Origin of the sequence: Stappia sp. WLB 29, from assembly GCF_023507705.1 — a bacterium.
Classification (GTDB): domain Bacteria; phylum Pseudomonadota; class Alphaproteobacteria; order Rhizobiales; family Stappiaceae; genus Stappia.
Genome location: NZ_JALBGD010000015.1, coordinates 1 through 55,043, shown reverse-complemented (window position 1 = coordinate 55,043; position 55,043 = coordinate 1). Strand labels below are relative to the sequence as shown.

Below are 55,043 nucleotides of genomic sequence, written 5' to 3'. Positions count from 1 at the left end.
ATGGCGGACGACCTCCAGGCTGCGCTGCGCGGCTATCTCGCCCATTCGCACCAGATCCCCGTCGATGCCGGAGGCCTCGGCCAATTGTGGCGCGACACCGGGCTGCGGATCGGCGCCATCCTGGCCTTGCCGCTTCTCCTGCTGCTGGCGGCGGCGGTCATCGGCAACATCATTCAGCACCAACTCATCTGGTCTGCCGAACGGATGAAGCCGAAACTGTCCAAGATCTCGCCGCTGGCAGGGTTCAAGCGGCTGTTCTCGTCCGAAAGCCTCGTCAACTTCGCAAAGGGCCTGGTGAAGATCGCGGTGGTCAGCGGCCTGATGGTCGCCGTGCTGTGGCCGCAGCGCGACACGATCGACACGATGATCTTCCGCGACACAGTCGTGATGCTGGAGGAGGTGCAGATCCTCGTGCTGCAGTTGATCGCGGCGATCCTGGCGTTCATGACCGTGGTTGCGGGCCTCGATTACGTCTGGCAGCGCAAGAAGTGGTTCGACAAGCAGAAGATGAGCCAGCGCGAGATCAAGGAGGAATACAAACAGACCGAGGGCGATCCGCTGGTCAAGGGCAAGATCCGCCAGCTGCGCATGGAGCGGTCGCGGCGGCGCATGATGGCGGCGGTGCCGGAGGCCACGGTGGTGGTCACCAACCCGACCCACTACGCGGTGGCGCTGAAATACGAGCAGGGCATGCAGGCGCCCCTCTGCGTCGCCAAGGGCACGGACGCGGTGGCGTTGCGGATCCGCGAGATCGCGCGCGACAATGAAGTGCCGGTGGTCGAGAACCCGCCGCTGGCCCGTGCCCTCTTTGCGGCGATCGACATCGATCAGGAAGTGCCGGAAGAGCAGTATCGCGCGGTGGCAGAAGTGATCGGTTTCGTTTATCGAATGCGGGAACGCCGAGCCTGGCGCAGCTAGGAGCGGCGTTCGTCGCCGGGCGCATGGGCGCACGGTGGGTGCCGAAGGGAAGGCTGGCGCGATTGGCGCCGCGGGGTATGTGAATGAGCAGAAGTGATCGGGGTCCGTCGTCTCCCGCGGTCGAGCGGCAGGAGCGCTCAGGCAGCATCCTGTTGCTGATCCTGCTTGCGGTCGGCCTTGTCGGTGCCGCGGCAGCCCTGTCGCTGATGGAGCGCGGCCAGGCGGAGCCTTTCGTGCTGGCGCTGCTGGGCGTGCTTGCCGTCATCGGCGTGTTTTCGCTGTTCGCCGGGGCCATCGGCCTGCTGCGCTTTTCCTCGCGCGCGCCGGCAAGTCCCGTACCGGCCGCTTTTCTCAACACGCTTGAAGACGGCGTCCTCGTTGTCGAGCGCGATGGGCGCATCGTCTATGCGAACGATGCCTATGCGCGGCTGATCGGCGCCGAGGGGCCGACCGAGATGCGCGGCGTCGAGCGTGTCTTCTCCAGCGATCCGGCCGCGACCGACGCGATCTTCCACCTGACGCGGGCGGCCGAGGCCGAGCGCGCGGCGGAGGAGGAAATCCGCCTGCCGCATCCGCTCGGGCGCAACGATGGCGAGCCGTGCTGGTACCGGGTGCGCGTGCGGCCGCTGCCGCTGGCCACGGGTCGGGGCGGCGAGCGCGGTTGCACCGTGTGGCAGCTGTCGGACATCAGCGGCGATCGCACCGAGCAGGAGACGTCGTTCCAGGAGCTCCAGCGGGTCATCAATTTCCTTGACCATGCCCCCGCAGGCTTCTTCTCCTGCGATGCCGCGGGCCGCGTCGTCTATCTCAACGCGACGCTGGCCGACTGGCTCGGCTACGACCTCGTCAGCTTCGAGGCTGGTTCGCTCGGCGTCAGCGAATTCATGCGCGGCGACGGGGCGGAGCTTCTGCTCTCGGTCCAGGGCAAGGCGGGCGAGGTCAAGACCGAGACCTTCGATCTCGACCTGACCACCCGCGGCGGACGGTCGGTGCCGGTGCGCATCCTGCACCGGGTGCCGTTCGGCGCCGGCGGACTGCCGGGCGAGAGCCGCACGCTGGTGCTCAACCGCTCGCGCGGCGAGGATGCGGCCGAGGCGCTGCGCTCCTCCGAGGTGCGCTTCGCGCGCTTCTTCAACAACACGCCGATTGCCATCGCCTCGATCGACCACGACGGCGGTATCAGCAAGACCAACGCGCCGTTCGTGCGTCTGTTCGGCACCTCCGACACCACGCAGGGCGCGCCGAAGCTCGTCGATCACGTCACCGCTCCCTCGCGCCCGGCGCTGATGGAGGCGCTTGCCGCCGCCGCCGAGGGGCGCAGCGAAATCCCGCCGGTCGATGTGCGCCTCGACGAGCGCGAGGACGGACGCTCCGCCACCGTCTACGTCTCGGCGGTTCGCGACGGAGAGGACGATTCGGATGCGGCCATCGTCTATGTGCTGGAGACGACCGCGCAGCGCGTGCTGGAGGCGCAGTTCGCGCAAGGCCAGAAGATGCAGGCGATCGGTCAGCTGGCCGGTGGCGTGGCGCACGACTTCAACAACGTGCTGACCGCGATCATCGGCTTCTCCGACCTGCTGCTGGCCAGCCACCGGCCGAGCGATCCGTCCTTCCAGGACATCATGAACATCAAGCAGAACGCCAACCGTGCGGCCGGCCTGGTCCGCCAGCTGCTCGCCTTCTCGCGGCGCCAGACGCTGCGGCCGAAGGAGCTGGCGCTCAACGACGTGCTGGCGGACCTGTCGATCCTGCTGGACCGCCTGCTGGGCGAGAAGGTGGAGCTCAGCGTCGTGCACGGCCGCGACCTTTGGCCGGTGATGGCGGACCTCAATCAGCTCGAGCAGGTCATCGTCAATCTTGCCGTCAACGCACGCGACGCCATGCCCGAGGGTGGTCACCTGACCATCCGCACGCTCAACGTGCCGGAGGATCAGTCGCAGTCCTACGAGGGCACGCGCGGCATGCCGGTCGCCGAATACGTGCTGACCGAGGTCACCGATACGGGCACCGGCATGACGCCGGAGGTGATGGAGAAGATCTTCGAGCCGTTCTTCTCCACCAAGGAGGTCGGCAAGGGCACGGGTCTGGGGCTGTCGACGGTCTACGGCATCGTGAAGCAGACCGGCGGCTTCATCTTCTGCACCAGCGAGATCGGCAAGGGCACGACTTTCCGCATCTTCCTGCCGCGCCATGTGCGCAACGAGGCGGAGCAGGTGGAGGTGAAGCCGGTCGAGGCGCCGCAGCTGACCGATCTGACTGGCTCGGCAACCATCTTGCTGGTCGAGGACGAGGAGGCGGTGCGTGCCTTCGCGGCACGGGCGCTGACCTCGCGCGGCTATACCGTGCACGAGGCGTCCAGCGGCGCCGAGGCGCTGGAGATCATGGAAGAGACCGATGGCGAGGTGGATCTCGTGGTCTCCGACGTGGTCATGCCGGAGATGGACGGGCCGACGCTCTTGCGCGAATTGCGCAAGACCCAGCCGGATCTGAAGATCATCTTTGTCTCCGGCTATGCGGAAGACGCCTTCGAGAAAAACCTGCCGGAGAACGAGAAGTTCTCGTTCCTGCCCAAGCCCTTCACGCTGAAGCAGCTGGCAACGATGGTGAAGGACGTGCTGGCGAGTTGAGCCGCTGTGGCGGGGCGGGGCTTTCGGCTCCGCTCCGCGCCACTCTCGCCGCCCCGCGCCTCACCATCCCCCTCACCATCCCATGGCGGTGAAATAGGCGAGATAGAAGAGCAGCCACGCGCCGGCGAGCAGCCAACGGCGCATGCGCAGCGCAAGCCCGGCGAGCAGCCTTGCGAAGACGAGCCAGCTCGCAAGGGCAACGAGCGCAAACCGCAGCAGTCGGGCCGGCACGCTTGCCAGGAGGAACGCCCAGAGGAGCACTCCGGCGGTCGCCGCGTCCACGGCGAAGATCTTGTAGGGCGCGCCGCTCAAGGAGCCGGCGACCATGCCCGCGAGCAGGCCGTTCTCGATCAGCTCCGCCACCCGCGCGACCAGTTCGGGGGAGATGCCCGGCACGTTCAGGAGCAGCGCCTGCGCGGCCTGCGGATCGGCGTTTGCGAAAGCGTGGAGCAGCGCGCCGCCGACCAGCGCTCCGGCCACCGAGGCAAGGGCGGCAAGGAGCGCGCGCTTCAGCGAGACCTGCGCGATGAAGCTCAGCAGCACGTCCGGCACGATGAAGAAGACGGTCGCCTCGGCAAGGCCCCAAAGGCCGGCACCCAGCGCGACCAGCCTATTCCACCAGCTATTCCCAAGACGCAAAGGTCTTCTCCGCGGAGAGAGCAGCGAAGCGCGCCGTGAGCGTCTCCATGAAGGCGGTGCGGTCGCCCGGCCAGCGGATCGGTTCGCCGACGAAGATGTCGCAGAAGAACGGCACCAGCAGGAACGACCCCTTCGGCAGCGCCTTGCCGAGCCCATGGGTGAAGACCGGCACGACGGGTGCGTCCGGGTTCTTCTCGGCGAGATGGGCGATGCCCTTCTTCAACGCGGTCATCTTTTCCGGTTCGCCGCGGCTGCCTTCGGGAAACAGGATCAGGATCTCGCCCTTGGCCAGAGCGGCGTGGCACTCGGCCAGCGGATCGGCGCCGGGGGTGCCGTCCTTCCGCTCGCCCGGTTTGCGGACGATCGGAATGATGCGCAGGATGTTGAGCGAGAACCACGCCATCGCCCTGTTGGCGAGGAAGTAGTCGGCGGCGGCGACCGGACGCAGCAGGTGCAGCTTCGACAGCGGCATCAGGCACATCAGCACCAGCGTATCGAGATGGCTGTTGTGGTTGGCGACGACCACCGCCGGCCCGTGTTCCGGCAGCCATTCGCGCCGACGCACGTTCAGTCCCAGCACGAACAGCACGACGACGCGCGCTGCCAGGAAGAACAGGATCTGCAGCACGCGCGTCATGGTGTCCTCACGCGTGGAAGTAGCGCACGAAGTGGAAGAACAGCGGCGCGGTAAAGGTCAGGCTGTCGATCCGGTCCATGATGCCGCCGTGGCCGGGGATCAGCGAGCCGGTGTCCTTGACGCCGAGATCGCGCTTCACGGCCGAGACGGTCACGTCGCCGATAAAGCCGGCGGCCGCGATCATCAGCCCTGCCGCTGCCGCCTGCTGCCAGTCGAAGGGCGTGACCAGCGGCGCGGCGAGAACGGCCACCACCGTCGTCGTCAGCAATCCGCCGAGGAAGCCTTCCCAGGTCTTCTTCGGGCTGACGACGGGCACGATGGGGCGGCGGCCGAACAGACGGCCCCAGGTGTACTGGGCGACGTCGTTGAACTGGGTCAGGAACACCAGATAGAGCAGCAGGCCGGCGCCCGCCTGCGGATCCGTGTTGCCGGCCACCGGCAGCACCAGCAGGAAGGCCGCATGGCTCAGCGAGAAGACGCAGAGCATGAGACCCCAGTTGAGCGTGCCGATCGCCTTCAGGAAGCCTTCCGTCTGCTGCGACAGCAGCATGGAGAAGGGCAGGAACAGGAACATGTAGACCGGGATGAAGACGGCGAACATGCCGTACCAGCCGTCGGCGACCCAGTAATACTGGACCGGAATCGACAGGTAGGCCCAGAACAGCACCCGTCGGTCGGCCCGGCGGGTCGGGATCATCGACAGGTATTCCTTGAAGGCGAGGAAGCTCACCAGCGCGAACAACACGATGGAGAGCGTCCGGCTCAGCAGGAAGGCGGCGGTGAAGAGGGCGATCATGCCCCACCAGCTCACCGTGCGGCTGACCAGTTCGGAGTGGTCGCGCTGGGGCTGGAGACGCTTCAGTGCGAAGACGAGGATGCTGGCAAGGACCAGGATGCCCCAGATGCCGGCGATGGCGAGGTGGAGCGGCGTCAGGTCGTCGAACAGGCTCACGGACGGCCCTCCCGGACCTCGGCCAGCGCCTTTCGGGCGCGGTTGAAGATGGTGAGGGCGGCGGGAAGCAGCGCCACTGCCAGCACCCAGTTGGCGAAGACGGGGCCGGCGAGGCCGATGCCGAGCAACAGGCCGAGCGTACCGAACAGGACGGCGCGGTCGCTCTTGCCGAGGGGGCCGTCATAGCGCCGCGAGGCGCCGATCTGGACGCCGACGACGCCTGTCATCTCACCGATCACGGCGAGCAGGCACAGGCCGACGACGGCCACGGGCGAGACGCCGGGCACAAGCGCGAAGGGCAGGTAGAGCGCAAGGTCGGAAACGACGTCGCCGAGCTCGTTGAGCACGGCGCCGAGTGCCGACTGCTGATGGTGCTCGCGGGCCAGCATGCCGTCAATGGCGTTGAGCGCCATGCGCAAGAACAGCACCAGGGGCAGGAGCGCGAGCGGCAGGCCGGCGGCCGGCCACAGGGCAATCGCGAGCCCGGCGAGCACGGACAGGGCGAGGGCCGCCAGCGTTACCTGGTTGGCGGTGATGCCGGCGCGCGCCAGGGCGCGCACGATCGGGCGCAGCAGGTCCTGGAAGCGGGATTTCAGATCGTAGACGGTGGCCATGGCGCTGCTGGTTGCGAGCGGGAGGGAAAGTTCGATTCAACCCGGCCGCGAGACAAGCGCGTTTTCGCCTCGCATGCAACGGCAGGGAAGCGACAAGGTCGCTCCCCTCAGGTTTGCCCGCTCTGCCGTCAGATGCAGCGGGCGCCGGATTCCGCCTTCGACTTCAGGCCGACAAGGCTGTCGCGCGGGTTGTATTGCGGCTGGGTCAGAGTGAAGACCTGCTCCAGCGCGGTGCCGGCATTGTTGATGACGGCGACGTCCTGCACCACCAGCGTATCGCAGCCGGTGCCCTGGAAGCGGACGCGGATGCGGAACTTGCGCGGGCCGTTGTCGGAGGGGCCGAACTCGCTGTCGAGGGCCGGGTTCTCTCCCGTCACCGTCCGCTCCAGAATCACCATGTTGGGCTGGTTCTGGGTGATCGGCGTGCCGCGCTCTGTCGCGTTGGCGACGATGGTCTGGCGAACCGTCTCGGTATTTGCCCGGACGGTGATCGACTGCGCGCCGGTCGGCACGGTCAGCACTGCCTGCTGCGGTTCGACCGGGGCGGGTCCGCGCCGGCCGGACTGGCAGGCGGTAAGCGCCGTGGCGGCAACGAGGACGAGGGTCAGGCGGAGCAGCATTGCGGCATTCCCCAAGAAGTAAGGGCCCGGATACGGGCAGGATATCCGGGCGGCACCTGGAAGGCGGTGTCGGCGGACCTTTTGCGCAAGCGCAAGCTTGCGACAGCGAAGTTAACAAAGACTGCGGACGCAGGCATCCCGGCGAATGTGCCAAGGCACGTGCCGGTTGGAGATCCGGGTGCGAACGATCAGAACGTGTCGCCGGTCTTGAAGCCGCCACCGCCGAAGGAATCCCCGCTTCCGAAGCCGCCGCCGCCGAAGCCGCCGCGTCCACCTCCCGGGCCGTCCCCACCCATGGAGCCGGGCAGGCCGATGCCGCCGGGAAAGCCGACGCTGCCGCCGTGGCGCTTGCGCCGCTTGCGCGACTTCTCGGCCTTGGCCCAGTAGTCGGCCCCAGACAGGGCGCCCTTGGCCAACTCGCCGAGCAGAACGCCGGTCAGGCTGTCGTTGTCGAAGGTGGAGTCCCAGGTGTCATAGCGCTTCTGACGGAACTGGCGCGTCACCTTGGCCAGTTCGTCGCGCCGGCGGGCAAGATCGCGCAACGTGCGCTGGTCCTTTTCCGTCGCGCTGTTCAGGATCTCGATGCGGGCGTCGAGATCCTGCAGACGGCGGACGATCCGCTCGTCGTCGGGCGAGGGGGTGGCGAGCGCCTCCTGCCATAAGGTGGTCAGCTCCTCGGAGCGCAGCGAGCGCAGCAAGGCCTCCTCGGCAGTGCGGAACTCGGAATCCTCGCCGGAGAGATAGGGCTGCTCGCGCTTGCCCAGTTCCTCCAGCTCGACTTCCAGTTTCTCCAGCGTTGCCGTCGTGTCCTCGATCTCGCGTTCGGCGGTTTCGATGACTGCGGCAAGGTCCTCGCCGGCGACGTCCGCTGCGGCCTGGCGCGACAGGGCGCCGAGCTTGGCCAGTTCCGCCTCCGCCTCCGCCTCTCGGTCGCTGGCATAGGCTTCGAGCCGATGCGGGATCTCCACCAGCATGGCGTAGTTGGGGCGTGCATCGTCGTAGCGGATGAGCCGCGCCACCCAGCGGTCGAGCATGCGGATAAGGCCGGTCGAACGATAGGCCGAGGTGCCGAACCCGCGCTTCCACAGATAGGCGAAGAGCGCGTCGTCCTCGTAGGCCTTGCTCTTGGCTGCCCGGTCGTCCTGCGCCTGCCGTGCCTTGGACCGCGCGGCCTCGGCCGTGCGCTGCGCGGCTTCCGCCGCCTCGCGCTGGGCGGTGTAGGCCGGATCGCCGGCAAGCTTCTCGTCGACGGCCTCGAGAATGGCGTCGAGCCGGTCGCTCGCCGCATCGCGCTCGCGCGTCAGGCGGCGGCGCTGCTCGGTGAGGGCGGCGACGTCGCTCGTCAGGGCATCATGCTGGGCGCGCAAGGCCGATAGCGCCAGTTCCCGTTGTTCCAGCTGGCGACGGGCCTCGGCCTCGTCCTTGTCGATGCGCTGGCCGAAGGCCTTGTCGCCGCCTTCGCGCAGGCGAAAGCGGGCAAGCTCCCGGAAGGCTTCCAACTCGGCGCCGCGCAGATCGTTGATCTCGCGCATGGCGTCGTCGACGCGCCGCCGCAGGAGGTCTTCCTCCTGCCGGACCTCACCGAGCGCCCTTTCGATCGAGCCGAGGGTCTGACGTCCGCTCACCATGCCCGCGTGCCCCTTGCCGTCCTGTGCGTGCCTGCCGGCCTCCCGCCGGTCCCTCCCTCAAGTGTCGTTCGGCGCGATGCCGCCTGGGCAAGAGCTACCATTGCGTGATCGCTCCCGTCTCCACCCGGGCCTGCCACTCGGGCTGCAGCTTGCCGCGCGCCTTGCTGCCGAGCACCGGATTGCTGACGATGCCGTCCTCCTCCTTATCGCGGCGCACCGCGTCGAAGGTCGATTGCGGCACCCGCTGGCCCCAGATGGCGACCGTCTTTCGGGCGCCGTCCTCTTCGGAGGTGACTTCCTGCGGCACAATCTTTCCGTCCGGCGCCACCGCCTCGACAAGAAGGTAGTAGTTGCGCGCCGAGGTGTTGGCCTGGGGGATGCGGGTGACGCCGGTCGGCGTGCCCGGACGGGACACGATGCGGATGTCGTAGACCTGCAGCAGGCGGGCCTCCAGCGCCTTGAGGTCGGCCAGTGCCTTGCGGGCGGCGGCCGCATCGTTCGCGGCAAGGGCAGCCTGGCCGCCGGTGGCCAGCGTCGCCGCCCGCTCGCGGGCGGCGGTTTCATCGCTCACCTCGCCGATCCGGCGCACGGTCGCGGCAATCTCCGTCGGCAGGGTCTGCGTCAGCTCGATCCGCAGCGCCTCGGCGGCCCGCTCGCGCGGGGCGGTCACCAGGAAGTGCCAGGCCAGCGCTGCGGCAACGGCCAGCAGCAGCAGGATCGCGATCGCCTTCGCCCAGCGCAGGCGCGTAACGTAGATCAGCGCCAGCGTGCGCTGGAAGCCGGCCGCTGGCGGGCTGTAGACGAAGCGGTTCTGCTTCAGGTTTTCGACGCCTTCGCGCAGAATGCGGTCGGAAACCTCGATGCCTTGGCTCGTATAGATCTCGCGCAGACGCTGGATCATCGCAGCGTCGCGCTCGTCCGAGCCGAGTTCCTTCAGTGCGATGCGTTCGTCGTGGCGCAGCGTGTCGACCACGTCCATCGCCATCATCAGCTCATCGAGCGGCGCCCTGGTCGAGGCGGTGTCGGAGGCCATGCACTCGTTCCCCTGCAGCCGTTTGCGGCAGGACCGGCCCCGGATGTCCGCGGCCGGCCGTGATGGATGCGGTTCCCTTGCGGGCGGCTCAGGCGCCGATCATGTTGCCCTGTGCGGCGAGCTTTGCAAGACGGCGCTTGCCGTCCTCCACCGCGTCGCGGATCTCCTCGGAGTTCCTCGTCGACATGACGCGCATCTCGTTGATGATCTCGCGCGAGTTGACCTGGAAGTTGATGACCGAGTCGACCAGCTTCTTGACGGCCGCCGCCTGGATGGTCGGTCCGTAGCCGGCCTTCAGCGCCGCTTCCTGCACCGCATCGCCGATCTCCGCCAGGGTCTCCAGCGACTTCGACACGCCGTCCTTCATGGCGTTGAGCGCCTCGGTCGATTCGTGCAGACCGTGCAGGCCGGTGAAGGAGGCATTCAGCGCGGTCAGCACGGAATCGTTGGTGGAGAAGAAGGTCACCGACTGCGCATAGACCCGCTCCTTGGCGTTGGTCGTCTGCATCAGACGTGCCATGATCACTTCCGACGTGTTGTAGCCGATGGTCAGGTTGTCGGAGAGGTCCTTGGCGATCTGGTAGCGCTTCTCCTCGTCCTGCATCGCGCGCATCTTCTCGTCGCGGGCGAACTCCAGGCGAGCTTTGGCCGCAGCGTCGCCGCCGTCATGTGCCTCGACCTCCTTGTTGGAGGCCTCCAGCGCGGCCTTGGCCTCTTCCAGACGGGCCGTCGCGGTGTTCAGCACCTCCAGCGCCAGGACCTCGGCCTGCTTCAGCGCGCCGCGGAAATCGCGATAGGCCTCCAGGATGCGCTGCTCGCGCTCGATCTGGTCCTTGGTGTCGCGGGCGACGTCGAGATAGGTCTCCCGGATCTTGCCGAAGCGGTCGGAGATCGTGCCGCGGGTCATGTCGCGCCACTTGTTGGACATGTTCTCCATGAAGGAGATCTTGCCGTCGGCCAGTTGGTCGACCATGCCCTTGGCGTCGTCGCGGATCGAGTTGAAGGCCTCGGTGATCGCCTCGTAACGCTCGCCGATCGACATGGCCTGGATCTCGTTGCGCACCACCTCGTTGAAGGTCTGCGACTGGCCGAGCGTGCGGGTGATCACCGCGATCTTGTCCGGAGACAGGTCGGAGATCTTCTCCAGCAGCGCGTTGATCGGCGCCTCGGCGGTGCCGTCGGGCATCAGGCCCATGTCGCGCAGGGCGGCCACGGCCTTGTCGAGATACTGCATCGGAGAAAGTCCGGTCTGAGCTGCTGCTTCCGCCATCTTAGCCTCTGTCTTCCTGTCTCGCCCGCGTTGCCGCCCGAGGGGCGGGCTGGGCAGGGCCGTATTGGACTCCGGCGACCGGCGCGGGTGGGACCATCGTTCGGCGCCCCCCCATGGCTGCCGGTCGCAGCGAGTTAAGCATATAAAATGCGGCAGTTACACGTCAGAGGAGAAACGGCCGGCTGCGGTCCTGCCCTGCCGCGCGGCCAGCGCAACCGCGATTGCCGCCGCCAGCCGCGCATTGCTGCGGACCAGCGCGATGTTGGTGACGAGGCTGCGCCCCTTGGTGAGCTCGTAGATCATCGACAGGATGAAGGGCGTCACCGTCTTGCCGCCGACGCCACGCCGTGCCGCTTCCGCCAGCGCCTGCTCGATGGCCGAGGCGATCTGAGAGGGGAGAATTTCGTCCGCCTCCGGCACCGGGTTGGCGACCAGAACGCCGCCATGTTCGCCGAACCGGGCGCGCAGCTCCAGCAGCCCGGCGATCTCGTCCGCCGTGTCCATGCGGTAGGGCGCGGCAAGGCCGCTGTCGCGCGACCAGAAGGCCGGGAAGGCGTCCTGCCCGTGGGCGATCACCGGCACGCCGCGCGTTTCCAGCACTTCCAGCGTTTTGGGCAGGTCGAGCAGCGCCTTGGCGCCGGCCGCCACCACGCAGACCGGCGTTCGCGCCAGTTCGTCGAGATCGGCGGAAATGTCGAAGCTCGTCTCCGCGCCGCGATGCACGCCGCCGATGCCGCCGGTGGCGAAGACCGCGATGCCGGCGGCATGGGCGGCCATCATCGTCGCCGCGACGGTGGTGGAGCCGGGACGGCCGCTCGCCAGCGCAATGGCGAGATCGGCGCGCGAGCATTTCATCACGCCCTCGGCCTTGGCCAGCCGCTCCAGCGTGCCGTCGGACAGTCCGACATGCAGCTTGCCGTCGAGGGCCGCGATCGTCGCCGGGACGGCGCCGCCGGCGCGGATGTCCGCCTCGACCAGCCGGGCGGTCTCGACATTCTTCGGCCAGGGCATGCCGTGGGTGATGATGGTCGATTCCAGCGCCACCACGGGGCGCCCCACGGCCAGTGCCGCGGCGACCTCCTCGCCCAGCTGCAGAACCGGAGCCAGCCCGTTCATATCCTTGTCCAGCATGTCGAATTCGCTCCGTCCTGCCGTCCCCTGCCGGGTGCGGACCGCCTTATAGGGCCGGCGCCCCGTCGCTGTCGAGGCGCCCGGCCACCCCGTTTGCGCATGGCCGGGTGGCGGCTGCCGCGCATCCTTTTTTATCTCGTCGGCGCGATTGCTGCCCACGTCAATGTGTCCGCCACCGCGCCGGGACTTTCCAGCGTCAGCGCTGCGGCGCGCATGCCGGCCGCGACCGCCCGTGCAAGCGGAAACCCGTGCTCCAGGCCCGCCAGCGTTCCGGCGATCAGCGCATCGCCCGCCCCGGTCACGTCCACGATCCGCGGCGGGGGGGCTGCTGCGCCATCGCATGTCGTCAGCGAGATCTCGTCGATGCCCGAGCGGGTCGCCAGAAGCACGGGGGCTGCGCCCCGGGTCACCACCACGGCCCGCACGCCGGCCTCCACCAGCGCATTTGCCGCCTCCGCGCCGCCGTCGTCCGGCTCTTGCTGCCTCTCGTCCTGCCGGAGCAGGGCGGCGGCCTCCGCACGGTTGCAGAACAGCAGATCGAGACGCGGCAGAATCGGGCCGAGCCTTGCGGCCTTGGCCCGCGAGACCGCGTCGGCCGCCAGCCTCCGCTCTCCCGCTGTCTCCGCCAATTCCGCCAGAAGCGGCTGCGGCAGGTTGGCATCGAGAAACCAGCAGCCGGCTTCCTCCTGCGCCTTGGTCAGCGGCAGCAGGGCGCCCGGTTCCAGCGTCTCGGTGATGCGGGCATCGACGACGGCCGCCGCCAGCGTTCCGTCGGGATCGTGCAGGGCGAGATAGCGCCCGCTCGGCAGGTCGCTGCGGCGGATGGCTGCGGTGTCCACGCCTTCCGCCATCAGCTGCACCAGCAGCCCGTCGGCCTCCGCCTCGCGTCCCAGCCGGCCGGCCAGCGCGATGCGGCAGTCGAGCCGCGCCAGCGCGCGCGCCACATTGGTCGCGACGCCGCCCGGCCGTACGGCAAGTGCTGCCGGCGTGGAGGTTTCGCGCAGGATCCGGCGGTCCGCATGGGCGATCGTGTCGAGGTGGATAGCGCCGAAGGCGGCAATCGGCATGCGGGCGGGTCTCCGGCCTTTGTTCTTGCAGCCGCTTATACCGGCTCGCGCAATGCGAGGGGAGGGGCTTCACCGGCTTGCAACCAATGGTGCATAGGTTCTTGCTCAAGCACCGAAACGAAAAGCGCGGGGAACCGATGGCGTGGCTGCTCAATCTTGTCTACCAAGCGTGGTCCACACCTGGTTTCGTATTTGATGACAAGGAGTATCCTGATAAGACTGCCAGAGCCTTCGGGTTAAGTCAGTATTATTGGGTCGACCCCACCAAGATTCCGGTTTCTGGTCATCAGACGACGACCAAGCGTGTGCCGGATGTTTTTCCCATGTGTGGTTGCAACGCGGTCAGCCAGCGCTTCAAGGATCTGGTCGAGGAATTCGAACCCGGCGTGCATCAGTTCATGCCACTGAAATTGCGATTTAAGAGCGGCGAGCCGTTGCCGCAGATGTATTACGTTTTCAACTGCGCAGTCGCATTCGATGCGGTTCTGATTGAGCCTTCGGGCATTCATTGGCAGGTATATGAAGAAATAGACCGCCCTTATGTCAGGTTGCCCACGTCTAAATCAGTCACGCTAAGTGCGCCACGGATAGGTAGTCACCATCTTTGGATAGGTCTCTATCTTCGCCCGAACGGTTACGGAGTGTTTTGTAGTGACGCGTTTCAGAAACAGCTGAAGAAGCGAAAGATTCGTTTCCTTGAGCAGGTTCATTGTCCGGAATTGGATATCCCTTGGCGCGCGGAAGATAACATCCAACCTGCGCTCGACTGGGAAGCCAAGCATGGTGAACCATTAGGTGCTCGCCTCAAACTACGCGCGGAGATCTTGAAACTTCGTGGGAAGCCGTCGCTCTGAAGGGCGCGCGTCGTCTACTGGGCGACATTGATTTTTGGAGTCAGCAAGGGTAGCCGGGGCTCCTCTCCGGTGCCTTTCGAGCGCCATGCCTCAACCGATGGCGGACCGATCCCTTGCAGCACCCGCGACTTGTCTTCATGCGTCATGGCGAAACCGAGTGGAACCTGGCCGGCCGCGCCCAGGGGCATCTCGACTCTCCGCTGACGCAGACGGGCCGGCAGCAGGCGCAAAGGCTCGGCGAGATCCTGGCGCGGGAGCTCGGCTCGCCAGATGGCTTCGACCAGATGGCGAGCCCCATCGGCCGGGTGCAGGAGACGGTCGCCAATATCCGGCAGCATTTCGACCTTCGGCCGGTCGCAACGGACCTGCTCAAGGAGATCGACCTGGGGCAGCTCAGCGGCCTCACCAAGCCCGAGATGATCGAGCGGTTTCCCGCGCATATGGCCGGCAAGCCGGACTACGACTGGTATTTCGGCGCGCCGGGCGGGGAGACCCTCGCCGACCTACGCGAGCGGGCGAGCCGTTGGCTCGGCACGCTCGCGCGCCCGACCATTGCCGTGGCACACGGCCAGATCGGCAAGGTCATCCGCGGCATCTGCCTCGGGCTCGATGATGCGCAGATCCTGCGTCTGAAGGAGCCGCAGGGTGTCGTCCACGTCGTCGAAAACGGCGCGGAAGAGATCTGGACGTAAACCGCCGCGTTGCACCACGGCCGTCTCTGCGCGCGTCTTGCGGTTCCTCCCCTGCTGCTGCTCCTTCTCGTCGCCCCGTGCGGCGCTGCCGGCGCTTGTGACCGATTCTCGCGCGCCCGACGCGGCGGGGGAAGAAGTTCTATTCATGAACAATGGTGGAACATAGTCCGGATAGTCAAGCCTGATCAAAGGCTTGGCGCTTCTTGCGCAATGAGAACAAAAATGGTACAAAAGCGCAGTTTGAATCGCCGGGCGCGGCGTGAAATAAGGATGGCAGCCTCATGGCACAGAATTCACTCCGCTTGGTCGAAGGCATTCAGATGGACAAGAACAAGGCGCTCGACGCCGCCCTTTCACAGATCGAACGCGCCTTCGGCAAGGGCTCCATCATGAAGATGGGCCAGGGCCAGGTGGTCGAGGTCCAGACCGTGTCGACCGGCTCGCTCGGTCTCGACATCGCGCTGGGCATCGGCGGCCTGCCGCGCGGTCGTATCGTCGAGATCTACGGACCGGAATCGTCGGGCAAGACGACGCTGGCCCTGCACACCGTTGCCGAAGCCCAGAAGAAGGGCGGCATCTGCGCCTTCATCGATGCGGAGCACGCGCTCGATCCGATCTATGCCCGCAAGCTCGGCGTCAACATCGACGACCTGCTGATCTCCCAGCCGGATGCCGGCGAGCAGGCGCTGGAGATCGCCGACACGCTGGTGCGCTCCGGCGCCATCGACGTTCTGGTGGTCGACTCGGTCGCCGCGCTCACGCCCAAGGCCGAGCTCGACGGCGAGATGGGCGACAGCCTGCCGGGCATGCAGGCGCGGCTGATGAGCCAGGCGTTGCGCAAGCTGACGGCCTCGATCTCGCGCTCCAAGTGCATGGTCATCTTCATCAACCAGATTCGCATGAAGATCGGCGTGATGTTCGGCTCGCCCGAGACGACGACCGGCGGCAACGCCCTGAAGTTCTATGCCTCGGTACGCCTCGACATCCGCCGCATCGGCGCGATCAAGGACCGCGACGAAGTGGTCGGCAACCAGACCCGCGTCAAGGTGGTGAAGAACAAGCTCGCGCCTCCGTTCCGTCAGGTCGAGTTCGACATCATCTACGGCGAGGGCGTTTCGAAGATGGGCGAGCTCATCGATCTCGGCGTCAAGGGCGGCATCGTCGAGAAGTCGGGCGCCTGGTTCTCCTACAACAGCCAGCGGCTCGGCCAGGGCCGCGAGAACGCCAAGCAGTTCCTGCGCGACAATCCGGAGGCGGCCGAGGAGATCGAACTGGCGATCCGGCAGAATGCCGGCCTGATCGCGGAGCGGATCACCGATCCCTTCTCGGAAAGCGACGACGACGGATCTTCCGACGAGTGATAACTGCCGCAGCCGCCCCTCGGGGCGGCTGTTTGCTTTTGGGACGCCGGCGCCGTTCGTTCGGGCTGGGGCCGTTATGCCCAAGGGCCGTTCCTAGGCGGGCCGGCGCGTCGGGAGCGTTCCGGCGGTGCCGCTTGCCGACGCCGGGCGGTCGGCAGGTGCGGTTGGCGGATACGATCGGCGCGGCCGCATGAACGCAAAGGCAGGTCCGCGGGAGAGCGGCTTGCGGTCCGCCCGCGGTTGCTGTTGCAAGACGCGGCCGAAGGCGTGGCGCGCGCTGGACTTGCTGCCGGCACAAAGCTAAAAGCGGGCTCAAGAACGAAGACAGGCGCGCTCCCCCTTCCGGACCATTCGAAGACCGCGGGACAGGCGGGCAGGCGCGGCGCAACGGATGGGATCCTGATGAGCGGCGTAAACGAAATCCGGTCTGCCTTTCTCGAGTATTTCGGGCGCAACGGTCACGAGATCGTCGCATCGGGCCCGCTCGTGCCGCGCAACGACCCGACCCTGATGTTCACCAATGCCGGCATGGTGCCGTTCAAGAACGTCTTCACCGGCCTGGAGAAGCGCGACTACCAGCGTGCGACGACCGCACAGAAATGCGTGCGCGCCGGCGGCAAGCACAACGATCTCGACAATGTCGGCTACACCGCCCGCCACCACACTTTCTTCGAGATGCTGGGGAACTTCTCCTTCGGCGACTACTTCAAGGACCGGGCCATCGAACTCGCCTGGAACCTGATCACCAAGGAATTCGCGCTGCCGAAGGACCGGCTGCTGGTGACGGTCTATGCCGAGGACGACGAGGCCTTCTCCTTGTGGAAGAAGATCGCCGGCCTCTCCGAGGACAAGATCATCCGCATCCCGACCTCGGACAATTTCTGGGCGATGGGCGACACGGGTCCCTGCGGTCCGTGCTCGGAGATCTTCTACGATCATGGCGACCACATCTGGGGCGGTCCTCCGGGCTCGCCGGAAGAGGACGGCGACCGGTTCATCGAGATCTGGAACCTCGTCTTCATGCAGTACGAGCAACTGCCGGGCGAGCGCATCGACCTGCCGCGGCCGTCCATCGACACCGGCATGGGGCTGGAGCGTATCGCCGCGGTGCTGCAGGGCGTGCATGACAATTACGACATCGACCTGTTCCGCGCGCTGATCTCCGCTTCGGAGAACGCGGTCGGCGTCGAGGCGGAAGGCGCACAGCGCGCCAGCCACCGGGTGATCGCCGACCATCTGCGTTCGGCCAGCTTCCTGATTGCCGACGGCGTGCTGCCCTCCAACGAGGGCCGCGGCTACGTGCTGCGCCGGATCATGCGCCGCGCCATGCGTCACGCCCATCTGCTGGGCGCCGAGGAGCCGCTGATGTGGCGCCTGGTGCCGACCCTGGTGCGTGAGATGGGCCGGGCCTATCCGGAGCTGACCCGCGCCGAGGCCCTGATCACCGAGACGCTGAAGCTCGAGGAGCGGCGCTTCCGCAAGACGCTGGCGCGAGGTCTCACTCTTTTGGACGAGGCCAGTGCCGGCCTCGGCGAGGGCGCCGAGTTCGACGGCGAGACCGCGTTCAAGCTCTACGACACCTACGGCTTCCCGCTCGATCTGACGCAGGACGCGCTGCGTGCGCGCGGCGTCAGCGTCGACCTAGATGCGTTCAACACTGCGATGGAGCGCCAGCGCGCCGAGGCGCGCGCCGCCTGGTCCGGCTCCGGCGAGGCGGCCACCGACACGGTGTGGTTCACGCTGAAGGAGCGCTGCGGGGCGACCGATTTCCTCGGCTACGACACCGAGACCGCCGAAGGCGTGGTGGCTGCGATGGTGCGCGACGGCGCCGAGGCGATGGAGCTGAAGGAAGGCGAGACCGGCTTCGTCGTGCTCAACCAGACGCCGTTCTACGGCGAGTCCGGCGGCCAGGTCGGCGATACGGGCCGCATGCGCGGCGAGGGCGGCGTAGAGCTGGAAGTCACCGACACCCAGAAGAAGGCCGACGGCCTCTTCGTTCACGAGGTGCGGGTGCTCTCCGGCAAGGTGACCATCGGCCTGCCGCTGGAGCTTTTGGTCGATGCCACGCGCCGCGGCTCGATCCGCGCCAACCACTCGGCCACCCACCTGGTGCACGAAGCCTTGCGCGAGGTGCTCGGCACCCATGTGGCGCAGAAGGGCTCGCTGGTCAGTCCGGAGCGGCTGCGCTTCGACTTCTCCCATCCCAAGCCCATGTCGGCGGAGGAACTGGCCGAGGTCGAGGAGATCGCCAATCAGATCGTGCTCCAGAACGCTCCCGTCGAGACCCGGCTGATGGGCGTCGACGAGGCGATCGAGGAGGGTGCGATGGCGCTCTTCGGCGAGAAATACGGCGACGAGGTTCGCGTGGTCTCGATGGGCCGGGCGCTGCGCGGCGACAAGGCGGGCAAGACCTATTCGCTGGAACTGTGCGGCGGCACTCATGTGTCGCGCACCGGCGACATCGGCCTCGTTACGCTGGTGGCCGAGGGTGCGGTTGCCGCCGGCGTGCGCCGGATCGAAGCGCTGACCGGGGCGGCCGCCCGCCGGTATCTGGCCGGGCAGGACGCGCGGGTGCGCGAGATCGCCTCGGTGCTGAAGTCGGGCCAGGCGGACGTGACCGAGCGTGTTGCGGCGCTGGTGGAGGAAAAGCGCCGGCTGGAGCGAGAGCTTGCCGATACGCGCAAGAAGCTCGCCATGGGCGGCGGCGCGGGCGATGCGGGTGAGGGCCTGCGCGAGATCGGCGGCGTCAAGCTGATGGCGCGTATCGTCGAGGGCCTGAACCCGAAGGATCTCAAGGGCCTGGCCGACGAGGCCAAGGGCCAGATCGGTTCCGGCATCGTCGTGCTGGTGAATGCGTCGGAAGACAACAAGGCGGCGATCGTCGTCGGTGTCACCGGCGACCTGACCGACCGGTTCAATGCGGTCGACCTGGTGAAGGTCGGCTCCGAGGTTCTGGGCGGGCGCGGTGGCGGTGGCCGTCCGGACATGGCGCAGGCCGGCGGCTCCGATGCCTCGCAGGCGGAAGCGGCCGTGACGGCGATCGCGCAAGCGCTGGAGACTGCAGCGCCGGCCAAGGCCTGACGCGATGGCAACGGGTCGCGATCCTCTTTCCGGAGAGGTTGGCGACCCGCCGCGGCCGGCGCCCGGCTGGCCGCATTCGGGCGAGGATTCGCCTGCGCCGGCGGGGCGCGTGGCACGGCTCCGCTGGCGCCTCTATCGCTGGCTGGAGCTCGGCTCGGCCGGCGACCCGCAGGGGCGCTGGTTCGACCGGTTGCTGATTGCTCTGGTGCTGGCGGCGGTCGCGCTGGTGGCATTGGAGACGGTTCCCTCGCTGGCGTCAGAGTGGGACGACACCTTCGCGCTGGCCGAGCTGGTGATCGGCACGACGTTCCTTGCCGAATATCTTGCAAGGCTGTGGGTGGCGAACCTGCATCCGCCCTATCGCAAGGACACACCGCTCATGGCGCGTCTGCGCTATGCGCTGCAGCCGGCTGCCATCGTCGACCTGCTGGCGGTTCTGCCCTTCGTGCTGGGCATCCTTCTGGTTCCCACCGATTTCAAGGTCATGGTGATCCTGCGGCTCGCCAGGTTCTTTAAGCTGGCACGCTACTCGCCGGCGCTGCGCTCGCTCACCAATGCGCTGCTGTCGGAGCGCCACGCCATCGGCGCCAGCCTGATCATCATCTTCGGCGTGGTGATGCTGGCGGCCACCGCCATGTACATGGTCGAGCGCCAGGTGCAGCCGCAGGCCTTCGGCACGATCCCGGATGCGGTCTGGTGGGCGATGACCACGGTGACGACGGTCGGCTATGGCGACGTGGTGCCGGTCACGCCGGCCGGCAAGGTGCTGGGCGGGCTGGTGATGCTGCTCGGCTACGGGCTGCTGGCGCTGCCGGTCGGCATCGTGGCGACCGCGTTTGCCCGGGAGATCCATTCGCGCGACTTCGCGGTGACCTGGGGCATGGTCGCCCGGGTGCCGTTGTTCCAGGATCTGCGGGCGGCCGACATCGCGGAGATCGCCCGGCTGCTGCGCGGCCGGTCGGTCAAGGCCGGCCAAGTGATCAGCCAGCGCGGAGAACCGGCGAGCAGCATGTTCTTCATCGCCTCCGGCCTCGTCGAGATGACGATTGGCCAGGCCCGCGTCCATCTTGAAGAGGGCGGCTTCTTCGGCGAGATGGCGGTGCTCGGCGAGCGACGGCGTTCGGCAACGGTGATGGCGACGTCCGATGCCCAACTGATGGTGCTGGACTCGCAGGATCTGCATGCGCTGCTGATCCGCAAGCCGGACCTCGCCCGCCGCATCCTGGACGAGATGCGCCGCCGCCGGGATCTTCCCCGCGGAGACATCGTGGAGGAGGAGATCGCCGAGGCGGCAGAGGTGGAGCCGGTCGGCGAGCCTGCGGACGAGACGGAGGACGCGCTTGCGAGCGACGGCGAGGGCCTGTCGGACATGAGGCCGGACACCGAGGTTCTGCCGGATCTTTTTTCCGGCCTGCCGGACGCGCAAGACCGGGACCCGGACGGCGACGGCGGGGCGAAGGACGGATCGCCCGGCGCCAGGCCTGACAAGGCGTAGGGAGAGGACCGCGCGGATGCCTCGGGCGTCAGTTGAGCGGCAAGGGCCGGGTTCGTCTCGCGGTGCCGCTCTTCGGGCCGCGTTTGCGGCCCATGGCGGCGGCGAGCAGGGTCTTCGCCCGGCGTGCGGCTTGCGCCAGGGCGGGTCGATCCCGTAGCCACAGACGCAGGCTTATGCGTGCGCGGCAGGCCGCGAGATAGGCCGAACCGCGCAAGGTTGGTGCAACGTCGAGCGCCCTGATGACGCGGTGGCGGCCGCCGAAGCGGTCCTTGTACCCGTAGCTTCCGGCGCCGAAGTCATAGAGCGCAAAGCCGTGGCGCTGCCCCCACTCGATCTCCAGGATCGTGGCGAGGAGCCCGGGGGAATGCTTGCGATAGGGGCCTTCGTCCAGCGAGCACAGCAGCCCCGTGACGACGCCCTGGTGGCACAGGCAGTAGCTGGTCGCCAGCCATGTCTCGCCGACCCTCATGCCCAGCAGGAGGACCCTGCCGTCCTTACATCCGCCCATCGCCAGGCGGCGGTAATGGGCGAAGACTGCCGGGTCCTGGAAAAGGTCCGGGATACCCTGCGCCGACATCCGCTGCTGGCGCTGGCGCGCCATGACGCCAAGAAGCTGGTCGATCTCGCAAGGCGTCCTGGCTTCGACGATCTCGAAATCGGGCAGCTTTTCCAGTTTTGCCCGTTGCTTTGCCATCTTCGGATAGACCGAGTGGTTCCTCTGCGCCCGCTCCAGGCTGTCCGGATCGAGGTCGATGCGCGAGGCACCCTCGCCGGTGTCGATCAGCCGGTCTTCGATCCAGAGCGGATTGGGGATACCGCGGTATTCGCGGATGACCTTGCACAGAAGCAGGGCGTCGTGCGGCGGCAGGGCGGCGATGAAGGCCTGGCGGATGGCGACAAAGCATTGCGGATCGGCACAGGCCTTGGGATCGACCAGCGGGAAGTGGTAGTCGACGACGCCGTAGTCGAGAAATCCGAGGCGCCGTACGCCGAAGCGCGTGTCGGCGAGCAGCGGCACGATCATCAACGGCGCGCCGGTCTGTGCGTCGTCGATCGCGATATAGAGCGGCATGCCGTGCCGCTCCGGCGCCAGCCCGTCCTGCATGGAGCGCACGAAGTCGAGGCTGAGAAAGGCAGTGGAACCGCCGCTCTCCTCCAGCTTTGTCCATCGTTCGACGAGGCCGGGATCGTGGATGCTGTCGAAGCGGCGGGCCAGCGGCCGGGCGACATACGCCATCGGGTCAGGCTCCCTTGGCGGACTGCAGCAGGCGTCTGGCGAGGCCGGACTTGCGGCAGGCATAGGCGAAGGCCGCCTTGCCCCAGAAGCCGGGCCCGTCGATGGCGCGCGAGCGCGGCGTCACGCCGAGGCCATGGCGCAGCACGCCATTGGCATAGTTGACCGCGAAGTGCCGGCGGGTCTTGGGCGTGTGGTATTCGACCGTTGCCGAAACGTTGAGGCTGTCGGCATTGACGACCCTGTGCGGCCAGTTGAGCGGCCAGAACAGGGCGGTGCCCGGCGTCAGGTCGATCACCGTGGCAGCCTCGTCGTAGCTGGGATCGTAGCTGATCTCCTCGGCGGTGACTGCGGTCACCACACGCTCCAGCTCTTCCGGCTTGAGGTAGGGCTCGTGGCCGGGATAGAGCCAGATGCGCTTTTCGCCGCGGATGTGGATGAGGCCCTGGCCCGGCACGTCCGCGTGGTAGTAGACGCGGGCACGGGGGGAGGAGATGAGGATGCCGATCTGGCGGCTGTAGCTGGCCGGGCCGGGAACGGCCGCATCGATCTGGTCCATGATGTCGTCGATCAGCCGCTGGTAGCGGGCATCGCGCCCGCCGACATGGCCGATATTGACCCAGAGCGCGCCGCTGCGCACGGCGCCGAACAGGCCTTGCGGGTCGTTGGCGGAGATGTCGCTGGCGCGCCAGCGGCTCTTGTCCTCGACGCTGGTGTCCATCGTGGCGATCTCGCGCACGGCGTCCGGGTTGTTGGCGACGAGTTCGGCCAGCGCCTCGTCCGAGAACAGCGGGTTGTCGGGCAGGTCGTGCGTAATGCGAACGATCTCCCTGTCCCAGATCTCTGCAATGTTCTCCGGCAATCCGAGTTTGGTCATTGCTCCCTCTCCAGCTCCGACTTTGCGACAGTATCGAGCTCAGAAGTTGAAGATGGGTGCAATCCCGGCAGTTCTTCCTCCGGAAACCTGTCAATTTTCCATAGTGGTAAACGCAAGCTTTCCCGGAGGAGCGATCGGCTTCCTCACGGGAGCAGGCCTCGCGGAATGTTGCGATAGAGCGGGTTGCCGTCCCAGAAGGCATCGGTGGGCCCCACCGCATAATCGACGATGTTCCAGCGGCCGTTCGCGTTGACCAGCAGGGCATAGGTGCGCAGGCCGTCCATGTATTCGGAGTCTTCGCCGTAGATCGTTCGCGCGGGGTCGATCCGCGCGCCGCCGGGATGTTGCGGGTCGAGGATCGCGAAGGCCCAGTCGCCGGCAACCTGCAAGCGCACCACCACGAACTCGACCGGGCCGCCGACGCGCACCTCCACCAGCGGGCGGACCGCATCCATCAGCGCGACGCGCTCGGGCGTGCCGCGGGCCGGCTCGCGAGCGCCTTGCGCTGCGGTGGGAATGGGAAGGGCGAGGGCGAAGAGGGTGAGGGCGGCGACAAGCAGACGGACCACGGAAGGAGAGCGCAGGGTCATCGGGATGGGACTCCTGAACGGAAGACTGCCGACATGTTAGCGGCTTGCGCGCGCCGCGTCGCGCTCCGCAAGATGGTCGGGTGGCCCGAAGCGCAAAAAGGCGCCCGCAAGGGGCGCCTTTCGCAAGGTCGTCGGCAGGCTGCCGTCAGGCAGCTCGTCAGGCGGCCATGGCCTTCTTCAGGTTCTCGTCGATCTTGTCGAGGAAGCCGTTGGTGGTCAGCCACTTCTGGTCCGGGCCGACCAGCAGCGCCAGGTCCTTGGTCATGTGGCCGGACTCGACGGTGTCGATGCAGACCTTTTCCAGGGTCGCGGCGAAGTTCGCCAGTTCCTGGTTGTCGTCGAGCTTGGCCCGGTGGGCAAGGCCGCGGGTCCAGGCGAAGATCGAGGCGATCGGGTTGGTCGAGGTCTCCTCGCCGCGCTGGTGCTGGCGGTAGTGACGGGTGACGGTGCCGTGGGCGGCTTCCGCCTCCACCGTCTGCCCGTCCGGGGTCATCAGCACCGAGGTCATCAGGCCGAGCGAGCCGAAGCCCTGCGCGACGATGTCGGACTGTACGTCGCCGTCGTAGTTCTTGCAGGCCCAGACATAGCCGCCCGACCACTTCAGCGCAGCGGCGACCATGTCGTCGATCAGGCGGTGCTCGTACCAGATCTTCTTGGCTTCGAAGGCCGACTTGAACTCGGCGTCGAACACTTCCTGGAAGATGTCCTTGAAGCGCCCGTCATAGGCCTTGAGGATGGTGTTCTTGGTCGACAGGTAGCAGGGCACGCCGCGCTGCAGGGCGTAGTTCATCGAGGCGCGGGCGAAGTCGCGGATCGAATCGTCGAGGTTGTACATCGCCATGGCCACGCCCGAAGACGGGGCGTCGAACACTTCGTGCTCGATGGTGGTGCCGTCTTCGCCGACGAACTTGACCGTCAGCTTGCCCTTGCCCGGGAACCGGAAGTCGGTGGCGCGGTACTGGTCGCCGAAGGCATGACGACCGACGATGATCGGCTGGGTCCAGCCCGGCACCAGGCGCGGGACGTTCTGCATGATGATCGGCTCGCGGAAGATCACGCCGCCGAGGATGTTGCGGATCGTGCCGTTCGGCGAGCGCCACATCTTCTTGAGGTTGAACTCCTCGACGCGGGCCTCGTCCGGCGTGATCGTGGCGCATTTCACGCCGACGCCGTACTTCTTGATGGCGTTGGCGGCGTCGACGGTGATCTGGTCGTCCGTCTCGTCGCGCTTCTCGATCGAAAGGTCATAGTACTTCAGGTCGATGTCGAGATAGGGGTGGATCAGCTTGTCCTTGATGAACTGCCAGATGATCCTGGTCATCTCGTCGCCGTCGAGTTCGACAACCGGATTGACAACCTTAATCTTCGCCATGTGCAGATGACCTCGCGTCTTGGGTGGCTTGCGCGCCTGATGCGCCCGATACGTCCGGCCCTGCCGGGCGCCTGCCGTTGCAGGTTGGCGCCGCCGGACGCAGGGGCCGCGCGGCCCCTATAGCAAAGGGCCGGCCAAACGGAAAGCCGGCCATTCGTCAATCATGCTCGGTGCGCTTGGAAACCATATCGGCGGATGCAACCCTCGACCGCTTGCGAGAAGTGCCTATTCATCGCATATCTCCTTGTCAAAGATTCGGAGGGTGGCGGTGCAGGTGGATCGGATGCAGGGACCGATGGAAGGCTGGTATGCTGCCGGCCGAAAAGGTCTGTGCCGTGTCGTCGCGGCGCTTGCGTTTCTGATCGGCCTTGCCTTGCTGCCGGCCGGCGGCGTCGCGCGGGCCGAGGACGGGCCGGTGCTGGTGGTGAGCGGGGCGATCGAAGGCGGTGCGCCGGTCAGCTTCACCCGCGCCGAACTCACGGCGCTCGGCATGACGTCGCTCACCACCGAAACGCCGTGGATGGCGGACGAGGTGCTGTTCGAGGGCCCCTTGCTGCGCGACCTGCTGAAGCGGGTGGGCGCTACCGGCGACCGGATCGAGGCGGTGGCGCTCAACAACTACCGGGTGGAGATCCCGCTGTCGGATGCGACCGGCTACGACGTGATTCTGGCCATGCGTGTTGGCGGCAAGGACATGAGCATCCGCGACCGCGGGCCGTTGTGGCTGATCTACCCCTGGTCGGGCCACGAGGAGCTGCGCCAGGAACTCTACTACTCCCGCGCGATCTGGCAGATCCGCGAGATCATAGTAGTGGATTCACGATCCCGATAGTTCTGGTTGAAATCGGCCTTTCCTCGCTTCCTTCCCGGCTGTAAGCTTCATGTCCGGGCCTGCGGTCTTTAGCAGGCGGACGGTTACGGGAGCGGAACGGGCGGCCATGGACCTCAGCGCAAGATGGGTACGGACGCTTTACGTGTCCCTGTTGATCGGCGTCGCCATCATCACTGCGTCGCTCTTCTTCGTGGTCTCGACGCTGAACCGCCAGAACAGCGAAGACCGCTCCGAATACCGTCAGAGCCTGATCTGGTACACGGCCCAATTGGTGGTCGAGTATCAGGATTTGATGCATGCGCTCAACAAGATGATCGTTCATGACGGGGCGTCGCCGGATACCCAGGAGGTGACGGCGCGTTTCGACATCCTGTGGAGCCGCGCCATGCGGCTGGACGAGGGCGAGGCGGGCCAGGAGCTGGTGCGGGTCGACGGCTCGGTGCCGCTGATGGGCGAGCTGGAAGCGGTGCTGCGCGCCGCCGATCCCCTGATGCCCGCCATCGCCGCCGGCGATGTCACGGCCGCGCGCGAGCTGCGCAGCGATTTCGTCGGCCTGCAGGCGACCATCGATTCGTTCCGCTCGGCGGTCTACCGGCTGCAGCTGGATGCGGCCTCGCGCCAGCGCGCGGCGCTGCAGCGCACGGTGAACCTGGTGCTGGCGCTGATCGTCGGCCTGCTTGTCGCCGGCGTCTCCATGGGGCTGCTGCTCCTGCGCGACCGCAGCCGGCTGATGCGGCTGCAGGCGCAGCTGGAGCGGCGGGTGGCCGAGCGCACCAGCGAGTTGGCACAGGCCAACGCCGACCTTCTTGCGGCCAACGAACGGCTGACCCAGTTCAACAATCTCGCGTCTCACGACCTGAAGGAGCCGGTGCGCAAGATCACCGTGTTCAGCGACCTGCTGCTCGAGGGGGTGGCCAACAAGGACCGCGAGACCATCGACTACGCCGCCAATGTGATGAAGGCCTCGGCCGGGCGGGCGAAGACGCTGATTTCCAACCTGTTGAACTATTCGGCCGCTTCCGACCGGGAGCTGTCGCGCGAGGCTGTGCCGCTGGCTCAGCTGGTCGAGCGCGTCCGCGACAGCCTGTCGGAGTTGATCCGCGAGAACGGGGCCGACGTCGTGCTGCACGACAGCGATGCGGTGCTCTCGGGCGATGCGGTGTTCCTGGAGCAGCTGTTCCAGAACCTGATCGGCAACGCCATCAAGTTCCGTCATCCCGACCGGCCGCCGGTGGTGGAGGTGCTGGCCGAGCGGCTCGGCAACGGCTCGACTACGGCCATCGTCATCCGCGACAATGGCATCGGCTTCGACATGCAGCACAAGGCGCAGGTGTTCGAGCCCTTCCGCCGGCTGCATTCGCGCGATCGCTATGCCGGCACCGGCATGGGGCTTGCCATCTGCCAGGCGATCGCCCGCCGCCACGGCTGGGACATCGACGCGGTAAGCGAGCCGGGCCGCGGTTCGGAATTCCGCATCGACTTCATGCCCGGCGTGGCGCGCCTGCCCGACATGGTCGAGGCCGCCGAATAACCGTTCGGCTGTTCGGCGGCCCCTTTTCGGATTATCCGTCTCGTTCTTTCAGGCAACCTGCCCGTTCAGGCGGGCAGACGCTTGGCAATGGTGCGGGCGGCGAGCGCGATGGCGATGAAGCTCCAGCCGTTGATCAGCACGGAGACGCCGGCGAGCAGGCCGAGCACCCAGACGGCGGAGGAGGGGAACTCGAACCAGATGGACAGGCCGGCGATCACCGAGACGATGCCGGCGAACATCACCCAGCCCCAGCCGTCCTGCGGGCGGATCTTCAGCGCCAGCAGGATCTGGGCAATGCCCTGGGCCAGGAGGATCGCCGCGACCACGAGCGTCAGCGCTGCCGCACCCACCACCGGATTGAAATAGACGGCGATGCCGCCGGCCAGCGCGATGGCGCCGGTTGCGATGTTCCAGATGAAGCCGCCCCAGCCGGGAACGGAGAAGGCGTGCCAGATTTGCACCGCGCCGCCGATGGCGAAGACGATGGCGATGACCAGCGTCACGGCGATGGAGCTGGCGAGCGGCAGCGCGATCATCAGCATGCCGCCGATGACGAGCACGATGCCGAGGGCGAGGAACCAGCCCCACTTCTGGCGGACGGCTTCGGTGACGGGGAGGGAGGGAACGTCGGTCATCGTGGGATCCTGTCGTCGGAGGGTGCGGATAGGGGCAGGGCTGGCCCTGGCGTCGGCGGAGCGCGGCAGACATGCAGGCGTCGGCCTGGGGTGTTGCCGACGGGCATTTCAACCTCCCGTATGTGAAGTTATCGCAACCGGCGAGAGGCTTCGACGAAATATTTGCGTCTCCCGGCTGCGTTGGCTCGGCTGGCGCTGGAAAAGCCGTGCGGATTGGGATATCCCGCGCGCCATGACACGCAACGCCACCATCGACCCGGCGGCCAGGGTCCGCGACCTGCCCCCGCCCTGCATCATCCTGTGCGAGCCGCAGCTCGGCGAGAACATCGGCACGGCGGCCCGTGCCATGGCCAATTTCGGCTTGCGCGACCTGCGCCTGGTCAATCCGCGCGACGGCTGGCCGAGCGAAAAGGCGCGGGCGGCCGCCAGCCGCGCCGACCATGTGATCGAGGCCGTGCAGGTGTTCGACAGCGTCGAGGCGGCGATTGCCGATCTCGGCTTCGTCTTCGCCACCACGGCGCGTTCGCGCGAGATCGCCAAGCCGGTGCGCGGCCCGGACGAGGCGGCCGTGACGACGACCCGGCTCGGCGCCAGCGGCACCCGCACCGGCTATCTGTTCGGCCGCGAGCGCTGGGGCCTCAACAACGACGAGGTGGCGCTCGCCGACGAGATCGTCACGCTGCCGGTCGATCCGGACTTCGCCTCGCTCAACATCGCCCAGGCGGTGCTGGTCTGCGCCTACGAGTGGCGGCTGAAGGCGAATGACGGCGCGCTGCCCTTCCGTCTCGACGAGGAGCAGAACCCGCCGGCCAGCAAGGAAGACCTCCTGCGCCTGTTCGAGCATCTGGAAGGGGCGCTCGACACGGTGAACTTCTTCCGCCCGGTGGAGAAGCGCCCGTCGATGGTCCGCAACCTGCGCAACATCCTTCAAAAAGCCTCACTCACCGATCAGGAAGTGAAGACCCTGCGCGGGGTGGTGGCGGCGCTCGAAGGCCGCTCCACGCGCCCGCGGGGCTGACTGGGCTGACGAGTGGGCCAAGTAGCCCGCCCGTATCCTCATCCGGGGGGAAGGCATGGCGGAACCGGCTCCGGTCCTCGTTTTCGACAGCGGCATCGGCGGCATCACCGTCGCCCGCGAGATCCGGCGGCTGATGCCGGGCCTGCCGCTGGTCTATGCGGCGGACGATGCCGGCTTTCCCTATGGCGCCTGGGAGGCGGAAGCGCTCACCCGCCACTGCACCGACGTGGTGGCGACCTTGGCCGGCGAGTTGCGCCCCTCTGCCGTCGTCATCGCCTGCAACACCGCCTCGACGCTGGTCCTGCCGCCCTTGCGCGCGGCGCTCGACATTCCCGTCGTCGGCACCGTGCCGGCGATCAAGCCGGCGGCGGAGCGCACGCGCTCCGGTCTCGTCAGCGTGCTGGCAACGCCCGGCACGGTGACGCGCGACTACACGTTCGAACTGATCCGCCGATTCGCGCCGGAGGTCGCCATCACGCTGGTCGGCGCGCGCCGGCTTGCGGGCCTGGCCGAAGACGCGCTGCTGCGCGGACAGCTCGACCGGACCGCGCTGGCGACCGAGATCGCGCCCTGTTTCGTGGAAAAAGACGGCCGGCGGACGGATGTCGTGGTGCTCGCCTGCACGCATTTCCCGCTGCTGGCGCCGCTCATGGCGCAGGTCGCGCCCTGGCCGGTGGACTGGCTCGACCCGGCGCCCGCCATTGCCCGCCGCCTGCGCGACGTGCTGGTCGCGAGCGGGGCGGCGAGCGGCGAGGGGCATGCCGCCGCGTCCGTGCGGGCGCTTGCCACCTCGGGAGCGGACCTGTCGCCGATACTGGAGCTGCTTTCGGCGGAAACGCTGGCGATTTCCGGCGCAGAGGCGGCATCAAGCGTTTGACTCGATGCCGGCTTTGGAGTAGGCATCCTCTCGCTTTGCGGGCCCTGTCGGCCCGCTTTGCATTTCACGCAACCGTGGAGCCCCGCGCCGGCGCTGTTGGCCGGGGGTCCTGTCGCCTGGTCTTCCGATTGCGGGAGATGAGGAGAGGAGGTCGCGTTTCCTTGCAAGACTGCAAACACAACGAGGGAACCGCGCATGTCGAAGCGCCATGGTGTAAAGTACAAGATTGACCGCCGGATGGGCGAAAACATCTGGGGTCGTCCGAAGTCTCCGGCCAACCGCCGCGAGTACGGCCCGGGCCAGCACGGCCAGCGCCGCAAGGGCAAGCTCTCCGACTTCGGCGTGCAGCTGCGCGCCAAGCAGAAGCTCAAGGGCTACTACGGCAACATCTCCGAGAAGCAGTTCCACAAGATCTACGTGGAAGCCTCGCGGATGAAGGGCGACACTTCGGAGAACCTGATCGGCCTGCTCGAGCGCCGTCTGGATGCGGTGATCTACCGCGCCAAGTTCGTCCCGACCGTCTTCGCTGCCCGCCAGTTCATCAACCACGGTCACGTCAAGGTCAACGGCCGCCGCGTCAACATCGCGAGCTACCGCTGCAACCCGGGCGACCTGATCGAGGTTCGCGAGAAGTCGCGTCAGCTCGTCACCGTGCTCGAGTCGGTTCAGCTGGCCGAGCGCGATGTGCCGGACTACGTCACCGCCGACCACAGCAAGATGACCGCGACCTTCTCGCGCGTCCCGACGCTGACCGACGTGCCGTATCCGGTCCAGATGGAGCCGAACCTCATCGTCGAGTTCTACTCGCGTTGATTTTTTGACAAGGACCGCCAGGCCTTGGAAGGGGCGCGCCATCGGCGCGCCCCTTTTTCTTTTGGTGCGGCGTACCCGCTTACCCTTTCCTGGCACCTGCGTCCGCTTTCGGCTTTTCATATTCGCGCGTTCGAATATGATGGCGAAAAAAGGGAGGATGCGCCGTGAGCTTTTCGAGACGTGCATTTCTGGGCGGCGGACTGGCCGCGCCCGCAATGCTTCGCGCCGGGCAGGTGCTGACCGGTGCCGGACTGGCCCTGCCGCTTGCCGCGACACGCGCCAGCGCCGAGCCGAAGTTCCATTCCTTCCAGCTCGGCGAGACGGAGATCATCGTGCTCAGCGACGGCGGGCTGTCGCTGCCGGCCTCCACGCTTGCGGCCAATGTACCCGATGCGGACCGCGCCGCCTTCCTGGAGGTGAACGGCCATGATCCGATCACCCGGGCGAGCCCGCTCAACATCACGCTGGTCCGCCGGGGCGATGCCCTTGTGCTGGTCGACACGGGCGCGGGCATGAATTTCTTCGAGACCGCCGGCCAGCTCGCCGACAGCATCGAGGAGGCGGGCATCGACCGCGAGGCGGTGACGCATGTGGCGCTGACCCATGCCCATCCCGATCACGTCTGGGGCATCATCGACGATTTCGACGAGACCGAGCGCTTCCCCAATGCCGCTTATCTGATCGGTGCGGCGGAGTGGGACTTCTGGATGGATCCCGACTTCATCGCGAACAATCCGGAAGCGCTGCATTCCTTCGGGCTCGGCGCGCAGCGAAACCTCAATGCGGTTGCGGAGAAGACCGAGCGGGTCGGCGCGGATCACGCGGTGGTGCCGGGCGTGACGATGATCGCGACGCCGGGCCACACGCCGGGCCACATGTCCGTGCTGGTGGAGGACGGCGGCCAGCAGCTGCTGGTGCTGGGCGATGCGCTGACGCATTCTTCCGTCTCCTTCGCGAAACCGGATTGGCAACCAAGCTCCGATCAGCAGCCGGAGATCGCGGCCGCGACGCGGCGGCGGCTGCTCGACCGGGCGGCGACCGACGGCCTGATGCTGATCGGCTACCACCTGCCATGGCCGGGTGTCGGGCGGGCCGAGGCGAAGGATGGTGCCTGGCGCTACGTCCCGGCCTCCTGAGGCGGGAGGGCCGGGGAGCCTGCGGCTCCGGGCTGTGCTCTTTCTGCCGCGGATGGGGATAAAACCCGGCGATTGCCGTCGAAATGGCGGTAATCGGTCCAAAGGGTGCTGCTTGTTGGTTTTTCGGATACCGTGCGGATGTTAATGGCCGGGAGGACACTCAGCTAGAACGCCCCCGGAACGCCCATGAAGATCAGCACCATCACCAATCTGGCCTATGTGGTGACGGTCGTGCTTACGGCCTTGTCGGGCATTGCTTTCATCGCGTCCGACCGCATGGCCGCGGCCGAGCGGCGCGCGGTGGAAGTGCATCTGGTGCTGAACGATCTCGGGGCGCAGCTGGAGGTCGACGCCGAGTTGCGCACCGACGAGGCGCGGCTCTACGTGATGCGCGGCGACCCGGCGCATCTGGCCGTCTTCGATCGTCTGAACGACGAGGAGCACCGGCTGGAAGAGATGGCGCGCCGGGCCGAGACGATTGGGGCGACCGGCGAGGAACTGGCGCTGCTCAAGCGGATCACCGGCACCATCGACCGGCTGGAGGAGATCGAGTCCGGCGCCATCGAGACCTATCGTTCCGGCAATGTGCAGGCCGCGCGCGATGCCTTGTTCGGCGACGAGCACTACGGCCAGCATGTGCGCCTGGTCGCCGATGTCGAGCGCTTCCGCACCATGGTCGACCAGCGCACGGGCCTGGAGCTGCAGCGGGCGCAGATCCGGGCCGACTGGCTGGGCCTGATCGCGCGCATCCTGCTGGCACTGACTGCGGTCGTCTTCCTTGCGGTGCTTTATTTCGTGCTGCGTCGCCGGGTCTCCGTGCCGCTCACCCGGATGGCGGGCATCGTCAAGCGGCTGGCGACCCAGGACTTTGCGGTCGAGGTGCCGCATGACGGGCGCCGCGACGAGATCGGCGAGCTGACGGCGGCGATCCGCGTCTTCCGCGAGAACGGGCTGGAGCGCGAACGGCTGGATGCCGAGCGGCGGCGCGACCTGAAGATGAAGGACCTGATCCTGCAGATGATGCGCCGGATGCAGGCCTGCCAGAAAGTGCCGGAGATCGCCGAGGTGGTGGGGCGTTTCTCGCCGCAGATCTTTCCCGAACTGGGCGGCGCGCTGTTCTTGCGCAACGAGGCGAATACGGAACTGTCGCGGCTTGGGGTCTGGAAGCTGCCGGAGGAGGCTGCCGCGAGTTTCGATCCGCAGGAATGTTGGGGGCTGCGGCGCGGTCAGCCGCACCACAGCACCACTCGGCGCGAGGATGTCGACTGCCAGCACCTGGCGCAGGCTTCCGATTCCGTCCTGTGCATTCCCTTGAGCGCCCATGGCGACACGCTGGGCGTTCTCTCCTTCGCCGACCTGTCGGGCAATCCCGAGGTGATCCGCGAATATCAGGCTTATCTCGGCATGATCGGCGAGAATGTCGCGCTGGCGGTGGCCAATCTGCAGCTGCGCGAGCGCCTGACCCGGTTGGCGGTGCGCGATCCCCTCACCGGCCTGCTCAACCGCCGTTCGCTCGACGAGGCGCTGGCGGGCTGGGCGCGCGCGGACGGGGATCCGGAGCTGACCTGTTTCGTGATCGATATCGATCACTTCAAGCGGTTCAACGACGAGTTCGGCCACGATGCGGGCGACACGGTGCTGCAGACCGTGGGCGGCATCCTCACCGATATCGTCGGCGAGCGGGGCGTGTGCTACCGCTTCGGCGGCGAGGAGTTCGCAGTGCTGCTGCCGCAGGTCTCGCCGGAGGAGGCTTACCGGATCGCCGAACATATCCGCACGCGCATGGCGACGCTGGCGCTCTCCCATGCGGGGCGGATCCTCGGCACCGTCACCGTGTCCATCGGCATGGCCGACAATCGCGGCGGCAAGAGCGTTGGCACGGTGCGCAGCCGTGCCGATGCCGCGCTGTTCGCGGCCAAGGCGTCGGGCCGCAACCAGACCCTCGGCGACGAGAGTGTGCCTCCGCCCGTCGGCGGGGCCTGAGGCGCCGCAGGAGAGGGCGGTCGCGGCTTTCCGCTTGGCGCGGGCGGCGCGAGGCGCTATTCCAGCGGGACCATCGACACGTGAACGACAGCCAGCCGGGGCGCGCGCGAGCCATGACCGACCTTGCCGACACTGTGGAGAGCGACGTTCCCGCGCTCTATCGCAATGCGCCGTCCTCGGTCGGCTTCAAGAAGCTGCGCAAGCGGCTGCTGCGCGAAACCCGCGAGACCATCGCCCGCCATGCGATGGTGGAGGCGAGCGGAGAGCGGCCGCGCTGGCTCGTCTGCCTGTCGGGCGGCAAGGACAGCTACACGCTGCTCGCCGTCCTGCTGGAGCTGCAGTGGCGCGGGCTGCTGCCGGTCGATCTGCTCGCCTGCAATCTCGACCAGGGCCAGCCGGGTTTTCCCTCGCATATCCTGCCCCGGTTCCTGAGCGAGAACGGAATCCCGCACCGGATCGTGCGGCAGGACACCTATTCCATCGTCACTTCGAAGATCCCGGAAGGGCGCACCTATTGTTCGCTCTGCTCGCGGCTGCGGCGGGGCCTGCTCTACCGCACGGCGCGGGAGGAGGGGTGCCAGGCGGTGGTGCTGGGCCATCACCGCGAGGATGCGCTGGAAACCCTGTTCATGAACCTCTTTCACGGCGGGCGGCTGTCGTCCATGCCGGCGAAGCTGGTCAACGACGAGGGCGACCTGATGGTCCTGCGGCCGCTGATCGCCTGCGCGGAGGACGACATCGCGCGCTTTGCCCGGGCCATGGAGTTCCCGATCATCCCGTGCGACCTGTGCGGCAGCCAGGACGGGCTGCAGCGCGCCGAGGTCAAGCGCATGCTGCAGGGCTGGGAGCAGGAGAGCCCCGGCCGCCTCGCCACCATGGCCAAGGCGCTGACGCAGGTCCGCCCCTCGCATCTGCATGACATCCAGCTGTTCGATTTCGCCGGTATACGTCCGGGCGCGGCCGATGCGGCAGCGCCGGGCGGCGAGGCGGAGGAGCCCTGCGCTGCCGGCCTTGCCATGACGCGGACGCTGTTCGCCGCCGAATAACCACCCCTTCCAGACCGCTGCCCGCGCCGGGAGGACCGCCTCCCGGCCGCGGCCGTTTTGTTTTGCACCCGCCGCGGCGCGACCTGACCCGGATCCGACCATGACCAGCCTTCGCCCCTGCGGCATCGACTTCGGCACCTCCAACTCCACCGCCTCGCTGCTCCAGGGGGACGGCACGGCGCGGCTGCTGCCGCTGGAGGGGGACAGCGTCGTGCTGCCGAGCACGATCTTCTTCTCCTTCGAGGATTCGCATGTGCGCTTCGGGCGCGATGCGGTCGCGACCTATGTGGAAGGCATCGAGGGGCGCCTGATGCGGGCGCTGAAGAGCGTCCTCGGCTCCAGCACCATGGCCGAGAAGACGACGATCCGGGCGCAGCGCTGGACCTTCGGCGAAATCATCGGCCTCTACCTGTCGCAGGTGAAGCACCGGGCCGAGCAGGCCGCCGGCCACGCCTTCGAGGAGGTGGTGCTCGGCCGTCCCGTGCGTTTCGTCGACGAGAACGACGAGGCCGACCGGCGCGCCGAGGCGGAACTGGAGGCGATCGCCCGCAAGGCCGGCTTTTCCTCCGTCGCCTTCCAGTTCGAGCCGATCGCGGCGGCGCTCGACTACGAGCGCGCGGTGACGCGCGAGGAGCTGGCGGTGATCGTCGACCTTGGCGGCGGCACCTCGGATTTCGCGGTGGTGCGGGTGTCGCCGGAGCGGCGGGCGAAGACGGACCGGCGCGAGGACATTCTCGCCAGCACCGGCATTCACATTGGCGGCACGGATTTCGACCGGCTCTTGAGCCTTGCCCGGGTGATGCCGGAGCTCGGTTACGGCACCCGCTCGCGCGACCCGCGCCGCGACCTGCCGAACTGGGCCTATTTCGAGCTCGCCACCTGGCATCGGATCAACTTCCTCTACGCCCCGCAGATCGACACGCGGCTGAAGGAGCTGCGGCAGGACGCGGCCCGGCCGGAACTGGTCGAGCGGCTGATGGCGGTGGTGTCGGAGCGGCAGGGCCATGCGCTGGCCGGCGCGGTCGAGGCCGCGAAGATCGCCCTGTCGCACGAGGAACTCCACCGGCTTGCGTTCCCGCTGCGCGGCGGGGCGCTCGATGTCGACGTGTCGCGGGCCGACCTGATCGGGGCCATCGGCCAGGCGGTCGCGGGCGTGGAAGGGGCGCTGTCGGCCTGTCTGGCGGATGCGGGCGTTGCGGCCGGCGACATCTCCTCGGTGTTCCTGACCGGCGGCTCGGCGTCCGTGCCCTTCGTGCGGCAGCGGCTGACCGGCCTGCTGCCGGGCGCGCGCGTGGTGCAGGGCGACGTGTTCGGCAGCGTCGGGGCGGGTCTTGCCCTCGACGCTGCCCGGAAATACGGATCGGGCTGAGCTGCGGGGAAGCGGCTACGATCCGTTGCTGGCCATGGTCAGTCCGCGGTCGAAGCCGGCGGGCTGGTTGCGCACCAGAATGACGAGGGCGGCGGAGGCTTCCGCCGCGCCCTTTGCCGCAAGCCCGCCATGGGCGCGGCAGGTATCGGCGTCGCTGAGGCCGCTGGCGGAGGGCGCGAAGACGGTGAGGTTCACGCAGGAGATGCGGCGGAGCCCTGCATCCGATTCCTGCGCTACGGTCGCAAGACCGAGCCCCAGGCTGAGGGCGATACCGGCAACGGCAAGCTTTGCGATCCGCATCTGTCGTTCCTTTCGGTGACGGGAACCCCTGTACAACCGAGGACTAGCACCCCTTCACTGATCCTAGCCTGAAATGCGTGTTCATCGGGTATTCATCGTGAGTGATTCGGCAAAATTTGCCTAGTCGACAAATTTCGCAAAAAGAAAGGGCGGATCGACTTCGATCCGCCCTTTATTAACCATTTATTAACCTGTTCGATCAGGCCGACTGGCGGGTCGGGATGCCCTTTTCAGCGAAATGCGACTGCAGTTCCTGGTTCTGGAACATCTCGCGCACGATGTCGCAGCCGCCGACGAACTCGCCCTTCACATACAGCTGCGGGATGGTCGGCCACTGGGAGAACTCCTTGATCCCCTGGCGCAGCTCGTCGTCCTCCAGCACGTTGATGCCCTTGTAGGGCACGCCGACGTAATCGAGGATCTGCACCACCTGACCGGAGAACCCGCACTGCGGGAAGGTCGGGGTGCCCTTCATGAACAGCACGACGTCGTTGCTGTCGACTTCGTTCTTGATCCACTGCTGAATGCTCATGTCACTGTCCTTTCGTTCTGCCGGGTCAAGGTCCGGCGACCGTGGATTGCCCGGTGCCCCGCCGGGGATCACTCGGGAGCGCTGGTCTGCAGGGCGAGCGCGTGCAGCTCCCCGCCCATGTTGCCCTTGAGCGCCTGGTAGACCATCTGGTGCTGCTGCACCCGCGTCTTGCCCTGGAATGCCGAGGAGATCACCACCGCGGCGTAATGGTCGCCGTCGCCGGCGAGATCGCGGATTTCAACCTGCGCATCGGGCAAGGCTTCCTTGATGAGAGCCTCGATCTCGCGCGCCTGCATTGCCATGCGTTCCGTCCTTCCCTCTCCGGGGCGGCCCGAGCCGGCGGCCTGCCCCGATGCCCTGAAAGTTTTGAGGACGGGCGCTCAGGCGCCCGCCATGTAGTGCGGGAACCAAGTCTCGTGGGTCTCGCGCAGCTTTGCAACGGATATGGTGAGAATGTCCTCAACCGTCAAATCGCTGCCTTCGACCCGGCCGATCTCGACGATCTCGAAACCCGCATCCAGCGCGTCCTCCAGCACGGAGGCGGCTTCCTCGGCGCTGCAGGTCAGCACGTAGCGGCCCTGGTCCTCGCCGAAGAGGGCCGCATGGGCCGGGGCGGGCACCTTGACCCGCGCGCCCTTGGCGCCGGCCATGGCCATCTCGGCCAGCGCCACGGCGAGGCCGCCGGAGGAGATGTCGTGGACGGCGGTGACGCGGCCGGCGCGGATCAACTCGCGCACGAAGTCGCCGCGGCGGCGCTCGGCGGCCAGATCCACCGGGGGCGGCGCGCCTTCCTCGCGGCCCAGGATATCGCGCAGATAGGCGCTCTGGCCCAGATGCGTGCCGTGGCCGCCGATCACCGCGATGACGTCGCCCTCGCTCGCGAAGGCCGCGGCCGCGCGGCGGGAGAGATCCGGCAGCAGGCCGACGCCGCCGATAGCCGGGGTCGGCAGGATTCCCTCGCCGCTGGTCTCGTTGTAGAGCGAGACGTTGCCCGAGACGATGGGGAAGTCGAGCGCGCGGCAGGCCTCGCCGATGCCCTTGATGGCCCCGACCAACTGACCCATGATTTCGGGTCGCTCCGGATTGCCGAAGTTCAGGTTGTCGGTCGCGGCCAGCGGCTCGGCGCCCACAGCCGTCAGGTTACGCCAGCACTCGGCGATGGCCTGCTTGCCGCCTTCGAAGGGGTCCGCCTCCACATAGCGCGGGGTCACGTCGACGGTGAAGGCCAGTGCCTTGCCCCCGGTGCCGACGCGGATGACGCCGGCATCGCCTCCCGGGGAGGCGAGCGTGTTGCCCTGCACCAGGGTGTCGTACTGCTCGTAGACCCAGCGGCGCGAGGCGCCGTTGGCATTGCCGACGAGCGTCAGCAGGGCGGCGGCATAGTCGTCCGGCTCGGCAATGGTGCCGGCGGCCAGCACCTCGCGCTTGGGGCTTTCCACCCACGGACGGTCGTATTCCGGCGCCTCGTCGCCCAACTCCTTGATCGGCAGGTCGGCGACGGTCTCGCCCTGGTGGTTGACGATGAAGCGCAGCGTGTCGGTGGTCATGCCGACGATGGCGAAGTCCAGCCCCCACTTGCGGAAGATCGCCTTGGCCTCGTCTTCCTTCTCGGGCTTCAGCACCATGAGCATGCGCTCCTGGCTCTCCGACAGCATCATCTCGTAGGCGGTCATGCGCTCTTCGCGCACCGGCACCGCGTCGAGGTCGAGCGTGATGCCGAGATTGCCCTTGGCGCCCATTTCCACGGCCGAGCAGGTCAGGCCGGCCGCGCCCATGTCCTGGATGGCGACGACCGCGCCGGTCGCCATCAGCTCCAGGCAGGCTTCCAGAAGGCACTTCTCGGTGAAGGGATCGCCGACCTGCACGGTCGGGCGCTTCTCCTCGATGGTCTCGTCGAACTCCGCCGAAGCCATGGTGGCGCCGCCGACGCCGTCGCGACCCGTCTTGGCGCCGAGATAGACGACCGGCAGGCCGACGCCCTCGGCCTTGGACAGGAAGATGCCGTCGGCGCGGGCGATGCCGGCGGCGAAGGCGTTGACGAGGCAGTTGCCGTTGTAGCGGGCGTGGAACTCGACCTCGCCGCCGACGGTCGGCACGCCGAAGGAGTTGCCGTAGCCGCCGACGCCGGCGACGACGCCGGAGACCAGATGCTTCGTGCGCGGGTGCTCGGGCGCGCCGAAGCGCAGCGCGTTCATCGCCGCCACGGGCCGTGCGCCCATGGTGAAGACGTCGCGCAGGATGCCACCGACGCCGGTCGCCGCGCCCTGGTAGGGCTCGATATAGGAGGGGTGGTTATGGCTCTCCATCTTGAAGACCACGACCTCGCCGTCGCCGATATCGACCACGCCGGCATTCTCGCCCGGGCCCTGGATGACGCGGGGACCGGTGGTCGGCAGGGTCTTCAGCCACTTTTTCGACGACTTGTAGGAACAGTGCTCGTTCCACATGGCCGAGAAGATGCCGAGTTCGGTGAAGGTGGGCTCCCGCCCGATCAAGGCCAGAATGCGCTCGTACTCGTCCGGCTTGAGGCCGTGCGCCTCGACGAGTTCCGGAGTGATGGCGATGTCGTTGGGGATCATGGGGGCCTGCAACCTTGGAAGCGGAAGATGCCGCCCGTTTAGCAAACCGGAGGGCCAAAGGGAATTGTAGACATGCTCCTTCGGCGTTCCCATGTATCACAAGGCTTGCCTTTATGCTCCCGATCCTCGGTCATCCGCTTCCTTCCGCCGCAGCCCTTGCCTCTGCCACACCAGAACGGAACATCCGCATGCGTCGTCTCCTGCTGATCCTCAACGGCAAGTCTTCCCAGCGCGAGGATGTGCGCGAGGCCGTCGAGCGGCTGCGGGCCGAAGGCCACGAACTGCATGTCAGGGTGACTTATGACGGGGACGATGCGACGCAGTTCGCGCAGGAGGCCGTGCGGCGCGATCCGGACGAGCGGCCGCAGGTGATCGTCGCCGGCGGCGGCGACGGCACGGTCAACCAGGTGGTCGCGGCGGCGCTGGAGGCCGATCCTGCGACCGACTGCGCCTTCGGCGTGCTGCCGCTGGGCACGGCCAACGACTTCGCCACCGGGCTCGGCCTGCCGGTCGCCGATCTGGTCGCCGCGCTGAAGCTTTGCGCAACCGGAACGCCGCGCCCCATCGATGTCGGGCGCATCAACGGGAGGGTCTTCGTCAATGTGGCGAGCGGTGGCTCCGTCACCCGCATCACCCGCGAGACCGATCCGCGCGCCAAGCGGCTGCTCGGCGGTGCTGCCTATCTCATTGCCGGCGCCAGCCGGATCGGCGAGCTGGCGCCGATGCACGCCTCGTTCAGCGCCGACGGGTTTTCCTGGGAGGGCGACTTCATCGCCATGGCCATCGGCAACGGCCGGCTGGCGGGCGGCGGCGTGCCGCTATGTGCCGATGCGCGCGTCGACGACGGCCTCCTCGACCTGACGCTGTTTCCCCAGCCGGAGGCGGAGCATCTGGTGACGCTCCTGTCCGGCCTTCTGCGCGAGGCCGACAGCCAGTTCGACGGCTATGCCCGCAAGGCGAGCTTCACCCGGCTGACCATCGAGGCCGAGGAGGATCTGGCGATCAACCTCGACGGCGAGCCGATGTCGGCGAGCCGGCTCGACGTTACGGTCGAGCCGGGCGCCTTGCGCTTCATCACCGGGCAGTAAAAACCTGCTTCTCAGACCGCGCCGGTGTATTCGCCGCGCGCCGGATAATCGTTCTTGCGCACGAAATCGAGCGCGCCGACCATCTCCTGGAAATGCGGGCGCACGAAAGGCATCGTCTGCACCGAGGCGAAGTAGAGCGTGCCGTCGGCGCGCACCAGGAACACGCCCGGCTCGGAGAAGAGCTCCGGCTCCTCGATGCCGATGGACGTCATGCCGCGCCCGGCCGAGACATACAGCCCCCAGTCGCGCGCCACCTGCAGCGGCAGGCCGTAGCCGATGCGCAGGGCCTGCGCCCCGATCTTCTCCGCCATCGCCTCTGCCCGCTCCCTGTCGTCGGACGACAGGGCCAGCGTCGTCACGCCGCGCTCGGCAAAGGCCGGCGTCAGGCGTTCCAGCTCCTTCAGGTAGGCGGCGCAGATCGGGCAGTGCAGGCCGCGGTAGAAGACGACGAGCGTCGCGAAGTCCGGCCTCTCCGCGGCAAGGTCGAGGCGGCCATGGGAGAGCGTCTCCAGCGCGAGCGCGGGAACCTGCTGGCGGGGAATGAGGGACATCCTTGTCCTTTCGCTGAACTCTTGGGCGGGCGGTCGTCGCCGGCCATCCTTGTTGGCCGTGCCAAGCTAATGTATGAAAGGAAAAGGACAGTCCGATTTTAATGATCGAGAGTTCAATGAACGGTGCCAGCATGCCGCAAGGGCGGGTCGACCGGCTGTCGGCCCTGATCGACCGGTTCCGCATTTCCGCCTGCGTGCTGGGCACCGCCCTGCCGGCGGGCGAGCCGGCGCATTTGCTGCTGACGGGGGATGGGAGCCTCGGTGAGACCGAGCCGCTCGCCCTGCGGCGGCTGGTGTTCCGCGTCGACGGCACGCGCGAGGCCTGCCGGCTGCAAGGACCGGTGGCGGTCGCCGCGCGGGTCGATCTCGGCGGGCCGGGCTCGCCGCTCGCCACCGCGCTGCCGGAAGAGGTCTGCATCGATCTTGCCGAGGCGCCGGCGCTGGCGGCGGTTGCCGCCGTGCTGCACGAGGAGGTGACCAGCCCGCGCTGCGGCGGCAAGGCCATCGTCGACCGGCTGTGCGAGATCGTGGTGATCCGCTTCCTGCGCCATGCCATCGAGACCGGGCAGGCGCGGGACGGGCTGATCGCCGGCCTCGGCCATCCGCAGATCATGCTGGCGCTGGTCGCCATGCACGAGGCGCCGGAGCGGCGCTGGCGGCTGGAGGATCTGGCGTCGGTCTGCGGCATGTCGCGCACGGCCTTCGCCACCGGTTTTCGCCGGATCGTCGGCCAGACGCCGGGCGCCTATCTGCAGGCCTGGCGGCTGTGCCTGGCGCGGCAGGAGATCGAGCGGGGAGGGGTGTTGAAGAGCGTTGCCGGCCGCGTCGGCTTTTCCAGCGCCTCGGCCTTCAGCCGAGCCTATTCGCGCCAGTTCGGCCAGCCGCCGAGCGGTCACGCGCGGGTGGGCTTTTCCAGCGCGTAGACCGCGTCCGTCGCCTCTTCCAGCCGGGCGGCGATGGCCGCCTGGGCATCGAACAGGCCGCGATTGTAGAAGGCGTTGCCGATCTCGGCGGCGATGAAGTCGAGAAAGGCCTCGGTCTCCAGCATGCCGGCCTCGGCGCCGAGTTCGTCGCGCAGATAGTCGCGCAGCCGGCGGGCGAGTTCCGCCTTTTCCTCAGCCTTGAAGGGAGAGGCGGAGGCGGCACGGCTCATCGGTCGTCTCCCGTCTCTCGCCGCCTGGATCAGGCGGCGGCGAAGGCTTCGCAGATGCTCTCGAAGAAGGCGCGCCCGTCGGTGCTCGCCTGCTGCGCGTCGACGTAGTTTTCCGGGTGCGGCATCATGCCGAGCACGTTGCCGGCCTCGTTGGTGATGCCGGCGATGTCGTTGACCGAGCCGTTCGGGTTGGTGCCGCTCGCATAGCGGAAGGCGACGCGATCCCCGCCCTCGAGCCGCGCGATGGTCTGCGCATCGGCGAAATAGTTGCCGTCGTGATGGGCGACGGGGCAGCGCCAGGTCTCGCCCTTGCGCATGCCGGCGGTGAAGCGGTTGGCCGTGGAGGCGGTCTCCAGCAGCACTTCGCGGCAGACGAAGGTGAGGCCGGCATTGCGCATCAGGGCGCCCGGCAGCAGCCCTGCCTCGGTCAGCATCTGGAAGCCGTTGCACACGCCGAGCACCAGGCCGCCACGGGCGGCGAAGGCGCGGATCGCATCCATCACCGGCGCGCGCGCGGCGATGGCGCCGGAGCGCAGGTAGTCGCCGTAGGAAAAGCCGCCCGGCAGCACCACCAGATCGACATCCGGCAGGCTGGTGTCGGCATGCCACACGGCTTCGGGCTTGCGGCCGGAGACCAGCTCCAGCGCATGCATCATGTCGCGCTCGCGATTCGAGCCGGGGAAGGTGACGACGGCGGACTTCATGGCGGGAGAGCTCCCTTTCGGTTCACACCAGGAACAGCGCGGCGGCGAGCGCCAGCGCGGCCGGCAGGGCGACGAAGACCGCTGCCTTGATCAGCAGGAAACGCAGGACCCTGGCGCTGTCATCGTCCATGCCGGCCTCCCGCGTCTCGCTGCCCGCGTTGCGGGCGATCCCCTTAGAGGATCTCGATGTCGTAGTTCTCGATCACCGTGTTGGCGAGCAGCTTCTCGCACATGGCGGCGAGGTCGGCGCGCGCGGCGTCCGCGCTGCGGCCGCTGATCTCCAGATCGAAGACCTTGCCCTGGCGCACGCTGTCGACGCCGGCGAAGCCGAGCGCGGCAAGGCCACCCTCGATCGCCTTGCCCTGCGGGTCGAGGACGCCGGACTTCAGGGTAACGGTCACGCGTGCTTTCATCGGGGAATGTCTCCGCAAATCGGCGCCGGCGCGCGTTGGCGTCCGCCGGCTGGGCAGTTGGCCCGCTTCTAGCGCGACGGCCGCGCGGAAGGAAGGGGCTTTTGTGCGCTTTGCAATGCCTGGACGCGTTTCAGGGACTGCTTTCTCCGTTCGGACCCGCGTTTCGCTCAATCTGCTATCGGGTGTCGCGGCCCTTCTTCCCCGCCTACCAAGCCTGCCATTGCAACGGCGATGGAGGGTTTCATGCCGATACTGGAAGACAGGGTCGCAATCATCACCGGGGCGAGCTCCGGGTTGGGAGCCGCAACAGCGCGGCTCTTCGCCGCGGAAGGTTGCGCGGTCGTTCTCGGCGCGCGGCGCCGGGGCGAACTGGAGGAGGTTGCCGGGGAGATCGAGCGGGCAGGCGGCCGGGCGGCGGTTCTGGCCGGCGACGTGCAGGAGGAGGACTATGCCAGGGCGCTGGTCGATCTGGCGAAGGACCGCTTCGGCGGGCTCGACATCGCCTTCAACAATGCGGGTATGATCGGCCCCATGGGGCCGGCGCCGTCCCTGTCGCTCGTTGACTGGAACACGGTGCTCGCCACCAACCTGACCGGCGGGTTCCTCGGGGCGAAATACCAGATCGCCGCCATGGAGGAACGCGGCGGCGGCTCGCTGATCTTCACCTCGACCATCGTCGGGCAGTCCGTCGGCCTGCCGGGCATGGCGGCTTATGGCGCCAGCAAGGCCGGGCTCGTCGGCTTGACGCGGGTGCTGGCGGCCGAGTTCGGTGCGAAGGGGATCCGGGTCAACGCGATCCTGCCCGGCGGCATCGACACGCCGATGGGGCGGGAGGCGGCGTCGACGCCGGAGGCGCTCGCCTTCGTGGAGAGCCTGCATGCGCTCAAGCGCATTTCCACGCCCGAGGAGATCGCCGGGACCGCGCTCTACCTCGCCTCGCCGGCCTCCAGCTTCACCACCGGCACGGCGATGCTGGTCGACGGCGGCGTCTCGATCAACCGCACCTGACCTTTGCTGCAAGGCTTGCCTGAAAAGCCGAAAGCCCCGGCCGTTTCCGGTCGGGGCTTTCCTTGTTCCGTCGAGCGCAGCGCCCGGCGATCTTACTTCACGAGCACCGGACCGGTGCCGTTCGGCCGGTCGTTGTCGTTGAGGATGCCGAGGCGCCGGGCCACTTCCTGGTAGGCTTCCAGCATGCCGCCGAGGTCGCGGCGGAAGCGGTCCTTGTCCATCTTCTCGTTGGACTGGATGTCCCACAGGCGGCAGCTGTCCGGCGAGATCTCGTCGGCGACGACGATGCGCATCATGTCGCCTTCCCACAGCCGGCCGCACTCGATCTTGAAGTCGACGAGACGGATGCCGACGCCCAGAAACAGGCCGGTCAGGAAGTCGTTGACGCGGATGGCCAGCGCCATGATGTCGTCCATCTCCTGCGGCGAGCACCAGCCGAAGGCGGTGATGTGCTCCTCGGAGACCATCGGATCGTCGAGCGCGTCGTTCTTGTAATAGAACTCGATGATCGAGCGCGGCAGCTGCGTGCCTTCCTCGATGCCGAGGCGCTTGGACAGCGAGCCGGCGGCGACGTTGCGCACCACCACTTCCAGCGGGATGATCTCGACCTCGCGGATGAGCTGCTCGCGCATGTTCATCCGGCGAATGAAGTGGGTCGGGATGCCGATCGCGTTGAGATGGTTGAAGATGTACTCGGAGATCCGGTTGTTCAGGACCCCCTTGCCATCGACAATCTCGTGCTTCTTGGCGTTGAAGGCAGTTGCGTCATCCTTGAAGTGCTGGATGAGCGTACCGGGTTCCGGGCCCTCGTAGAGGATCTTGCCCTTGCCCTCGTAAATGCGCCTGCGGCGGTTCATAGGCACGTACCGTGTTTGAGAAAGAAAATCCATAACTGGCGGAGATGCTCCGGTTGACTGCGGTCCCGTGCCCTTTGTCGGACAGTGTCTCGTTCGGCCGTGGCCGGACCCGGGACGGTCATCGGAAGGGCGCGAGAACGGCAGATGCGCTTTCGGCCCCCCGCTCGATGGCGCGGAACCTACACGATCGCCCCGTAAAGTACAATGAAGCCGCTGAAGAGATTTTCCGGCGTTCGGCCTGCTCGCGGGGCGATGTCGGGACGAGCGGGCGGGATGCGACCGATACGCGTTGATTTGGTGTGTCGCGAAGGATATGCAAGGGCGCATCGGATCCCCATATGATGGCGGCGCCGCAACCGATTTCAGCGCCCGAGGGCGCCACCGCTAGAAGGCAGGAGACTGACGCATGAGCACCTTCGACCGTCGCGAGGAGGCTTTTGAATCCAAGTTCGCCCACGACGAGGAGCTGCGCTTCAAGGCGGTGGCCCGTCGCAACAAGCTGCTCGGCCTGTGGGCCGCGGAAAAGTTGGGGCTCGATGCCGACAAGGCCCAGGACTACGCGAAGGAAGTGGTCCGCGCCGATTTCGAGGAGCCGGGCGACGAGGATGTGTTCCGCAAGATCCGCAAGGATCTCGACGATGCCGGCGTCAACCAGTCGGACCACCAGATCCGTCGGACCATGGACGAGCTGCTGCATCAGGCGGTTGAGCAGATCCAGAACGAAGGCTGAGGCGATACGAAGGGGCAGCGCGGACACGCTGCCCCTTTCGCGTTTCGCCTCCCGAATTGCCCTTTGCGCTTTTTGAAACATCGCGGGCCGCGCCAGCTGCGGTCCGCCGCCCACCGGGCCCGGTTGCGGGTCCTTCCCACCCTGCCATTTCGGAAAACCCCGCCATGACCGCTTCCGCTCCTTCCCTTGCCGCCCGCCTTCGCGCCGACGAGACCGTGATCACCGCCTGGTCGACCCTGGCCGTGCCGGCGATGGCGGAGCTGCTGGGCCGTGCGGGGTATGGTGCGGTGACGCTCGATATGCAGCACGGCGCCCACGACATCGCCTCCATCCGCGATGGGATTGCCGCCGCGCGCCTCGGCGGTGCCCACGCCGTCGTGCGTCCGCCGGTCGACGACTTCGCCACCGTGAGCCGCGCCTTCGATCTCGGCGCGGAGGCGGTGATCATGCCGATGGTCAACACGGTGGAGGACGCATTGGCGCTGGTCGGGGCGAGCAAGTTTCCTCCCGTCGGCGTCCGCAGCTGGGGCCCGCATCGCGCGGCCATGCTGCAGGGCCTGACGCCGGCCGCGTATCTCGCCTCCGCAAACGAGGAGACGGTCGCCTTCGCCATGATCGAGACGCCGGCCGCTCTGGATGCGCTGGACGAGATGCTCGCCGTCGAAGGCCTCGACGGCGTCTTCATCGGCCCGGGCGACCTGTCGCTGACCCTGTCGGAGGGGCGCGAGCTCAACCCCAGCAGCGAGAAGGTGCAGACCATCGCCGCCGACGTGGCAAAGCGCGCCCGCGCCGCCGGCAAGATCGCCGGCATCTTCTGCAACAATGCGGCGGATGCGAAGTCGGCGCGCGACATGGGCTTCCGCTTCATCTCTCACGGCATCGAGATGTCGATGCTGCTTGAGATTGCGAAGGCCCGGCTCGCCGAGCTCGACTGACGCTCTTCCGTTTCCGGTTGTCTTCGAAAGCGCCGCCCGGTTGTCAGCCGGGCGGCGTTTTCATGCGTGGAATTCCTTCGAGGAGCAGCCCATGAGATGCGGCGACATCAGTGCGAGCATTCGCGTGCCGCGCGGGAGGTCGCGCTTCAGGCTCAGGCGCGGCCGATATAGCTCTTGAGGTCGTTCTGCAGGTTGTCGAGCGGCGGCTTGCCGTTCTTCAGCAGCGGCTTTCTCGCCGGCGCGCAGCCGGGGAAATAGGGCTTGGCCGCATCGCGCGGCAGCGGCTTCAAGACCTTGGCGGTCGCAAGGCCGAACACGTCGCCGCGCTTTGTGTCGAGCGTGAAGATGTTCTGGTTGTGGAAGCTGCCGCACTGGAAGCCGGAGGGTGCGTCCTTCATCGTCGGGTTGCGGGTGCCGGGGCCGTAGTCGTAGCAGACCTGAAGAAGGTCCTTGCTGTCGTCCAGCTTCCAGCGTCCCTCCAGGATGCGGGGATTGCCCGGATACCAGAGCCAGGCGCGGCCGTCGGCGGAGGTGTAGGAGATCTGCGTGCCGTGGCCGGGCATGTAGGAGACGTCGGTGCGGTCGGTCATCATCTCCTGCGCATCGGCTTCCGTGTAGCGCGTCAGCCCGCGCAGCCGGTCCTTTTCCACGATGGCGCGTGCCGCCGGTGAATCGTTCTCGGTGTTGCCGCAGCTGCTCTGCCGGTCGCGCGCCTGCGCGAACAGTTCCCGCTCCTGCTGCAGCACTTCCTTGCTCGGACCGCAGCCGGCGAGGACCATCGGAATCGAAATCAGAAGTGCGGCACGCAAAAAGGCCTTGTGGGTTTTCATCGCAATGTCTTTTCCGAAATCGTGAGATGCACGCGGTCGTCGGATGATGCCGCTGCAATGCGGGAAGGTCCTGCAGCCCGGACGAGCCCTGCTCGCGTCGAACTCGCCCCGAACCTGTATTTTCGGGAAACGTCCATATCAACGGCGGGCGCGTCTGCCAAGCGAGGACCCGGAGAAACCCGGATGCCCGATGGCAGGGACGCCGTGACGTGGGACGAATTTCAGATCAGGACGACGCGCGGCGCAAGCAGACCCCTTACAGGTCTTTCATCAGATAGGCGAAGGACATCAGGCCTTCCGGCCAGGGGCCGTGGCCGCTTTCCAGGTTGATGTGGCCGGCATCGCCCGCATCCTGGAAATGCGCGCCCCAGTCCCGTGCCATCTGCTGGGCCACCTCATAGGCGCAATAGGGGTCGGTGCGGCTGGCCACCACCCTGGCGTGGAAGGGCAGGGGCCCCTTCGGCACGGCGCGGAACTGGGCTGCGTCGAAGGCGGGCTTCGGCTCGGCGCGGTTCAGGTCCGTCGGCGCCACCAGGAAGGCGGCTTTGATCTTGTCCGTATCGAGCCCGTGGCCATGGGCGGCATGGACCGCGGTGATCGAGCCGAGCGAATGGCCGACCAGCACCACCGGGCGCTCGGCGGCGGCAACCGCGTCCTTCAGGGCGTCGATCCATTCCTTCAGCACGGGCTGGAACCAGTTGCGCTGGGCGACGATGCGCGCCGTCGGCATCTTCTCGCACCAGCGGTGCATCCAGTGGCCGGCCGGCGTGTCGCCGTAGCCGGGCAGCAGCAGGATATCGGTCTCGGCGATCTTCATGGCTTTGATTCCGGTTGCGCAACGGGGCGGGCGAGGGCCGAGATCCGGCCCCGCCTCAACGCGCGGATGTCAGGCCTTGCCGAACACCCGGTCGAAGATCGTGCCGACGGCCTTGGTGTGGTAGCCGAGGTCGAAGCGCGAGCGGATCTCCTCTTCCGACAGGGCGGCGCGCACGTCGGCGTCGTTCAGCAGCTCCTCCAGGAAGTCGACATCGGCGCTGCCGTCCTTCTGGTAGCTGTCCCAGACCTTCATGGCGTTGCGCTGGACCAGGCGGTAGGCGTCCTCGCGCGAGGTGCCGGCCTGGGTCAGTGCCAGCAGGATGCGCTGCGAGTGCACCAGGCCGCCGAGGCGGTTCATATTGGCCAGCATGCGCTCGGGATAGACCACCAGCTTGTCGATGACATTGGTCAGCCGCGCCAGCGCGAAGTCGAGTGTCACGGTGGCGTCCGGGCCGATCATCCGCTCCACGGAGGAGTGCGAGATGTCGCGCTCGTGCCACAGGGCGACATTCTCCATCGCCGGCATCGCATAGGCGCGGACCATGCGGGCAAGGCCCGTGAGGTTCTCGGTCAGCACCGGGTTGCGCTTGTGCGGCATGGCGCTGGAGCCCTTCTGGCCCGGCGAGAAATACTCCTCCGCCTCCAGCACTTCGGTGCGCTGCAGGTGGCGGATCTCGGTCGCCACGCGCTCGATGGACGAGGCGATGACGCCGAGCGTCGCGAAGAACATGGCGTGCCGGTCGCGCGGGATCACCTGGGTGGAGACCGGCTCGACGGCCAGGCCCATCGCCTCGGCGACGTGTTCCTCGATGCGCGGATCGATATTGGCGAAGGTGCCGACGGCGCCGGAAATGGCGCAAGTGGCGACTTCCGCGCGCGCCGCGATCAGGCGCGTGCGGCAGCGGTCGAACTCGGCATAGGCCTCGGCCATCTTCAGGCCGAAGGTCACCGGCTCGGCATGGATGCCGTGCGAGCGGCCGATGCAGACCGTGTCCTTGTGCTCGAAGGCGCGGCGCCTGAGGGCGGCCAGCAGCGCGTCGATATCGGCGAGCAGCAGATCGGCGGCGCGGGTCAGCTGCACGTTCAGGCAGGTGTCCAGCACGTCGGACGAGGTCATGCCCTGGTGCACGAAGCGGGCGTCGGGGCCGACGATCTCGGCCAGGTGCGTCAGGAAGGCGATGACGTCGTGCTTGGTCTCGCGCTCGATCTCGTCGATGCGGGCGACGTCGAAGGTGGCGGCCCCGCCCTTCTCCCAGATCGTGCGGGCGGCCTCCTTGGGGATGACGCCGATCTCGGCGAGCGCGTCGCAGGCATGGGCCTCGATCTCGAACCAGATGCGGAACTTCGTCTCGGGAGACCAGATTGCGACCATTTCGGGCCGCGAATAGCGCGGGATCATGCGGGTGTCCTTCTCGGGCAGCGGCGGGTGTGCCGGCTCCTTATCAGACGCGGCGCGACGGCTCAATGCGCGCGAAGTACCACGAGAAGGCCAGCATCGGCAGGAAGGCGAAAGGCAGCAGCGGGCGGGCGCCCATCACGGCGAAGATGTAGCTGGTCGAGGCGCCGGTGAAGGCGAACTCCCAGAACATCTGCATGGAGATCGTGCTGGTGTGCCATTCCGAGTAATAGGAGCGCAGCTGCAGGAAGAAGAACACGGCGCAAAAGCCGGCGGTGCCGAGCGTCAGCGACAGGATCATGGCGGCAAAGCGCGCCGGCAGCCGCCCCTTGCGGCGGCGGAAGGTCATGAGGCTGGCGACACCCCAGGCGCAGAAGGCGCCGAGGAAGGCGCTCACCGTGAAGACGGCGACGACCCCGGCCGACCGACCCGTCAGGGCCTCGCCGCGCCAGAAGGTGAGCGCCGTCTCCATCAGGCCGATGAATGCGGCCCAGGCGATGGCGAAGACGAGCGGTCGCACGTGGCAGGTCCATCCGTTCTTACGCCGGGCGGCAGTGCCCGGCGCATTGCGCCGACTGTCGGCCGCGCGGCGGCGGGGGTCAAGCCGCGGCGGCGTCGGCGGCCTTGCGGATCGCCTCGATATTGGCGCGGTAACCGGCAACGCCCTCGCCCTTGAACACCGCCGAGCCGGCGACCAGCACATTGGCGCCGGCCTTTGCGACCAGCGGCGCGGTCTGCGCAGTGACGCCGCCGTCGACCTCGATGTCGATCGGCCGGTCGCCGATCATCGCCTTGATGCGGGCGACCTTGTCGACCATCGCCGGGATGAAGGACTGGCCGCCGAAGCCCGGATTGACGCTCATCACCAGCACCAGGTCGAGGCGGTCGAGCACGTATTCGAGGACGCTTTCCGGCGTCGCCGGGTTCAGCGAGACGCCGGCCTTCTTGCCGAGCGCGCGGATCGCCTGCAGCGAGCGGTCGAGATGCGGGCCGGCCTCGGCATGCACGGTGATGATGTCGGAGCCGGCCTTGGCGAAGGCCTCGAGGTAGGCATCGCAGGGGGCGATCATCAAATGCGTATCGAACACCTTGTCGGTGTGCCGGCGCATCGCCTTGATGACGTCGGGGCCGAAGCTGATATTGGGCACGAAATGCCCGTCCATCACGTCGAGATGGATCCAGTCGGCGCCGGCCTCCACCACGTCGCGCACTTCCCTTCCGAAGGCGGAGAAGTCCGAGGCGAGCATGGACGGGGCAATGACGACGGGGCGGGTCATGGGCGGCGGCTCCGATGGCTGGGCGTGGGAGGCTGATCTGGCGCAAGCCGCTATCACAGGCTCCCCGGTGCCACAAGCATCCAGCTGGGCGCTCCCTCTCGTCTCACAGCCGCCCGGTGATCGCCAGATGCCGCCCGTCCGGTCCCTCGAAGCCGACCTGCTCCACCAGCACGATCACCGCGAAGGACGCCGGTCCCCCGTTCACCGGGTGGTGCAGCACCAGCCGCTCGATCCGGTAGCCGAGCGCGCAGCCCCGGCTTTGCGGCAGGCGGGCATCGTCGTTGAGGACCCGCGTCTCGCCCTCGATTGCCAGCGTCAGGCGGAAGCCCTTGATCTCGCCGAAGCCGTCCGGGCAGCGCGCGGGCCGCTCCACGGCGTGCTCGGTCAGCCGCAGCTCCACCTGCGGCCCGAACTCCGGCACTTCCGCGCGTGTCGATGCGATCATCCGGTGCGGGTCGGCGCCGCGCTCGGTCGGCGGATTGTGCGCCACCGTGTCGCCATGGCCGCTGATCGCGGCCGAGGAGATCAGGTCCCCAGCCTCGTCGCGATTGGCCGCGCGGGTGCGGGCAAGGTCGGCTTCCGCCTGTTCGGGCGTTGCGTCGCCGGTCTCGTCCAGCCGGCGGAACGGGCTGCCGCCGAGCCAGGCGTCCCGGTCGACGTCGAACAGGTAGATGTTGGAATAGGGAAAGCCCGAACCGTCCTGCGTGCCGTATTCCTCGAAGGCGAAGCGGCTGCCATCGGCGGAAAAGCCCAACACGTCGACCCTTGCATAGTCGGCGGCGAAGGCCGGCGCGGTGCCCAGCGTCACAAGCAGTGCGAGGGCGGCGGCCCCCAGCGGAGCGGCGGCGAGGGCGAGGGCTTTCGGCGTCGGGCGGTGCATGGGGCGGTCTCCCGGTGCGGGTTGCGATTCCCGCCAGACTAGCCGCCGGGCGCGGCGCTGCCGTGATCCCGGTCACGTTCCGCCTGATCGGCGGCGATGCGGTTGGCCAGCGGCTTCAAGAGCCAGGGCAGCAGGTAGATCGGCAGCTGGCCGAGCCCGAAATAGAGCCAGGCGAGATCCGGCAGCGTGCCGCCCAGCGCGGCGACCAGCAGCCCCATGTTGCGGTTGCCGACCGCGTGGCCGATGACGAAGCCCTGGTCGCGCCGCACCCGCGCGAACACCAGCAGCGTCACCCCCATCTGGGTCAGCGCCACCGCGAAGGTCAGCGCCGCCACCGCCAGCGTGAACAGGGGCGCCGCCATGAACCGCTCGGCGACGCCGTCCATCACCGCCACGGCGAAGATGAACAGGATCAACACGTTCAGCCCGTCGATATGCTCCTTCGCCTCGACGATGCGGGCATTGCCGGCAAGGCGGCGAATCAGCAGCGCCATGCCGGCGGAGGCGGCGAGCAGCCCGGTCAGGCGCAGGCCGAGGGCGAGCGCGTCGATGGGCAGGCTCTCGCCGAGCAGCAGCCCGCCGATCAGCGGCGCGGTCAGGGGCGTCAGCAGCATGCCGCAGCCGACCAGCGCCAGCGACAGCGCTCCGTCGAGGCCGATCAGCGCGATGAAGGCCGGGGCCGACATGATCGGCGGGGCGGCGGTGACGATGAAGGCGGCCAGCGCGATGTCGGGATGCAGGGCGGCAAGCCCGCTCGCCTGCAGCAGCGCGCCCACGGTCAGCGGCACGGCGAGCAGCATCCATACGAGCGACAGGGCTACCAGTTTCGGCCGGCGGACATGGGCGACGACGGCGACCGGATCGACCCGCAGGAAGGCCAGCACCAGCAGCACGAAGATCGCTTCCTCGATCAGCGGGCGGAACAGCGCCGAGAGCGGCGGCAGTATCAATCCGAGCAGGGCGCTGATGGCGACGGCCCGGGTGCCCTGGCGGCCGAGCCAGGCAAGGAGGGTGAGCGGCAGGGCGAGCGCCGGCATGTGGGACACTTTCCGGGAAGGGCTCGTGGCGCCGCAACGGCGCCGGGCGGGAACAATTTCAGGACGTTGAGTATCGTGGAGAGCGTCTTCCACTTGCAAGGCGATTGTGAACGGTGTCGAAAAGCGTATGCGCAGCTTCGACGCGATCGTCCTTGGCGCCGGAATCACCGGAACGAGTGCCGCCCTGCACCTGCAGGGGCGGGGCCTTCGCGTGCTTCTCGTCGACCGCGACGCGCCGGGAGAGGATGCAACGCGCGGCAATGACGGGCTGATCGGCCGCGACGCCTACTGCCCGCCCGTCGTGCCGCTGACCCTGCCGGGCATCCTCGCCGGCGCCCTGACCCGGCGCCGCGGCTTCGGGATCGATTCGCGCTCGCTGCCCGACCTTGCCCGTTTCTTCGCCGAATGCCGGCTCAGCGCCCAGCCGGCCGCGGTGGCGCGGGCGGCCCGCGCGCTCGCGCCGCTGCAGGCGGTGGCGGCGGCGGAGCATCTGGCGCTGGCGCGGGCGGCCAGCGCCCTGCGCTTCTTCCGCCGCACCGGCTGGATCAAGCTGCTGCGCTCGCCGCGGGCGCGCGAGCTCGCCGAGGTGGACCGGCATTTCGCCCGCATTCTCGGCGTGCCTTACGCGGATCTCGACGCGGTCGAGATCGTCCGGCTGGAGCCGCATCTGCGCTCGCTGGAAGAGGCGGCGATCTACTGGCCGGAGAGCCAGTCGGTCTCCTCGCCCGGCGGCGTCACCAAGGCCTACGGCCGGCTGTTCCGCGAGCGGGGCGGGGAGGTGGAGATCGGCGATGCCGCCACGCTCCTCGACACGCGCCGGGGCTATGCGCTGCGCACCGTGCGCGGCGAGGTCGGCGCGCCGATCGCGGTGCTGGCGCTGGGCGCGGGCATCTCTCCGGTGCTTGCGCGCTTCGGGCTGACCATGCCGCTCGCCGCCTGCCGCACCTATCATCGCCATTTCCGCGCCGTCTCCGGCGTGTCGCTGACCCGGCCGGTCACCGATCAGGAGAGCGGCTTCACGCTGACGCCGATGGAGCGCGGGCTGCGGCTGGTCGGCGGTACGGAGCTGATGTCGACGGCCCGCGCGCTGTCCGGCGTTCCGGTGCGTGCCAATGCCCTGCACCGGGCGGCGTCCATCGCCAAGGGGCTGCTGCCGCTCGGATCCGCGGTGGAAGACCTGCCGGTCGCGGGCGTGCGCGTCTTCGTGCCGGACCAACTGCCCATCGTCGGCGAAATGCCCGGCATGCCGGGCCTGTGGCTGTCCGTCGGCCACATGCGCGACGGTTTCTCGCTGGCCCCGGCGATGGCGCGGCTCCTGGCCGACCTCGTTACCGACATGCTGCCGCTGGCCGACCCGCAGCCCTATTCGCCCTCGCGCTTCCTGGTCGGCTAGGCGCTGTCGCGCGCCGCGAACTCGGCGATCAGCTGCGGAAACTCTTCCGGCTGCGGGAAGCCGGTGAAACTGCGCGCGACCGGAAGCTCGACCCAGGCGAGCTTTTCCGCCGTCATCGTCTCCATGAAGGGCTTCGACCAGCGCTCGTCGTCGAACATGGTCGGGCGCACGTTGACCACCGCCTCGAAGCCGGTGATGCGGGTGAACATCCACGTCTTGCAGAACGGGCAGAAATAATGGTCGAGCTGCGGACCCTGGATGCCGCCCTTGACCGGCTCGCCCGCGGTGACGGAAAACGCCTCGGCCGGCACCATCGCGGTCAGCGAAAAGGCGCTGGAGCTCATCTTCTGGCAGCCCCGACAGTGGCAGGCGGCGGTCATCACCGGATCGGCGGTGATCGCGATCGTGGTCGCCCCGCAGCGGCAGCTCCCCGTCAGCGGCCCGGCACTCTGTCCCATCGTCCTGTCCTTCCCCGAGCTGTCGTTTCCCGAATGCGCCGCACCCGATCGCGGCGGCGCGGGCCTGCACCCGCGCGTTGCCACTCTGCCCTGTCCGCGTGCAGGGTCAAGTCGGGTGCGACCATTGGCTGCGGGAAGGTGCGACTTCGCATCCCCTCTGCCGTCACCCCGGAC

General features: G+C 67.7%; 55 protein-coding genes (1 of these 55 running past the window's edge). 22 read left to right on the top strand and 33 right to left on the bottom strand.

What is annotated here, in order from left to right; genetic code table 11:
* Nucleotides 1-918, top strand: partial view of a flagellar biosynthesis protein FlhB gene (gene flhB, locus MNI96_RS20555; protein WP_249696212.1) — the 3' portion only. Its footprint begins 159 nt before the window's first position; the window shows 918 of its 1,077 coding nt (coding positions 160-1,077); its start codon lies beyond the left edge, outside the window; its stop codon occupies nt 916-918.
* Nucleotides 919-1,001: 83 nt separating this feature from the next.
* Nucleotides 1,002-3,545, top strand: a complete 2,544-nt coding sequence (gene cckA / locus MNI96_RS20550; protein WP_249696210.1) for a cell cycle histidine kinase CckA — start codon at nt 1,002-1,004, stop codon at nt 3,543-3,545.
* 72 nt (nt 3,546-3,617) lie between these two features.
* Here cckA and MNI96_RS20545 read toward each other — a convergent pair whose 3' ends face one another.
* The 10 genes from MNI96_RS20545 to MNI96_RS20500 all read right to left on the bottom strand — a co-directional run bounded on the left by MNI96_RS20545 (nt 3,618) and on the right by MNI96_RS20500 (nt 13,136).
* Nucleotides 3,618-4,184, bottom strand: a complete 567-nt coding sequence (locus tag MNI96_RS20545; RefSeq protein WP_249696208.1) for a hypothetical protein — start codon at nt 4,182-4,184, stop codon at nt 3,618-3,620.
* Nucleotides 4,168-4,821 (bottom strand): lysophospholipid acyltransferase family protein, encoded by a 654-nt coding sequence (locus MNI96_RS20540; protein ID WP_249696207.1) that lies wholly within the window; start codon nt 4,819-4,821, stop codon nt 4,168-4,170. Before MNI96_RS20540 ends, MNI96_RS20545 begins: the two co-directional genes overlap by 17 nt.
* 7 nt (nt 4,822-4,828) lie before the next feature.
* Nucleotides 4,829-5,773, bottom strand: a complete 945-nt coding sequence (locus MNI96_RS20535; protein ID WP_249696206.1) for a phosphatidate cytidylyltransferase — start codon at nt 5,771-5,773, stop codon at nt 4,829-4,831.
* Complete coding sequence (locus MNI96_RS20530; protein ID WP_249696204.1) at nt 5,770-6,387, bottom strand: CDP-alcohol phosphatidyltransferase family protein; 618 nt, start codon at nt 6,385-6,387, stop codon at nt 5,770-5,772. Before MNI96_RS20530 ends, MNI96_RS20535 begins: the two co-directional genes overlap by 4 nt.
* Nucleotides 6,388-6,515: 128 nt before the next feature.
* Entirely contained in the window at nt 6,516-7,007 is a 492-nt protein-coding gene (locus MNI96_RS20525) for a hypothetical protein (RefSeq protein ID WP_249696203.1), read from the bottom strand.
* 188 nt (nt 7,008-7,195) lie between these two features.
* Complete coding sequence (locus MNI96_RS20520) at nt 7,196-8,635, bottom strand: coiled-coil domain-containing protein (protein ID WP_249696202.1); 1,440 nt, start codon at nt 8,633-8,635, stop codon at nt 7,196-7,198.
* A 94-nt stretch (nt 8,636-8,729) separates the two neighbouring features.
* Nucleotides 8,730-9,668: a DUF6384 family protein gene (locus MNI96_RS20515; RefSeq protein WP_249696200.1), complete on the bottom strand. Its 939-nt coding sequence runs from the start codon at nt 9,666-9,668 to the stop codon at nt 8,730-8,732.
* An 88-nt stretch (nt 9,669-9,756) separates the two neighbouring features.
* On the bottom strand, nt 9,757-10,938 hold the full coding sequence (locus MNI96_RS20510; RefSeq protein ID WP_249696199.1) for a cell surface protein: 1,182 nt from the start codon (nt 10,936-10,938) through the stop codon (nt 9,757-9,759).
* 156 nt (nt 10,939-11,094) lie between these two features.
* Nucleotides 11,095-12,069, bottom strand: coding sequence for a pseudouridine-5'-phosphate glycosidase (locus MNI96_RS20505; RefSeq protein ID WP_249696198.1), 975 nt, complete (start codon nt 12,067-12,069; stop codon nt 11,095-11,097).
* A gap of 131 nt (nt 12,070-12,200) precedes the next feature.
* Entirely contained in the window at nt 12,201-13,136 is a 936-nt protein-coding gene (locus tag MNI96_RS20500) for a PfkB family carbohydrate kinase (protein WP_249696197.1), read from the bottom strand.
* Nucleotides 13,137-13,273: 137 nt separating this feature from the next.
* On the opposite strand from MNI96_RS20500, the gene MNI96_RS20495 reads away from it, so the two are divergent.
* From MNI96_RS20495 to MNI96_RS20475, 5 genes are all read left to right on the top strand, one after another.
* Complete coding sequence (locus MNI96_RS20495) at nt 13,274-13,990, top strand: imm11 family protein (RefSeq protein WP_249696195.1); 717 nt, start codon at nt 13,274-13,276, stop codon at nt 13,988-13,990.
* 137 nt (nt 13,991-14,127) lie between these two features.
* Entirely contained in the window at nt 14,128-14,682 is a 555-nt protein-coding gene (locus MNI96_RS20490) for a histidine phosphatase family protein (protein WP_249696194.1), read from the top strand.
* Between the two features lie 281 nt (nt 14,683-14,963).
* A complete protein-coding gene (recA, locus tag MNI96_RS20485) occupies nt 14,964-16,043 on the top strand; it encodes a recombinase RecA (protein ID WP_249696193.1) in 1,080 nt (359 codons plus the stop codon).
* 402 nt (nt 16,044-16,445) lie between these two features.
* Entirely contained in the window at nt 16,446-19,124 is a 2,679-nt protein-coding gene (gene alaS / locus MNI96_RS20480) for an alanine--tRNA ligase (RefSeq protein ID WP_249696191.1), read from the top strand.
* Nucleotides 19,125-19,233: 109 nt separating this feature from the next.
* Nucleotides 19,234-20,619, top strand: coding sequence for a cyclic nucleotide-gated ion channel (locus MNI96_RS20475; RefSeq protein WP_249696189.1), 1,386 nt, complete (start codon nt 19,234-19,236; stop codon nt 20,617-20,619).
* Between the two features lie 28 nt (nt 20,620-20,647).
* Here the strand turns inward: MNI96_RS20475 and MNI96_RS20470 are convergent, their stop codons facing one another.
* The 4 genes from MNI96_RS20470 to MNI96_RS20455 form a co-directional block, all read right to left on the bottom strand.
* The gene (locus MNI96_RS20470; RefSeq protein ID WP_249696187.1) at nt 20,648-21,856 is read right to left on the bottom strand and encodes a GNAT family N-acetyltransferase; all 1,209 of its coding nucleotides are present in this window, start codon (nt 21,854-21,856) and stop codon (nt 20,648-20,650) included.
* Between the two features lie 4 nt (nt 21,857-21,860).
* Entirely contained in the window at nt 21,861-22,730 is an 870-nt protein-coding gene (locus MNI96_RS20465) for a cupin-like domain-containing protein (protein WP_249696185.1), read from the bottom strand.
* A 143-nt stretch (nt 22,731-22,873) separates the two neighbouring features.
* A complete protein-coding gene (locus MNI96_RS20460; protein ID WP_249696183.1) occupies nt 22,874-23,320 on the bottom strand; it encodes a hypothetical protein in 447 nt (148 codons plus the stop codon).
* A 157-nt stretch (nt 23,321-23,477) separates the two neighbouring features.
* Nucleotides 23,478-24,692 (bottom strand): NADP-dependent isocitrate dehydrogenase, encoded by a 1,215-nt coding sequence (locus MNI96_RS20455; RefSeq protein WP_249696182.1) that lies wholly within the window; start codon nt 24,690-24,692, stop codon nt 23,478-23,480.
* A gap of 283 nt (nt 24,693-24,975) precedes the next feature.
* Here MNI96_RS20455 and MNI96_RS20450 point away from each other — a divergent pair, with 283 nt between their 5' ends.
* Together MNI96_RS20450 and MNI96_RS20445 are read left to right on the top strand one after the other, a co-directional pair.
* Nucleotides 24,976-25,524: a putative pterin-binding protein gene (locus MNI96_RS20450; RefSeq protein ID WP_249696180.1), complete on the top strand. Its 549-nt coding sequence runs from the start codon at nt 24,976-24,978 to the stop codon at nt 25,522-25,524.
* 142 nt (nt 25,525-25,666) lie between these two features.
* On the top strand, nt 25,667-27,055 hold the full coding sequence (locus MNI96_RS20445) for a sensor histidine kinase (RefSeq protein WP_249696178.1): 1,389 nt from the start codon (nt 25,667-25,669) through the stop codon (nt 27,053-27,055).
* A gap of 65 nt (nt 27,056-27,120) precedes the next feature.
* Here the strand turns inward: MNI96_RS20445 and MNI96_RS20440 are convergent, their stop codons facing one another.
* Entirely contained in the window at nt 27,121-27,690 is a 570-nt protein-coding gene (locus tag MNI96_RS20440) for an HdeD family acid-resistance protein (protein ID WP_249696176.1), read from the bottom strand.
* A gap of 232 nt (nt 27,691-27,922) precedes the next feature.
* Here MNI96_RS20440 and MNI96_RS20435 point away from each other — a divergent pair, with 232 nt between their 5' ends.
* The 7 genes from MNI96_RS20435 (at nt 27,923) to MNI96_RS20405 (ending at nt 35,932) form a co-directional block, all read left to right on the top strand.
* Nucleotides 27,923-28,708 (top strand): RNA methyltransferase, encoded by a 786-nt coding sequence (locus MNI96_RS20435; protein ID WP_249696174.1) that lies wholly within the window; start codon nt 27,923-27,925, stop codon nt 28,706-28,708.
* Nucleotides 28,709-28,763: 55 nt separating this feature from the next.
* Entirely contained in the window at nt 28,764-29,585 is an 822-nt protein-coding gene (murI, locus tag MNI96_RS20430) for a glutamate racemase (protein ID WP_249696172.1), read from the top strand.
* Nucleotides 29,586-29,780: 195 nt separating this feature from the next.
* Nucleotides 29,781-30,398 (top strand): 30S ribosomal protein S4, encoded by a 618-nt coding sequence (gene rpsD, locus MNI96_RS20425; RefSeq protein WP_249696170.1) that lies wholly within the window; start codon nt 29,781-29,783, stop codon nt 30,396-30,398.
* Nucleotides 30,399-30,562: 164 nt separating this feature from the next.
* The gene (locus MNI96_RS20420; protein WP_249696169.1) at nt 30,563-31,534 is read left to right on the top strand and encodes an MBL fold metallo-hydrolase; all 972 of its coding nucleotides are present in this window, start codon (nt 30,563-30,565) and stop codon (nt 31,532-31,534) included.
* A 186-nt stretch (nt 31,535-31,720) separates the two neighbouring features.
* Nucleotides 31,721-33,517, top strand: coding sequence for a diguanylate cyclase (locus MNI96_RS20415; RefSeq protein WP_249696168.1), 1,797 nt, complete (start codon nt 31,721-31,723; stop codon nt 33,515-33,517).
* Nucleotides 33,518-33,630: 113 nt separating this feature from the next.
* Nucleotides 33,631-34,563, top strand: a complete 933-nt coding sequence (gene ttcA, locus MNI96_RS20410) for a tRNA 2-thiocytidine(32) synthetase TtcA (RefSeq protein WP_249696261.1) — start codon at nt 33,631-33,633, stop codon at nt 34,561-34,563.
* Nucleotides 34,564-34,663: 100 nt separating this feature from the next.
* The gene (locus MNI96_RS20405) at nt 34,664-35,932 is read left to right on the top strand and encodes an Hsp70 family protein (protein ID WP_249696167.1); all 1,269 of its coding nucleotides are present in this window, start codon (nt 34,664-34,666) and stop codon (nt 35,930-35,932) included.
* Between the two features lie 15 nt (nt 35,933-35,947).
* On the opposite strand, the gene MNI96_RS20400 is transcribed toward MNI96_RS20405, so the two are convergent.
* The 4 genes from MNI96_RS20400 to purL all read right to left on the bottom strand — a co-directional run bounded on the left by MNI96_RS20400 (nt 35,948) and on the right by purL (nt 39,343).
* The gene (locus MNI96_RS20400) at nt 35,948-36,232 is read right to left on the bottom strand and encodes an antitermination protein (RefSeq protein ID WP_158193038.1); all 285 of its coding nucleotides are present in this window, start codon (nt 36,230-36,232) and stop codon (nt 35,948-35,950) included.
* 199 nt (nt 36,233-36,431) lie between these two features.
* Entirely contained in the window at nt 36,432-36,764 is a 333-nt protein-coding gene (grxD, locus tag MNI96_RS20395) for a Grx4 family monothiol glutaredoxin (protein ID WP_249696166.1), read from the bottom strand.
* Between the two features lie 68 nt (nt 36,765-36,832).
* Nucleotides 36,833-37,066 carry a BolA family protein gene (locus MNI96_RS20390; RefSeq protein WP_067216905.1) on the bottom strand — a complete coding sequence of 78 codons (234 nt, stop codon included), beginning with the start codon at nt 37,064-37,066 and terminating at the stop codon, nt 36,833-36,835.
* A gap of 78 nt (nt 37,067-37,144) precedes the next feature.
* The gene (gene purL / locus MNI96_RS20385) at nt 37,145-39,343 is read right to left on the bottom strand and encodes a phosphoribosylformylglycinamidine synthase subunit PurL (RefSeq protein WP_249696165.1); all 2,199 of its coding nucleotides are present in this window, start codon (nt 39,341-39,343) and stop codon (nt 37,145-37,147) included.
* A 188-nt stretch (nt 39,344-39,531) separates the two neighbouring features.
* Between purL and yegS the strand changes: the two genes are divergently transcribed.
* Nucleotides 39,532-40,431, top strand: coding sequence for a lipid kinase YegS (gene yegS, locus MNI96_RS20380; RefSeq protein WP_249696164.1), 900 nt, complete (start codon nt 39,532-39,534; stop codon nt 40,429-40,431).
* 11 nt (nt 40,432-40,442) lie between these two features.
* Here yegS and MNI96_RS20375 read toward each other — a convergent pair whose 3' ends face one another.
* On the bottom strand, nt 40,443-40,982 hold the full coding sequence (locus MNI96_RS20375; protein WP_249696163.1) for a peroxiredoxin-like family protein: 540 nt from the start codon (nt 40,980-40,982) through the stop codon (nt 40,443-40,445).
* 101 nt (nt 40,983-41,083) lie between these two features.
* Here MNI96_RS20375 and MNI96_RS20370 point away from each other — a divergent pair, with 101 nt between their 5' ends.
* Nucleotides 41,084-41,905, top strand: coding sequence for a helix-turn-helix transcriptional regulator (locus tag MNI96_RS20370; protein WP_249696162.1), 822 nt, complete (start codon nt 41,084-41,086; stop codon nt 41,903-41,905).
* Here MNI96_RS20370 and MNI96_RS20365 read toward each other — a convergent pair.
* The 4 genes from MNI96_RS20365 to purS are packed head-to-tail and all read right to left on the bottom strand — an operon-like array spanning nt 41,875 to nt 43,252.
* Complete coding sequence (locus MNI96_RS20365) at nt 41,875-42,135, bottom strand: DUF2164 domain-containing protein (RefSeq protein ID WP_249696161.1); 261 nt, start codon at nt 42,133-42,135, stop codon at nt 41,875-41,877. The two genes, MNI96_RS20370 and MNI96_RS20365, sit on opposite strands and share 31 nt — an antisense overlap.
* A 29-nt stretch (nt 42,136-42,164) precedes the next feature.
* Nucleotides 42,165-42,839, bottom strand: a complete 675-nt coding sequence (gene purQ, locus MNI96_RS20360; protein ID WP_249696160.1) for a phosphoribosylformylglycinamidine synthase subunit PurQ — start codon at nt 42,837-42,839, stop codon at nt 42,165-42,167.
* A gap of 22 nt (nt 42,840-42,861) precedes the next feature.
* On the bottom strand, nt 42,862-42,969 hold the full coding sequence (locus MNI96_RS20355; protein ID WP_249696159.1) for a phosphoribosylformylglycinamidine synthase-associated small membrane protein: 108 nt from the start codon (nt 42,967-42,969) through the stop codon (nt 42,862-42,864).
* Between the two features lie 43 nt (nt 42,970-43,012).
* Nucleotides 43,013-43,252 carry a phosphoribosylformylglycinamidine synthase subunit PurS gene (gene purS, locus MNI96_RS20350; RefSeq protein ID WP_249696158.1) on the bottom strand — a complete coding sequence of 80 codons (240 nt, stop codon included), beginning with the start codon at nt 43,250-43,252 and terminating at the stop codon, nt 43,013-43,015.
* A gap of 243 nt (nt 43,253-43,495) precedes the next feature.
* Between purS and MNI96_RS20345 the strand changes: the two genes are divergently transcribed.
* Nucleotides 43,496-44,260: an SDR family oxidoreductase gene (locus MNI96_RS20345; RefSeq protein WP_249696156.1), complete on the top strand. Its 765-nt coding sequence runs from the start codon at nt 43,496-43,498 to the stop codon at nt 44,258-44,260.
* A 92-nt stretch (nt 44,261-44,352) separates the two neighbouring features.
* On the opposite strand, the gene purC is transcribed toward MNI96_RS20345, so the two are convergent.
* Nucleotides 44,353-45,150, bottom strand: coding sequence for a phosphoribosylaminoimidazolesuccinocarboxamide synthase (purC, locus tag MNI96_RS20340; RefSeq protein WP_249696154.1), 798 nt, complete (start codon nt 45,148-45,150; stop codon nt 44,353-44,355).
* A 373-nt stretch (nt 45,151-45,523) separates the two neighbouring features.
* Between purC and MNI96_RS20335 the strand changes: the two genes are divergently transcribed.
* Nucleotides 45,524-45,847, top strand: a complete 324-nt coding sequence (locus tag MNI96_RS20335; protein ID WP_249696152.1) for a DUF1476 domain-containing protein — start codon at nt 45,524-45,526, stop codon at nt 45,845-45,847.
* Nucleotides 45,848-46,011: 164 nt separating this feature from the next.
* Nucleotides 46,012-46,782 (top strand): HpcH/HpaI aldolase family protein, encoded by a 771-nt coding sequence (locus tag MNI96_RS20330; RefSeq protein WP_249696150.1) that lies wholly within the window; start codon nt 46,012-46,014, stop codon nt 46,780-46,782.
* Nucleotides 46,783-46,934: 152 nt separating this feature from the next.
* On the opposite strand, the gene MNI96_RS20325 is transcribed toward MNI96_RS20330, so the two are convergent.
* The 7 genes from MNI96_RS20325 to MNI96_RS20295 all read right to left on the bottom strand — a co-directional run bounded on the left by MNI96_RS20325 (nt 46,935) and on the right by MNI96_RS20295 (nt 53,018).
* The gene (locus MNI96_RS20325; RefSeq protein ID WP_249696148.1) at nt 46,935-47,612 is read right to left on the bottom strand and encodes a hypothetical protein; all 678 of its coding nucleotides are present in this window, start codon (nt 47,610-47,612) and stop codon (nt 46,935-46,937) included.
* Between the two features lie 256 nt (nt 47,613-47,868).
* The gene (locus MNI96_RS20320) at nt 47,869-48,429 is read right to left on the bottom strand and encodes an RBBP9/YdeN family alpha/beta hydrolase (protein ID WP_249696146.1); all 561 of its coding nucleotides are present in this window, start codon (nt 48,427-48,429) and stop codon (nt 47,869-47,871) included.
* A gap of 69 nt (nt 48,430-48,498) precedes the next feature.
* Nucleotides 48,499-49,827 carry an adenylosuccinate lyase gene (gene purB, locus MNI96_RS20315; protein WP_249696144.1) on the bottom strand — a complete coding sequence of 443 codons (1,329 nt, stop codon included), beginning with the start codon at nt 49,825-49,827 and terminating at the stop codon, nt 48,499-48,501.
* Nucleotides 49,828-49,870: 43 nt separating this feature from the next.
* Nucleotides 49,871-50,344 carry a hypothetical protein gene (locus MNI96_RS20310; RefSeq protein WP_249696142.1) on the bottom strand — a complete coding sequence of 158 codons (474 nt, stop codon included), beginning with the start codon at nt 50,342-50,344 and terminating at the stop codon, nt 49,871-49,873.
* 79 nt (nt 50,345-50,423) lie between these two features.
* Nucleotides 50,424-51,101, bottom strand: a complete 678-nt coding sequence (rpe, locus tag MNI96_RS20305; protein ID WP_249696140.1) for a ribulose-phosphate 3-epimerase — start codon at nt 51,099-51,101, stop codon at nt 50,424-50,426.
* A 103-nt stretch (nt 51,102-51,204) separates the two neighbouring features.
* Nucleotides 51,205-51,981 (bottom strand): DUF2259 domain-containing protein, encoded by a 777-nt coding sequence (locus MNI96_RS20300; RefSeq protein ID WP_249696138.1) that lies wholly within the window; start codon nt 51,979-51,981, stop codon nt 51,205-51,207.
* 38 nt (nt 51,982-52,019) lie between these two features.
* Complete coding sequence (locus MNI96_RS20295; RefSeq protein ID WP_249696136.1) at nt 52,020-53,018, bottom strand: sodium:proton symporter; 999 nt, start codon at nt 53,016-53,018, stop codon at nt 52,020-52,022.
* A 127-nt stretch (nt 53,019-53,145) separates the two neighbouring features.
* Here MNI96_RS20295 and MNI96_RS20290 point away from each other — a divergent pair, with 127 nt between their 5' ends.
* Nucleotides 53,146-54,411, top strand: coding sequence for an NAD(P)/FAD-dependent oxidoreductase (locus MNI96_RS20290; RefSeq protein WP_249696134.1), 1,266 nt, complete (start codon nt 53,146-53,148; stop codon nt 54,409-54,411).
* Here the strand turns inward: MNI96_RS20290 and MNI96_RS20285 are convergent.
* The gene (locus tag MNI96_RS20285) at nt 54,408-54,869 is read right to left on the bottom strand and encodes a GFA family protein (protein ID WP_249696132.1); all 462 of its coding nucleotides are present in this window, start codon (nt 54,867-54,869) and stop codon (nt 54,408-54,410) included. The two genes, MNI96_RS20290 and MNI96_RS20285, sit on opposite strands and share 4 nt — an antisense overlap.
* Between the last annotated feature and the right edge of the window lie 174 nt (nt 54,870-55,043).

Bases quoted from the DNA above. Each gene is read 5' to 3' on its own strand.
- cckA (WP_249696210.1), top strand. From the start codon at position 1,002: ATGAGCAGAAGTGATCGGGGTCCGTCGTCTCCCGCGGTCGAGCGGCAG.
- rpsD (WP_249696170.1), top strand. From the start codon at position 29,781: ATGTCGAAGCGCCATGGTGTAAAGTACAAGATTGACCGCCGGATGGGC.
- murI (WP_249696172.1), top strand. From the start codon at position 28,764: ATGGCGGAACCGGCTCCGGTCCTCGTTTTCGACAGCGGCATCGGCGGC.
- MNI96_RS20400 (WP_158193038.1), bottom strand. From the start codon at position 36,232: ATGCGGATCGCAAAGCTTGCCGTTGCCGGTATCGCCCTCAGCCTGGGG.
- MNI96_RS20320 (WP_249696146.1), bottom strand. From the start codon at position 48,429: ATGAAGATCGCCGAGACCGATATCCTGCTGCTGCCCGGCTACGGCGAC.
- MNI96_RS20370 (WP_249696162.1), top strand. From the start codon at position 41,084: ATGATCGAGAGTTCAATGAACGGTGCCAGCATGCCGCAAGGGCGGGTC.
- MNI96_RS20335 (WP_249696152.1), top strand. From the start codon at position 45,524: ATGAGCACCTTCGACCGTCGCGAGGAGGCTTTTGAATCCAAGTTCGCC.
- MNI96_RS20390 (WP_067216905.1), bottom strand. From the start codon at position 37,066: ATGGCAATGCAGGCGCGCGAGATCGAGGCTCTCATCAAGGAAGCCTTG.
- MNI96_RS20295 (WP_249696136.1), bottom strand. From the start codon at position 53,018: ATGCCGGCGCTCGCCCTGCCGCTCACCCTCCTTGCCTGGCTCGGCCGC.
- MNI96_RS20490 (WP_249696194.1), top strand. From the start codon at position 14,128: ATGCGTCATGGCGAAACCGAGTGGAACCTGGCCGGCCGCGCCCAGGGG.
- yegS (WP_249696164.1), top strand. From the start codon at position 39,532: ATGCGTCGTCTCCTGCTGATCCTCAACGGCAAGTCTTCCCAGCGCGAG.
- purS (WP_249696158.1), bottom strand. From the start codon at position 43,252: ATGAAAGCACGCGTGACCGTTACCCTGAAGTCCGGCGTCCTCGACCCG.
- MNI96_RS20365 (WP_249696161.1), bottom strand. From the start codon at position 42,135: ATGAGCCGTGCCGCCTCCGCCTCTCCCTTCAAGGCTGAGGAAAAGGCG.
- ttcA (WP_249696261.1), top strand. From the start codon at position 33,631: ATGACCGACCTTGCCGACACTGTGGAGAGCGACGTTCCCGCGCTCTAT.
- MNI96_RS20450 (WP_249696180.1), top strand. From the start codon at position 24,976: ATGCAGGGACCGATGGAAGGCTGGTATGCTGCCGGCCGAAAAGGTCTG.
- MNI96_RS20345 (WP_249696156.1), top strand. From the start codon at position 43,496: ATGCCGATACTGGAAGACAGGGTCGCAATCATCACCGGGGCGAGCTCC.
- MNI96_RS20405 (WP_249696167.1), top strand. From the start codon at position 34,664: ATGACCAGCCTTCGCCCCTGCGGCATCGACTTCGGCACCTCCAACTCC.
- MNI96_RS20520 (WP_249696202.1), bottom strand. From the start codon at position 8,635: ATGGTGAGCGGACGTCAGACCCTCGGCTCGATCGAAAGGGCGCTCGGT.
- MNI96_RS20500 (WP_249696197.1), bottom strand. From the start codon at position 13,136: ATGCCGATTGCCGCCTTCGGCGCTATCCACCTCGACACGATCGCCCAT.
- MNI96_RS20415 (WP_249696168.1), top strand. From the start codon at position 31,721: ATGAAGATCAGCACCATCACCAATCTGGCCTATGTGGTGACGGTCGTG.
- purB (WP_249696144.1), bottom strand. From the start codon at position 49,827: ATGATCCCGCGCTATTCGCGGCCCGAAATGGTCGCAATCTGGTCTCCC.
- MNI96_RS20440 (WP_249696176.1), bottom strand. From the start codon at position 27,690: ATGACCGACGTTCCCTCCCTCCCCGTCACCGAAGCCGTCCGCCAGAAG.
- MNI96_RS20510 (WP_249696199.1), bottom strand. From the start codon at position 10,938: ATGGCGGAAGCAGCAGCTCAGACCGGACTTTCTCCGATGCAGTATCTC.
- MNI96_RS20300 (WP_249696138.1), bottom strand. From the start codon at position 51,981: ATGCACCGCCCGACGCCGAAAGCCCTCGCCCTCGCCGCCGCTCCGCTG.
- MNI96_RS20470 (WP_249696187.1), bottom strand. From the start codon at position 21,856: ATGGCGTATGTCGCCCGGCCGCTGGCCCGCCGCTTCGACAGCATCCAC.
- MNI96_RS20495 (WP_249696195.1), top strand. From the start codon at position 13,274: ATGGCGTGGCTGCTCAATCTTGTCTACCAAGCGTGGTCCACACCTGGT.
- rpe (WP_249696140.1), bottom strand. From the start codon at position 51,101: ATGACCCGCCCCGTCGTCATTGCCCCGTCCATGCTCGCCTCGGACTTC.
- MNI96_RS20505 (WP_249696198.1), bottom strand. From the start codon at position 12,069: ATGCTGGACAAGGATATGAACGGGCTGGCTCCGGTTCTGCAGCTGGGC.
- MNI96_RS20290 (WP_249696134.1), top strand. From the start codon at position 53,146: ATGCGCAGCTTCGACGCGATCGTCCTTGGCGCCGGAATCACCGGAACG.
- MNI96_RS20435 (WP_249696174.1), top strand. From the start codon at position 27,923: ATGACACGCAACGCCACCATCGACCCGGCGGCCAGGGTCCGCGACCTG.
- purL (WP_249696165.1), bottom strand. From the start codon at position 39,343: ATGATCCCCAACGACATCGCCATCACTCCGGAACTCGTCGAGGCGCAC.
- purC (WP_249696154.1), bottom strand. From the start codon at position 45,150: ATGGATTTTCTTTCTCAAACACGGTACGTGCCTATGAACCGCCGCAGG.
- MNI96_RS20285 (WP_249696132.1), bottom strand. From the start codon at position 54,869: ATGGGACAGAGTGCCGGGCCGCTGACGGGGAGCTGCCGCTGCGGGGCG.
- grxD (WP_249696166.1), bottom strand. From the start codon at position 36,764: ATGAGCATTCAGCAGTGGATCAAGAACGAAGTCGACAGCAACGACGTC.
- MNI96_RS20525 (WP_249696203.1), bottom strand. From the start codon at position 7,007: ATGCTGCTCCGCCTGACCCTCGTCCTCGTTGCCGCCACGGCGCTTACC.
- recA (WP_249696193.1), top strand. From the start codon at position 14,964: ATGGCACAGAATTCACTCCGCTTGGTCGAAGGCATTCAGATGGACAAG.
- alaS (WP_249696191.1), top strand. From the start codon at position 16,446: ATGAGCGGCGTAAACGAAATCCGGTCTGCCTTTCTCGAGTATTTCGGG.
- MNI96_RS20355 (WP_249696159.1), bottom strand. From the start codon at position 42,969: ATGGACGATGACAGCGCCAGGGTCCTGCGTTTCCTGCTGATCAAGGCA.
- purQ (WP_249696160.1), bottom strand. From the start codon at position 42,839: ATGAAGTCCGCCGTCGTCACCTTCCCCGGCTCGAATCGCGAGCGCGAC.
- MNI96_RS20530 (WP_249696204.1), bottom strand. From the start codon at position 6,387: ATGGCCACCGTCTACGATCTGAAATCCCGCTTCCAGGACCTGCTGCGC.
- MNI96_RS20515 (WP_249696200.1), bottom strand. From the start codon at position 9,668: ATGGCCTCCGACACCGCCTCGACCAGGGCGCCGCTCGATGAGCTGATG.
- MNI96_RS20465 (WP_249696185.1), bottom strand. From the start codon at position 22,730: ATGACCAAACTCGGATTGCCGGAGAACATTGCAGAGATCTGGGACAGG.
- MNI96_RS20375 (WP_249696163.1), bottom strand. From the start codon at position 40,982: ATGTCCCTCATTCCCCGCCAGCAGGTTCCCGCGCTCGCGCTGGAGACG.
- MNI96_RS20330 (WP_249696150.1), top strand. From the start codon at position 46,012: ATGACCGCTTCCGCTCCTTCCCTTGCCGCCCGCCTTCGCGCCGACGAG.
- MNI96_RS20455 (WP_249696182.1), bottom strand. From the start codon at position 24,692: ATGGCGAAGATTAAGGTTGTCAATCCGGTTGTCGAACTCGACGGCGAC.
- MNI96_RS20325 (WP_249696148.1), bottom strand. From the start codon at position 47,612: ATGAAAACCCACAAGGCCTTTTTGCGTGCCGCACTTCTGATTTCGATT.
- MNI96_RS20460 (WP_249696183.1), bottom strand. From the start codon at position 23,320: ATGACCCTGCGCTCTCCTTCCGTGGTCCGTCTGCTTGTCGCCGCCCTC.
- MNI96_RS20540 (WP_249696207.1), bottom strand. From the start codon at position 4,821: ATGACGCGCGTGCTGCAGATCCTGTTCTTCCTGGCAGCGCGCGTCGTC.